The organism is Tabrizicola thermarum (assembly GCF_003574395.1).
Taxonomy (GTDB): domain Bacteria; phylum Pseudomonadota; class Alphaproteobacteria; order Rhodobacterales; family Rhodobacteraceae; genus Tabrizicola; species Tabrizicola thermarum.
Genome location: NZ_QMJY01000083.1, coordinates 1 through 54,130, shown reverse-complemented (window position 1 = coordinate 54,130; position 54,130 = coordinate 1). Strand labels below are relative to the sequence as shown.

Annotated in this window: 57 protein-coding genes and 2 tRNA genes (1 of these 59 cut by a window edge); 21 read left to right on the top strand and 38 right to left on the bottom strand. The window is 66.1% G+C overall.

What is annotated here, in order from left to right; all coding sequences use genetic code 11:
• The 9 genes from D5084_RS16570 to D5084_RS16530 all read right to left on the bottom strand — a co-directional run.
• Positions 1-34: the start of a flagellar motor switch protein FliM gene (locus tag D5084_RS16570; RefSeq protein WP_128516621.1), read on the bottom strand. 938 nt of this gene lie to the left of the window's left edge; 34 of the gene's 972 nt are visible here — the first part of the coding sequence; the start codon lies at positions 32-34; its stop codon lies beyond the left edge, outside the window.
• Between the two features lie 52 nt (positions 35-86).
• Positions 87-2,771 carry a sensor histidine kinase gene (locus D5084_RS16565; RefSeq protein ID WP_128516620.1) on the bottom strand — a complete coding sequence of 895 codons (2,685 nt, stop codon included), beginning with the start codon at positions 2,769-2,771 and terminating at the stop codon, positions 87-89.
• Between the two features lies 1 nt (position 2,772).
• On the bottom strand, positions 2,773-3,033 hold the full coding sequence (locus D5084_RS16560; protein WP_128516619.1) for a hypothetical protein: 261 nt from the start codon (positions 3,031-3,033) through the stop codon (positions 2,773-2,775).
• The gene (locus tag D5084_RS16555) at positions 3,033-3,410 is read right to left on the bottom strand and encodes a response regulator transcription factor (protein ID WP_128516618.1); all 378 of its coding nucleotides are present in this window, start codon (positions 3,408-3,410) and stop codon (positions 3,033-3,035) included. Before D5084_RS16555 ends, D5084_RS16560 begins: the two co-directional genes overlap by 1 nt.
• A 150-nt stretch (positions 3,411-3,560) precedes the next feature.
• The gene (locus tag D5084_RS16550) at positions 3,561-4,853 is read right to left on the bottom strand and encodes a helix-turn-helix transcriptional regulator (protein WP_128516617.1); all 1,293 of its coding nucleotides are present in this window, start codon (positions 4,851-4,853) and stop codon (positions 3,561-3,563) included.
• Positions 4,854-4,957: 104 nt separating this feature from the next.
• Positions 4,958-5,938: an ABC transporter substrate-binding protein gene (locus tag D5084_RS16545; protein WP_128516616.1), complete on the bottom strand. Its 981-nt coding sequence runs from the start codon at positions 5,936-5,938 to the stop codon at positions 4,958-4,960.
• 39 nt (positions 5,939-5,977) lie between these two features.
• Positions 5,978-6,823, bottom strand: coding sequence for an ABC transporter permease (locus D5084_RS16540; RefSeq protein ID WP_128516615.1), 846 nt, complete (start codon positions 6,821-6,823; stop codon positions 5,978-5,980).
• Positions 6,820-7,686: an ABC transporter permease gene (locus tag D5084_RS16535; RefSeq protein ID WP_128516614.1), complete on the bottom strand. Its 867-nt coding sequence runs from the start codon at positions 7,684-7,686 to the stop codon at positions 6,820-6,822. Before D5084_RS16535 ends, D5084_RS16540 begins: the two co-directional genes overlap by 4 nt.
• 93 nt (positions 7,687-7,779) lie before the next feature.
• Entirely contained in the window at positions 7,780-8,571 is a 792-nt protein-coding gene (locus D5084_RS16530) for an ABC transporter ATP-binding protein (protein WP_128516613.1), read from the bottom strand.
• Between the two features lie 92 nt (positions 8,572-8,663).
• On the opposite strand from D5084_RS16530, the gene D5084_RS18405 reads away from it, so the two are divergent.
• The gene (locus D5084_RS18405; protein WP_155523143.1) at positions 8,664-8,804 is read left to right on the top strand and encodes a hypothetical protein; all 141 of its coding nucleotides are present in this window, start codon (positions 8,664-8,666) and stop codon (positions 8,802-8,804) included.
• Positions 8,805-8,809: 5 nt separating this feature from the next.
• On the opposite strand, the gene hydA is transcribed toward D5084_RS18405, so the two are convergent.
• Both hydA and D5084_RS16520 read right to left on the bottom strand, forming a co-directional pair.
• Positions 8,810-10,261 (bottom strand): dihydropyrimidinase, encoded by a 1,452-nt coding sequence (hydA, locus tag D5084_RS16525; protein WP_128516612.1) that lies wholly within the window; start codon positions 10,259-10,261, stop codon positions 8,810-8,812.
• A gap of 295 nt (positions 10,262-10,556) precedes the next feature.
• Positions 10,557-11,807: a Zn-dependent hydrolase gene (locus D5084_RS16520; RefSeq protein ID WP_128516921.1), complete on the bottom strand. Its 1,251-nt coding sequence runs from the start codon at positions 11,805-11,807 to the stop codon at positions 10,557-10,559.
• Between the two features lie 122 nt (positions 11,808-11,929).
• Between D5084_RS16520 and D5084_RS16515 the strand changes: the two genes are divergently transcribed.
• The 4 genes from D5084_RS16515 (at position 11,930) to D5084_RS16500 (ending at position 14,163) form a co-directional block, all read left to right on the top strand.
• Positions 11,930-12,577 carry a TetR/AcrR family transcriptional regulator gene (locus D5084_RS16515; RefSeq protein ID WP_128516611.1) on the top strand — a complete coding sequence of 216 codons (648 nt, stop codon included), beginning with the start codon at positions 11,930-11,932 and terminating at the stop codon, positions 12,575-12,577.
• Between the two features lie 8 nt (positions 12,578-12,585).
• Positions 12,586-13,047 carry a heme-degrading domain-containing protein gene (locus D5084_RS16510; protein WP_128516610.1) on the top strand — a complete coding sequence of 154 codons (462 nt, stop codon included), beginning with the start codon at positions 12,586-12,588 and terminating at the stop codon, positions 13,045-13,047.
• Positions 13,048-13,165: 118 nt separating this feature from the next.
• Complete coding sequence (locus D5084_RS16505; protein WP_128516609.1) at positions 13,166-13,786, top strand: TetR family transcriptional regulator C-terminal domain-containing protein; 621 nt, start codon at positions 13,166-13,168, stop codon at positions 13,784-13,786.
• An 83-nt stretch (positions 13,787-13,869) separates the two neighbouring features.
• Positions 13,870-14,163, top strand: coding sequence for a hypothetical protein (locus D5084_RS16500; RefSeq protein ID WP_128516608.1), 294 nt, complete (start codon positions 13,870-13,872; stop codon positions 14,161-14,163).
• A 48-nt stretch (positions 14,164-14,211) separates the two neighbouring features.
• Here the strand turns inward: D5084_RS16500 and preA are convergent, their stop codons facing one another.
• The 3 genes from preA to D5084_RS16485 form a co-directional block, all read right to left on the bottom strand.
• Positions 14,212-15,510 (bottom strand): NAD-dependent dihydropyrimidine dehydrogenase subunit PreA, encoded by a 1,299-nt coding sequence (preA, locus tag D5084_RS16495; RefSeq protein WP_128516607.1) that lies wholly within the window; start codon positions 15,508-15,510, stop codon positions 14,212-14,214.
• 69 nt (positions 15,511-15,579) lie between these two features.
• Positions 15,580-16,101, bottom strand: a complete 522-nt coding sequence (locus tag D5084_RS16490; protein ID WP_238382690.1) for a DedA family protein — start codon at positions 16,099-16,101, stop codon at positions 15,580-15,582.
• Positions 16,102-16,183: 82 nt separating this feature from the next.
• Entirely contained in the window at positions 16,184-17,500 is a 1,317-nt protein-coding gene (locus D5084_RS16485; protein ID WP_128516605.1) for an NAD(P)-dependent oxidoreductase, read from the bottom strand.
• A gap of 289 nt (positions 17,501-17,789) precedes the next feature.
• Here D5084_RS16485 and accB point away from each other — a divergent pair, with 289 nt between their 5' ends.
• The 3 genes from accB to aat all read left to right on the top strand — a co-directional run bounded on the left by accB (position 17,790) and on the right by aat (position 20,408).
• Entirely contained in the window at positions 17,790-18,293 is a 504-nt protein-coding gene (gene accB / locus D5084_RS16480; protein ID WP_128516604.1) for an acetyl-CoA carboxylase biotin carboxyl carrier protein, read from the top strand.
• Between the two features lie 10 nt (positions 18,294-18,303).
• On the top strand, positions 18,304-19,650 hold the full coding sequence (accC, locus tag D5084_RS16475) for an acetyl-CoA carboxylase biotin carboxylase subunit (RefSeq protein WP_128516603.1): 1,347 nt from the start codon (positions 18,304-18,306) through the stop codon (positions 19,648-19,650).
• Positions 19,651-19,730: 80 nt separating this feature from the next.
• Positions 19,731-20,408 carry a leucyl/phenylalanyl-tRNA--protein transferase gene (gene aat / locus D5084_RS16470; protein ID WP_128516602.1) on the top strand — a complete coding sequence of 226 codons (678 nt, stop codon included), beginning with the start codon at positions 19,731-19,733 and terminating at the stop codon, positions 20,406-20,408.
• On the opposite strand, the gene D5084_RS16465 is transcribed toward aat, so the two are convergent.
• From D5084_RS16465 to D5084_RS16445, 5 genes are all read right to left on the bottom strand, one after another.
• Positions 20,330-20,740 (bottom strand): DUF2155 domain-containing protein, encoded by a 411-nt coding sequence (locus D5084_RS16465; RefSeq protein WP_128516601.1) that lies wholly within the window; start codon positions 20,738-20,740, stop codon positions 20,330-20,332. The two genes, aat and D5084_RS16465, sit on opposite strands and share 79 nt — an antisense overlap.
• Complete coding sequence (mlaD, locus tag D5084_RS16460) at positions 20,737-21,210, bottom strand: outer membrane lipid asymmetry maintenance protein MlaD (RefSeq protein ID WP_128516600.1); 474 nt, start codon at positions 21,208-21,210, stop codon at positions 20,737-20,739. The genes D5084_RS16465 and mlaD overlap by 4 nt, the downstream gene beginning before the upstream one ends.
• Positions 21,210-21,584, bottom strand: a complete 375-nt coding sequence (locus tag D5084_RS16455; protein ID WP_128516599.1) for an NADH:ubiquinone oxidoreductase subunit NDUFA12 — start codon at positions 21,582-21,584, stop codon at positions 21,210-21,212. Before D5084_RS16455 ends, mlaD begins: the two co-directional genes overlap by 1 nt.
• A 156-nt stretch (positions 21,585-21,740) precedes the next feature.
• Positions 21,741-23,003: an ATP-dependent Clp protease ATP-binding subunit ClpX gene (clpX, locus tag D5084_RS16450; protein ID WP_128516598.1), complete on the bottom strand. Its 1,263-nt coding sequence runs from the start codon at positions 23,001-23,003 to the stop codon at positions 21,741-21,743.
• 140 nt (positions 23,004-23,143) lie between these two features.
• Positions 23,144-23,776 carry an ATP-dependent Clp protease proteolytic subunit gene (locus tag D5084_RS16445; protein WP_128516597.1) on the bottom strand — a complete coding sequence of 211 codons (633 nt, stop codon included), beginning with the start codon at positions 23,774-23,776 and terminating at the stop codon, positions 23,144-23,146.
• 155 nt (positions 23,777-23,931) lie between these two features.
• On the opposite strand from D5084_RS16445, the gene D5084_RS16440 reads away from it, so the two are divergent.
• Positions 23,932-25,098 (top strand): FAD-binding domain-containing protein, encoded by a 1,167-nt coding sequence (locus D5084_RS16440; RefSeq protein WP_128516596.1) that lies wholly within the window; start codon positions 23,932-23,934, stop codon positions 25,096-25,098.
• Here the strand turns inward: D5084_RS16440 and D5084_RS16435 are convergent.
• The gene (locus tag D5084_RS16435) at positions 25,095-25,703 is read right to left on the bottom strand and encodes a CDP-alcohol phosphatidyltransferase family protein (RefSeq protein ID WP_128516595.1); all 609 of its coding nucleotides are present in this window, start codon (positions 25,701-25,703) and stop codon (positions 25,095-25,097) included. The genes D5084_RS16440 and D5084_RS16435 overlap by 4 nt on opposite strands.
• A gap of 223 nt (positions 25,704-25,926) precedes the next feature.
• Here D5084_RS16435 and D5084_RS16430 point away from each other — a divergent pair, with 223 nt between their 5' ends.
• Positions 25,927-26,415 (top strand): CAP domain-containing protein, encoded by a 489-nt coding sequence (locus tag D5084_RS16430; RefSeq protein ID WP_162302464.1) that lies wholly within the window; start codon positions 25,927-25,929, stop codon positions 26,413-26,415.
• Here the strand turns inward: D5084_RS16430 and D5084_RS16425 are convergent, their stop codons facing one another.
• Positions 26,416-27,723: an ATP-binding protein gene (locus tag D5084_RS16425; RefSeq protein WP_128516593.1), complete on the bottom strand. Its 1,308-nt coding sequence runs from the start codon at positions 27,721-27,723 to the stop codon at positions 26,416-26,418.
• Between the two features lie 58 nt (positions 27,724-27,781).
• On the opposite strand from D5084_RS16425, the gene D5084_RS16420 reads away from it, so the two are divergent.
• The 5 genes from D5084_RS16420 (at position 27,782) to D5084_RS16400 (ending at position 31,522) form a co-directional block, all read left to right on the top strand.
• Entirely contained in the window at positions 27,782-28,648 is an 867-nt protein-coding gene (locus D5084_RS16420; protein WP_128516592.1) for an MBL fold metallo-hydrolase, read from the top strand.
• A 69-nt stretch (positions 28,649-28,717) separates the two neighbouring features.
• Positions 28,718-28,792, top strand: a tRNA-Asn gene (locus D5084_RS16415).
• A gap of 406 nt (positions 28,793-29,198) precedes the next feature.
• On the top strand, positions 29,199-30,158 hold the full coding sequence (locus D5084_RS16410; RefSeq protein WP_128516591.1) for a DNA cytosine methyltransferase: 960 nt from the start codon (positions 29,199-29,201) through the stop codon (positions 30,156-30,158).
• Positions 30,159-30,221: 63 nt separating this feature from the next.
• A complete protein-coding gene (locus D5084_RS16405) occupies positions 30,222-31,100 on the top strand; it encodes a NaeI family type II restriction endonuclease (protein WP_128516590.1) in 879 nt (292 codons plus the stop codon).
• A complete protein-coding gene (locus D5084_RS16400) occupies positions 31,100-31,522 on the top strand; it encodes a very short patch repair endonuclease (RefSeq protein WP_128516589.1) in 423 nt (140 codons plus the stop codon). The genes D5084_RS16405 and D5084_RS16400 overlap by 1 nt, the downstream gene beginning before the upstream one ends.
• 118 nt (positions 31,523-31,640) lie before the next feature.
• Here the strand turns inward: D5084_RS16400 and D5084_RS16395 are convergent, their stop codons facing one another.
• The 12 genes from D5084_RS16395 to D5084_RS16340 form a co-directional block, all read right to left on the bottom strand.
• Positions 31,641-32,090, bottom strand: coding sequence for a hypothetical protein (locus tag D5084_RS16395; RefSeq protein WP_128516588.1), 450 nt, complete (start codon positions 32,088-32,090; stop codon positions 31,641-31,643).
• A 379-nt stretch (positions 32,091-32,469) separates the two neighbouring features.
• Positions 32,470-33,231 (bottom strand): hypothetical protein, encoded by a 762-nt coding sequence (locus tag D5084_RS16390; protein WP_128516587.1) that lies wholly within the window; start codon positions 33,229-33,231, stop codon positions 32,470-32,472.
• Positions 33,228-33,728 (bottom strand): hypothetical protein, encoded by a 501-nt coding sequence (locus tag D5084_RS16385; RefSeq protein ID WP_155523142.1) that lies wholly within the window; start codon positions 33,726-33,728, stop codon positions 33,228-33,230. The genes D5084_RS16390 and D5084_RS16385 overlap by 4 nt, the downstream gene beginning before the upstream one ends.
• 607 nt (positions 33,729-34,335) lie before the next feature.
• On the bottom strand, positions 34,336-37,032 hold the full coding sequence (locus D5084_RS16380; RefSeq protein WP_128516585.1) for a DUF5906 domain-containing protein: 2,697 nt from the start codon (positions 37,030-37,032) through the stop codon (positions 34,336-34,338).
• A gap of 5 nt (positions 37,033-37,037) precedes the next feature.
• Positions 37,038-37,337: a helix-turn-helix transcriptional regulator gene (locus D5084_RS16375; protein WP_128516584.1), complete on the bottom strand. Its 300-nt coding sequence runs from the start codon at positions 37,335-37,337 to the stop codon at positions 37,038-37,040.
• 192 nt (positions 37,338-37,529) lie between these two features.
• Positions 37,530-38,822, bottom strand: coding sequence for an integrase family protein (locus D5084_RS16370; protein ID WP_128516583.1), 1,293 nt, complete (start codon positions 38,820-38,822; stop codon positions 37,530-37,532).
• A gap of 481 nt (positions 38,823-39,303) precedes the next feature.
• On the bottom strand, positions 39,304-40,368 hold the full coding sequence (locus D5084_RS16365; protein ID WP_128516582.1) for an ABC transporter ATP-binding protein: 1,065 nt from the start codon (positions 40,366-40,368) through the stop codon (positions 39,304-39,306).
• A gap of 3 nt (positions 40,369-40,371) precedes the next feature.
• Positions 40,372-41,367 carry a glycoside hydrolase family protein gene (locus D5084_RS16360; protein WP_128516581.1) on the bottom strand — a complete coding sequence of 332 codons (996 nt, stop codon included), beginning with the start codon at positions 41,365-41,367 and terminating at the stop codon, positions 40,372-40,374.
• 11 nt (positions 41,368-41,378) lie between these two features.
• Positions 41,379-42,257 (bottom strand): carbohydrate ABC transporter permease, encoded by an 879-nt coding sequence (locus D5084_RS16355; protein ID WP_128516580.1) that lies wholly within the window; start codon positions 42,255-42,257, stop codon positions 41,379-41,381.
• Complete coding sequence (locus D5084_RS16350) at positions 42,257-43,330, bottom strand: carbohydrate ABC transporter permease (RefSeq protein ID WP_128516579.1); 1,074 nt, start codon at positions 43,328-43,330, stop codon at positions 42,257-42,259. The genes D5084_RS16355 and D5084_RS16350 overlap by 1 nt, the downstream gene beginning before the upstream one ends.
• 100 nt (positions 43,331-43,430) lie before the next feature.
• Positions 43,431-44,681: an extracellular solute-binding protein gene (locus D5084_RS16345; protein ID WP_128516578.1), complete on the bottom strand. Its 1,251-nt coding sequence runs from the start codon at positions 44,679-44,681 to the stop codon at positions 43,431-43,433.
• Positions 44,678-45,766 carry a LacI family DNA-binding transcriptional regulator gene (locus tag D5084_RS16340; RefSeq protein ID WP_128516577.1) on the bottom strand — a complete coding sequence of 363 codons (1,089 nt, stop codon included), beginning with the start codon at positions 45,764-45,766 and terminating at the stop codon, positions 44,678-44,680. The genes D5084_RS16345 and D5084_RS16340 overlap by 4 nt, the downstream gene beginning before the upstream one ends.
• A 196-nt stretch (positions 45,767-45,962) precedes the next feature.
• Between D5084_RS16340 and D5084_RS16335 the strand changes: the two genes are divergently transcribed.
• The 3 genes from D5084_RS16335 (at position 45,963) to D5084_RS16325 (ending at position 46,834) form a co-directional block, all read left to right on the top strand.
• Positions 45,963-46,036, top strand: a tRNA-Gly gene (locus D5084_RS16335).
• 71 nt (positions 46,037-46,107) lie between these two features.
• The gene (locus D5084_RS16330; RefSeq protein WP_128516576.1) at positions 46,108-46,422 is read left to right on the top strand and encodes a hypothetical protein; all 315 of its coding nucleotides are present in this window, start codon (positions 46,108-46,110) and stop codon (positions 46,420-46,422) included.
• A gap of 58 nt (positions 46,423-46,480) precedes the next feature.
• Complete coding sequence (locus D5084_RS16325) at positions 46,481-46,834, top strand: RidA family protein (protein WP_128516575.1); 354 nt, start codon at positions 46,481-46,483, stop codon at positions 46,832-46,834.
• Between the two features lie 75 nt (positions 46,835-46,909).
• Here D5084_RS16325 and pgi read toward each other — a convergent pair whose 3' ends face one another.
• The 5 genes from pgi to D5084_RS16300 all read right to left on the bottom strand — a co-directional run bounded on the left by pgi (position 46,910) and on the right by D5084_RS16300 (position 52,109).
• Positions 46,910-48,508, bottom strand: a complete 1,599-nt coding sequence (gene pgi / locus D5084_RS16320; protein WP_128516574.1) for a glucose-6-phosphate isomerase — start codon at positions 48,506-48,508, stop codon at positions 46,910-46,912.
• 1 nt (position 48,509) lies between these two features.
• Positions 48,510-49,181 (bottom strand): 6-phosphogluconolactonase, encoded by a 672-nt coding sequence (gene pgl, locus D5084_RS16315; RefSeq protein WP_128516573.1) that lies wholly within the window; start codon positions 49,179-49,181, stop codon positions 48,510-48,512.
• Entirely contained in the window at positions 49,178-50,629 is a 1,452-nt protein-coding gene (zwf, locus tag D5084_RS16310) for a glucose-6-phosphate dehydrogenase (protein WP_128516572.1), read from the bottom strand. Before zwf ends, pgl begins: the two co-directional genes overlap by 4 nt.
• A 105-nt stretch (positions 50,630-50,734) precedes the next feature.
• The gene (locus D5084_RS16305) at positions 50,735-51,433 is read right to left on the bottom strand and encodes an MgtC/SapB family protein (protein ID WP_128516571.1); all 699 of its coding nucleotides are present in this window, start codon (positions 51,431-51,433) and stop codon (positions 50,735-50,737) included.
• 91 nt (positions 51,434-51,524) lie between these two features.
• A complete protein-coding gene (locus D5084_RS16300; protein WP_128516570.1) occupies positions 51,525-52,109 on the bottom strand; it encodes an HNH endonuclease in 585 nt (194 codons plus the stop codon).
• 276 nt (positions 52,110-52,385) lie between these two features.
• Here D5084_RS16300 and D5084_RS16295 point away from each other — a divergent pair, with 276 nt between their 5' ends.
• From D5084_RS16295 to D5084_RS16285, 3 genes are read left to right on the top strand one after another with little or no spacing between them, the layout of a single operon-like run.
• A complete protein-coding gene (locus D5084_RS16295) occupies positions 52,386-52,850 on the top strand; it encodes a lytic transglycosylase domain-containing protein (protein ID WP_128516569.1) in 465 nt (154 codons plus the stop codon).
• Positions 52,778-53,452, top strand: coding sequence for a diacylglycerol/lipid kinase family protein (locus D5084_RS16290; RefSeq protein ID WP_274378903.1), 675 nt, complete (start codon positions 52,778-52,780; stop codon positions 53,450-53,452). Before D5084_RS16295 ends, D5084_RS16290 begins: the two co-directional genes overlap by 73 nt.
• Positions 53,425-54,051: a metallophosphoesterase family protein gene (locus tag D5084_RS16285; RefSeq protein WP_162302462.1), complete on the top strand. Its 627-nt coding sequence runs from the start codon at positions 53,425-53,427 to the stop codon at positions 54,049-54,051. Before D5084_RS16290 ends, D5084_RS16285 begins: the two co-directional genes overlap by 28 nt.
• Positions 54,052-54,130: the final 79 nt, after the last annotated feature.

The window sequence follows — 54,130 nt, the reverse complement described above, 5'->3', positions numbered from 1 at the left end:
CACGGTCGATCTTGCGGCGGATCACGTCGGTCATGGCAGCCAGTCCCTCGTCCGGTCACCTTACGCAGGTCATCCTTGCCGAAAGGTTAAGCGGCCAGCGTTTCCAGCCGCAAAGGCACCGTGACGCGGAAGGCCGCGCCGCCCTGCCCCGGCAGATAGGCGACCGAGCCGCCGAGATTGGTCATGATCTCGCGGCAGATCGCCAGACCCAGCCCCGCCCCGCCGGCGCGGTTGGCATCGGTCAGGCGGGCGAATTTCTCGAAGATCAGCGCCTGAGCATCCTTGGGGATGCCCTTGCCGTTGTCGATGAAGTCCACCGTCACCCGACCCGCACGCTGGCGCACGGCGATGCGCAGTTCGGGGCGGGCCGCGTCGCAGTACTTGCGCGCGTTCGAGATCAGGTTGATGAACACTTGGGTCAGCCGGTCGGCATCGGTCCTGAGATAGATCGCCTCGGACGGCAGGTCGCGGATGATGGTGAACTCGCGTTCCGGCCGGGTCGCGCGCGCCGCTGTCAGGGCCTTGTCGATCATCTCCTGAAGGCTGGCCAGCCCCACCGTCAGCTGCACCGCACCGTTCTCCAGAACCGAAAGGTCGAGCAGATCGTCCAGCAGCCGCGTCAATCGCTTGGCCTCGTCATGGATGATCCTGCCGTAGCGCACGACAGTCTCTTCCGGCAGACCGCCCTCGGTCAGGATTTCCGAAAAGGCCCGGATCGAGGTCATGGGCGTGCGCAGCTCGTGGCTGATCTGGGACAGGAAGGCGTCCTTCTGCAACGAGATCTGGGTCAGCTTTTCATTGGCCTCGCGCAGCGCGCCCGCCGTGCGGGTCAGTTCCGCCTCGCGCGCCTCCAGCCGGGCGGAATATTCCAGGATCTGCGCGGATTCGCTGGCCACGGCCATCAGATCCTCGACCGTCACCGTCGCGCGCCCGACCAGTTGCGAGATCATCGCATGGGCCGTGGCCGCCCCGACCGAGCCCGACAGCCGCGATTCCAGGCCGTCGAGGAAGGCCGGGGTCGGGTCGGGCAGGAACCCCTCCTTGCCTTGCGCGCTCGCGGCGGTCTGGAAGAAGGTCAGCGCCGCCTCCTCGCCCATGATGCGCTGCGCCATGGTCAGCAGCGCCTCGGGTTCCACCTGGCCGCGCGCCCAGCGTTGCGGGCCGACCGCGCCTTCGAACACGTTGACAAAGGCCGCGCCCTGCAACCGTTCCACCGGGCCGGGGAAGGTCAGCAGCGACCCCAGGCAGAAGGCCAGACAGTTCAGCACCATCGACCAGAAGAGCGCATGGGTCATCGGGTCCATCGCCTGGGTCCCGAACAGCGCATGCGGGCGCAGCCAGGCCAGACCGAAGGCGCCTTCGGTGAAGACGGTGGCCGGCAGCGCCGCCCCCGGGCCGAAGGACGGCAGGAACGAGGTGTAGGCCCAGACCGCAAGACCGGTGAGCAGCCCCAGCATCGCGCCCACCCGGGTTGCCCCCCGCCAGAAGATGCCGCCGATCATCGCGGGCAGCACCTGCGCCACGCCGAGGAACGCGATCAGCCCGATGGCCGCCAGCGCCGCCGAGCCGCCCGAGACCTGATAATAGCCGTATCCCAGCGCCAGGACCGCCGCGATGGCCAGGCGCCGCGCCATCAGGACGACCTGCCGCAGATCATCCGCCGCTGCGGCTCCGGGGCGCAGGCGCAGCCAGAGGGGGATCATCACATGGTTGGAGATCATCGTGGCCAGCGCGATCGATTCCACGATCACCATCGAGGTCGCCGAGGAGAAGCCGCCCAGAAAGGCCAGCATGGCCAGCCCGCCGTGGCCTTCGGCCAGGGGAAGGGTCAGCACGAACATGTCCGGGTTCGCGCCCGCGGGCAAGCGGTCCAGCCCGATGACGGCAATGGGCACGATGAACAGGCTCATCGCCATCAGATACAGCGGAAAGGCCCAGCTGGCGCGGGCAAGGTGGCCCTCGTCCTCGTTCTCGACCACCATGACCTGGAACATGCGCGGAAGACAGATCACGGCGGCGGCAGAAAGGAAGATGAGCCCCGTCCAGCGGCCGGGCTGGACCTGCCAGGCAGACAGATCGGCGGCGTCGATCCGGGCGATCACCTCGCCGACACCGCCCGCGATGCCCCAGACGACAAAGCTGCCCACCGCCAGAAGCGCGACCAGCTTCACCACCGCCTCGACCGCGATGGCGGTGACGATGCCGTGGTGCTGCTCGCGCGCATCCAGGTTGCGGGTGCCGAAGAGGATGGTGAAACAGGCCAGCCCCACCGCCACCCAGACCGCGATCTGCGCCGGGTCGAGCGGCCCCGAACCCTCGGGCGCGGCCGAGGCGAAGATCCCGAAGGCCAGGACCACCGATTGCAGTTGCAGCGCGATGTAGGGCGTCGCCGCCACCACCATGATGACGGTGACGATCACCCCCAGCGCATTCGACTTGCCAAAGCGCGACGAGATCAGGTCGGCGATCGAGGTGACATGATGCTGCCGCCCGATCCGCACCAGCTTGCGCAACAGCCACCACCAGCCGACGAAGACCAGCGTCGGGCCGAAGTAGATCGTCAGGAACTCCAGCCCCGACCGCGCGGCATAGCCCACCGCGCCGTAGAAGGTCCAGGCGGTGCAGTAGATCGACAGCGACAGCGTGTAGACCAGGGGCGAGCGCAGCCAGCCCAACCGGCCCCGCGCCGCCCGCCCCTCGACCCAGAAGGCCACGGCAAAGAGGAACACCACATAGAGAAGGCAGGACAGGACCAGAAGATTGAACGACATGTCAGTCCTCGTCCTCGTCGCGGCCCTCGCCCCCTCTCAGTCCCGGCGCAAAGGCTGCCGCGAGGAGGATCAGGAACAGCCAGACCGAAAAGAAGTAGATCACGTCATTGGCCGTCAGCGTCATCTGCGCCTCGGGCGCCCAGAGCAAGGGCAGGATCAGCAGAAGCAACCCCAGCACAGGCAAGAGCCGCGCCGCATCGCGCAGGCGACGCCGCCGGTAGGGCGCGCGCGCGAGGAACAGCGGGCGCTTCGGGCCGCGCATCAGCGGCTCCGCCCGGCCTGGGCCAGCATGGCGCGGACTTCGGCCAGGATTTCGGCGTTGGAGAAGGGCTTGGTCATGAACCTGTCGGCGCCCGCCTGTTCGGCCATCTCGCGGTCACGGCCGCGCGCGGTCAGCATCATCACCGGCAGGTCCTGGCTGCCGGGATCGGATCGCAACGCCGTCAGCACCTCCAGTCCGGACATGCCCGGAAGCATGTGGTCCAGGATGACCAGATCGGGCAGGTCCTGCCGCAGCATGGCCAGCGCCACGGTGCCATCGCCCGCATGGCTGACCCGCAGGCCATCGCGCGACAGCAGAAAGCGGATCGCCTCGGCGATGTTGGGTTCGTCCTCGATCAGAAGGACATGCGCGGCCAATGGTTCCCCCCGGACGGTCTTCAGCCACCCTCGCCCCACTATCGGCACAAGCGGGGCGCCTGTCAAAGGATTGCCGGACCGCGCATCGATGGCTTCGCCGTCCGGCGCGGGCGGAGCGACAGGAAGCCTGCATCCCGCAAGAGCGGCCGCTCAGCCCGCGACCTCGATTGCCAGGATCGACGGCTCGCGCCGTGCCGGGCAATCGCCGCGCGAACAGACCCGGCAGCTGGAGCCGATGCGCAGGGTGGGACCGGCACCGTCATCCGGCAGGATCAGCATCGACGCCTCGCGCAGTTCCGGGCCGCGCAGGCCCTGGGGATGCCGCGTCTCGGCCCAGGCGATGACCCGATGCCGCCGGTCCCCCTGGCCGGCCATCTGCACCCGGGCCTCGAACGGCTGCATCGGCCGACCAAGCGCCGCGTACAGCGGCCAGAGCGGACAGGCCGAGCCGAACCTCGGCAGCGGAAAGCCGGTCGCGGGCTTGCGGAAGGTCAGCGTGCCCGAGGCATCGCAGCTGACGAGGCCCGCCTGAAGCTCGGCCCCCATCGCCAGCCTGCGCATCACCGCCAGGGGCGAGACCGCGAAATCTTCGGCCAGGGCCATCGGGTCCGGGCCGCGGGCTGCCAAGGCCCTGGCAAAGCGGTCCTCGGGCATGGCCCGTGCATCGGCCTCTGCCCGCGCCACCAGGTCTCTGGCCAGACTGCGCGCGACGGAAGAGGCAAGCCGGGCGATCTCGGTGCCAAGCCCGGCCGAGAACTCGGCATCCGAAATCCTCCAGCCCCGGCTGCGGAGCCAGTCCTCCACCTCTTCCTGCGGTGCGGCGATACCCTGTTCTTCGATCCCCTGCCCCGCATCCAGGTAACCGACCAGCGCCTCGGCGCCCACGGCCAGCCGTTCGCTGTCCTGATGCAGGTTGTGGTGAAAGCGCGCGGCCCATTCCGGCTCCAGGTCCGGGGTTTCGGCCAGGATCGCCGCCGTCGCCCGCACCGCCGACAGCGAGGACAACAGCTCGTGCAGCGAGGCCGACAGATGCGGGTCGTGCGTCATCCGGTCGTTCAACGCCTCCACCGCCCGTTCCAGCGCGAGGCTGCGCATCTCCAGCGCGACCAGAAGGCCCGCCCAGCCGGGAAAACGGTCGGCGAATTCCTCGACCCGGTCGACCTCGGCCCTCTGGCCCTCGCCCTGTCCTGCCCCGCGCGCCGCCACCGCACGCAGGTCCTCGACCAGGGCCGCGTTGCCGCCCCCCGCCAACGCCGCGCGATCAATCGCCAGCGCATCGGCAAGCCGTTCCAGCACTTCGGGCGTCACCTTGCGGCGGTTGTGTTCGATAAGGTTCAGGTAGCTTGCCGAGATCCCCGCCCGCGCGGCTGCATCGGCCTGCTTCAGCCCCTGGGCCAATCGCAGGTCGCGCAGCTTGGTTCCGGTCAGGGCAGAGAGGGGCATGACCCTTGATGCCACAGCTTTACAAGGTTTGTGAAGCTTTACACGCGCCAAACGAAAAGCGCCGCCCCCGAAGAGGCGGCGCCCTGTCGTTCAGCGCGCTGCGTTCAGTTCGCAAGCGCCTTGTCGGTGATGACGCTGGTCCAGGCCCCTTCCGGCGCCTTGGTGATGACCGGGTCCGAGCCACCGGCAAGCAGCGTCGCCACGGTCTGTTCCGCTGCCGCCACGTCCAGCGCCCCGTTCGAGCCCGCGGTCAGCTTGGCGATCTCGCCCATCATCCGCTTCTGATGGGTTTCGGTCTGCGCGCCGGTCTGGTCGTTGTCCAGCACGATCATCGCGGCCTCATCCGGGTTCGCCTCGGCATATTTCCAGCCTTTCATGCTGGCACGGACGAACTTGACCATCGTCTCCTGGAAGGCCGGGTCGGCCAGCCGGTCCTCAAGCACGTAAAGCCCGTCCTCCAGCGTGGCAACGCCCTGATCCTCGTACTTGAAGGTCACCAGATCCTCGGGCTTGATGCCGGCGTCGATCACCTGCCAGTATTCGTTGTAGGTCATGGTCGAGATGCAGGCCGCCTGCTTCTGCAACAGCGGATCGACGTTGAAGCCCTGTTTCAGCACCGTCACCCCACCGGGAGAGCCGTCGGTCTTCAGCCCCAGCGTCGCCATCCAGGACAGGAACGGATATTCGTTGCCGAAGAACCAGACGCCCAGCGTCTTGTCGGCGAAATCCTTGGGCTCCTTGATCCCGGTTTCCTTCAGGCAGGTCAGCATCATCCCCGACTTGGCGAAGGGCTGGGCGATGTTGACCAAGGGCAGGCCCTTTTCGCGCGCGGCCAGCGCGGCGGGCATCCATTCCACGATCACATCGGCCCCGCCCCCCGCGATGACCTGGGTCGGCGCGATGTCCGGCCCGCCCGGCAGGATGGTGACGTTCAGCCCCTCTTCCTCGTAGAACCCCTTGTCCTTGGCCACATAATAGCCAGCGAACTGGGCCTGGGTCACCCATTTCAGTTGCAGCTTCACATCCTCGGCGCTGGCCCCCGATGCCATCGCCGCCAGAAACGCCGCCGTCAGAAGTCTTTTCATGTCGTTCTCCCATGTTGGGCCCCCTTCTCGGGGCCTTTGTTAATGTCTTTGCGACGGATGCCAGAAGGTCACCCACCGTTCGATCAGCGCGACCAGCCCGTAGAGAGCCGATCCCGCCAATGCCGCCACCGCAATCTCGGCCCAGACCATGTCGAGGCCAAGCCGTCCCACCTCGGTCGAGATGCGGAACCCCATTCCATAGACCGGACTGCCGAAAAACTCGGCAACGATGGCCCCGATCAGGGCCAGAGTCGATGCAATTTTCAACCCGTTGAAGACGAAGGGCATCGCCGCAGGCAGGCGCAGCTTGATCAGGGTCTGGACATAGCTCGCCCCCCAGGTCGCCATCAGGTCGCGCTGCATCCGTTCGCTGGCCTGCAAGCCCGCGACGATGTTCACCAGCATCGGGAAGAACACCATCACCACCACGACCGCCGCCTTCGACTGCCAGTCGAACCCGAACCACATCACCAGGATGGGCGCGAGGCCGACGATGGGCAGCGCCGCGACGAAGTTGCCGATGGGCAGCAGGCCCCGCTGCAGGAAAGGTGAGCGATCAATCGCAATCGCCACCAGGAAGGCCGCGCCCGCGCCGATCAGGAAGCCGGGGATCGCGCCTTTCAGGATCGTCTGGGCAAAGTCCTGCCACAGGATCGGCAGCGACACCGCGATCTTCGCGGCAATGGCACTTGGAGCGGGCAATATCACCGGCGCGATCCCCAGGCCGCGCACCAGCCCCTCCCACAACACCAGAACCGTTGCGCCGAACACCAGCGGAACCAGCAGCTTGCCCAGCCGCGTCTGCGAAATCGGGCTGGCCGACAGCCAGACGTTCAGCGCCCAGGCCGCAAGCCAGATGCCGATGGCAATCCACAGCGCGGTCATGCCGGAACCCCCATTCGCCTGCGGGCGACGCGTTCGACAAGCCCGACCGTCAGGATCAGGAGCCCCGCGAGGATCGCCGCCGCGAACAGCGCCGCCCACATGATCAAGGGCTCGCCGAACTGCGAGCCGATCAGCATCCGCGCGCCCAGGCCCTCGATCGCCCCCGTCGGCAATTCGCCCACGATGGTGCCGACCAGCGAGGCCGCAACGGCCACCTTCAGCGAGGCGAAGAAATAGGGCATCGAGGCCGGCAGCCGCAGCTTCAGGAACGTGGCCGCCTCGCCGGCGCCGTAGGTCTTGAGCAGGTCCAGCTGCATCTGGTCGGGGCTGCGCAGGCCCTTCACCATGCTGACAAGTACAGGGAAGAAGCTGAGGTAGGCCGCGATCACCGCCTTCGGCACATCGCGCCCGCTCAGGCCCAACTGGCTGGAGACCGTGATGATCATCGGCGCCAGCGCCACGATGGGCACCGTCTGGCTGATGATCGCCCAGGGCATCACCGACAGGTCCATCACCCGAAAGCGCACGATGGCCATGGCCAGCAGAACCCCCACGACGATCCCCAGGCCGAAGCCCATCATCGTGCCCTTCAACGTGACGATCCCGTGATAGACGAGGCTGCGCTTCGAAGTCACCGCCTGACCGAAAAGGCCCTTCCACAGTTCCGCCCCCACCTGATGCGGCGGCGGCAGAAGGGGGCGGGGCTGGTCCATCGTCTGCGGGATCACCTCGGCCCAGGTCACCTCCTGACCGGCCCGCTGCGCCTGGTCGAAGACCCAGGCCGCATTCATCCAGACGGCGGCGGCATACCAGATCACCACGATCCCGGTCAGCACGGTCAGCACGGGAAGCACCCGGTTCATGCCCACCCCCCGGCCGCAGACCAGAGTGCCGATGCGCCCGACCGCGTCCGGGCGGATGCCCGACCTTTGCCGGACAGTTTCCAGACGCTGGACCTAGTCGTCATGATGCCCGGCCCGCAGCCCCTCCCGCACCCGATGGGCGATCTCGATGAACTCCCGGCTGTCGCGGATGTCCAGCGGCCTTTCCTTGGGCAAGGGACTGTCGATCACGTCGGTGATCCGTCCCGGACGCGGGGACATCACCACGATCTTGGTCGACAGATAGACCGCCTCGGGGATGGAATGGGTCACGAAGCCGATGGTCTTGCCGGTGCGCGCCCAGAGTTTCAGCACCTCTTCGTTCAGCCGGTCGCGCACGATCTCGTCCAGAGCGCCGAAGGGTTCGTCCATCAAGAGGATATCGGCGTCGAAGGCCAGGGCCCGCGCGATGGAGGCGCGCTGCTGCATCCCTCCCGACAGCTGCCAGGGGAATTTCTTGCCGAAGCCCGTCAATTCGACCAGGTCCAGAACCCGCGCGGTCCGCTCGTCCTGCTCGGCCCTCGAAAACCCCATGATTTCCAGTGGCAGCCTGATGTTTCCCGCAATCGTCCGCCACGGATACAGGCCCGCCGCCTGAAAGACATAGCCATAGGCCCGCCGCCTGCGCGCCTCGTCCGGGGGCATGCCGTTGACCGTCAGCGTGCCCGACGTCGGATGCTCCAGGGCCGCGATCGCCCGCAGGAAGGTCGTCTTGCCGCAGCCCGAGGGCCCGATGAAGCTGACGAAATCGCCCTGGTTGATCGTCAGGTTCACATCCTTCAACGCCTGCACCGGACCGTCGGCGGTCTGGAACACCAGGTTCAGCCCCCTCGCCTCGATCACCGGCTGGCTCGCTTTGTCCTTCACGCCGCCATCCCTTCACATTCCCGTTGCCTGCCGATGCCAGACTTGCACGCGTCCGGACGCGCCCCCATCTCGGGCCAAGAAGGAGGACCGCCATGCTTATCAATATCTTGCAGACGACCCTCGCCTTTGCTCCGGCGCCGGACGATCTGGACGAGATCTACTTCGACGCCCCCATCATCGCCTTCGCGCCCTCGGACCGGAACGACGAGGAAAGCGAACCGGGAGAACCCTGACACCGTCAGACCCCCGTCGCCGGAATACCCGTCCGCTCCACCGGGCGGGGTGCGGTCAGGTCCTTCCACCGGGTCAGCGCGCGGTTCACCGCCGGGCGCGGCTCGCGGGGGACGAACTTTCCGTGCCCTTCCTGCGTGCGCACCTCGCCGTCGTGGATGGCCACATGGCCGCGGGTCAGGGTGAACCGGGGCAGGCCCTTCACGGTGTGGCCCTCGAAGACGTTGTAGTCGATCTTCGATTGCTGGCTGGCAGCCGTGATCGTCTTGCTCTTCTCCGGATCCCAGACCACCAGATCGGCATCCGCGCCCACCAGCACCGCACCCTTCTTCGGGTAGCAGTTCAGGATTTTCGCGATGTTGGTCGAGGTTACCGCGACAAATTCATTCGGCGTCAGCCGCCCGGTGTTCACGCCATGGGTCCAGAGCATCGGCATCCGGTCCTCCAGCCCCCCCGTCCCGTTCGGGATCTTCGAGAAGTCGCCGCGACCAAAGCGCTTCTGCTCGGTGGTAAAGCTGCAATGGTCGGTGGCGACAACCGAGAGGCTGCCGGACATCAGACCCGCCCAGAGGCTGTCCTGATGCTGCTTGTTGCGGAAGGGCGGCGACATCACCCGCCGCGCGGCATGGTCCCAGTCGGGGTGGAAATATTCGCTTTCGTCCAGCGTCAGGTGCTGGATCAGCGGCTCGCCCCAGACCCGTTTCCCCTGCTGGCGCGCGCGCCGGATCGCCTCATGCGCGTCCTCGCAGGAGACGTGGACGACATAGAGCGGCACCCCCGCCATGTCGGCGATCATGATCGCGCGGTTCGTGGCCTCGCCCTCCACCTGCGGCGGGCGGGAATAGGCGTGGGCTTCCGGCCCGGTGTTGCCCTCCTTCAAGAGCTTCGCCGTCAGTTCCGCCACCACATCGCCGTTCTCGGCATGGACCATCGCCAGACCGCCCACGTCGCCCACCCGGCGGAAGCTGTTGAACAATTCATCATCGTTCACCATCAGCGCGCCCTTGTAGGCCATGAAATGCTTGAAGCTGGTGATCCCCGCCTTGGCGGAGTCGGCGATCCCCTCCCAGACCTTCTCGCCCCACCAGGTGACGGCCATGTGGTAGGAGTAATCGCAGGTCGCCCGAGTGGACTTGTTCGACCAGACCTTGGCCGCGTCCATCAGGTCCTGACCCTGCCCCGGCAGGATGAAATCGACGACCATCGTCGTCCCGCCCGACAGCGCCGCCCGGGTGCCGGACTCGAAGTCGTCCGCCGAATAGGTGCCCATGAAGGGCATCTCCAGATGCGTATGCGGGTCGATCCCGCCGGGCATGACATAGCAGCCGGTCGCATCAAGCTCCGTCCCGCCCGTGAGGCCCTGCCCGATCTCGGTGATCACCCCGTTCTCCACCCGCACATCGGCCTTGTAGGTAAGGTCGGCGGTGACGACGGTGCCGTTCTTGATGATGGTGGTCATTGATGATCGCTCCCTGCTCAAATGCAGTCCTATCTGTGCCTACTGGTGTAGCCGCCTTCGCCGTTCTTCAGGAGGCAAGCCCAAGAAACGGCACGACCCTCGGCGAAGTATTGATTGTATCGATCAATCGCCGCATTTCGACACTCGTCCAAGTCGCTGTAGCTTCCCCAAATATCCCAGACAGTCTCTCCACCTTGATAGTAGCCTACCTCAGCGGCGTACTCTTCCGGGGTGCAGGCGGAAAGAAAGGCCAACGCAGCTAAAGCAGCCGCAACATTAGCTGAGCGAAGAGGCCTCACCCCACCACCTCCGCCACTTCCAACACCGCGTGCAGCAGCACATCCGTCCCCGCCGCCGCCCATTCCGGGCTGATCTCCTCCGCCTCGTTGTGCGACAGGCCGTCCACGCAGGGGCACATGATCATCACCGTGGGGGCGACGCGGTTGATCCAGCAGGCGTCGTGGCCGGCGCCGCTGACGATGTCCATATGGGAATAGCCCAGCTTTTCAGCAGATTGCCGGACGATCTTCACTAACCCTGCGTCGAAGGTGACGGGGTCGAAATGGCCCACCGGCTCGATCTCGCAACCCAGGCCCAGCTCCTTCGCCACCGCATGGGCGGCGCGTTCAACCTCGGCGCGCATCGCATCCAGCTTGGCCTGTTCCGGCGACCGGATATCCACCGTGAACACGCATTTCCCCGGGATCACGTTGCGCGAATTGGGATAGACGTTGCACTGGCCCACCGCGCCCACGGCGTTCGGCTGGTGGCTCATTGCGATCTGGTGCACGCGTTCGGTGATCCGCGCCATGCCAAGGCCGGCGTTCACCCGCATGTGCATCGGCGTCGAGCCGGTATGCGCCTCCTTCCCCGTCAGAGTGATCTGCAACCACCAGAGCCCCTGGCCATGCGTGACCACGCCGATCTGCTTGCCTTCGGCTTCAAGGATCGGGCCCTGCTCGATATGCAGCTCCAGCATCGCATGCATCTTCCGCGCGCCCACCGGCTCGTCCCCGACCCAGCCGATGCGGGCCAGCTCGTCGCCGAAGCGCTTTCCGTCCGCATCGCGACGGTCATAGGCGAAGTCCTGCGTGTGCATCCCCGCGAACACACCCGAGGCGAGCATGGCAGGCGCAAACCGCGTGCCCTCCTCGTTGGTCCAGTTCGTCACCACGATCGGGCGGCGCGTCCTGACCCCCATGTCGTTCAGCGTCCGCACCACCTCCAGCGCGCCAAGGACGCCCAGGACGCCGTCATACTTCCCGCCCGTCGGCTGGGTGTCGAGGTGGCTGCCCATGTAGACCGGCAGCGCATCGGGATCCGTGCCCGCGCGCGTGGCGAACATGTTGCCCATGGTATCGACACCCATCGACAGGCCCGCCGCTTCGCACCAGCGCTTGAAAAGGTGGCGGCCCTCGCTGTCGGCATCGGTCAGGGTCTGGCGGTTGTTGCCGCCCGCCACACCCGGGCCGATCCTGGCCATTTCCATCAGGCTGTCCCACAGGCGTGCGGGATCGATCCGAAGGTTGTCCCCGGTTGCTGGCATCTGCATGGCTCCCTGTTCGCGCGGGGCCATCCTGCCCCTTGCCGCGACTCGTTTCCTGACCGTATGGTCAAGGTGAAGCGCAGCACAACCTGACCATACGGTCAACAAAAATCCGGGGAGCGATGAGCGGCGACGCCCAGATTTCACGCCTGAAGCCCGGCCGCCGCACGGATATCCGGCGCGAGAACGAGCGCGCGATCCTGGAAGCCGCCGAAAAGGTCTTTGCCGAGGCCGGGTTCGGGGGCGCCACCATGCAGCTGATCGCCGACATGGCCGGCCTGCCCAAGGCGAACCTGCATTACTACTTCGCCACCAAGGAGGACCTCTACCGCAAGGTGGTGCAGCAGATCTTCGAAATCTGGCTCGATGCGGCCTCCAGTTTCGACGATGCCCCCGGCCCGGTGGAAGGCATCGGCGCCTATATCGACGCCAAGATGGACATCAGCCGCACCCATCCGCATGGCTCCAAGGTCTGGGCGTCCGAGGTGATGCACGGCGCCCCGGTGATCCAGGATTATCTGGAAACGACGCTGCGCGACTGGACCGATGGCCGGATCGCGGTGATCCAGCGCTGGATCGACGAAGGCAAGATGCGCCCCGTGAACCCGCGGCATCTGCTCTACATGCTCTGGGCCACGACGCAGCACTACGCGGATTTCGGCCACCAGATCCAGACGCTGAACAACGGCAAGCCGCTCTCCGACAAGCAGTGGCAAGAGGCCAAGGCCAGCGTCAAGGACATGGTCCTGCGCGGGATCGGGGCGATCTAGGGGGCCGCATGGATATCACCGAGCTTGAGGCGGAATACGCCGAACTGACCCTGCCCCGGTTCGACGAACTGGCCGCATTGCGGCTGGGGCAGATCCTGGTCGATCTGGCACTGGCCGAGGATCTGCCGGTGGTCATCGACATCCGCACGGCGGATCGGACGCTGTTTCACGCGGGCCTGCCCGGCTCCGCCCCGGTGAACGACCGCTGGGCGCGAAGGAAGTCGAACAGCGCGCTGATGTTCCAGCTGCCCTCGCTCCTGGTCGGGCGGCGCAATGCGGCCCGGGACGAGACGCTGGCGCGGCACGGGCTTGCGTCGGACGACTATGCCGATGCCGGCGGCGCAGTGCCGATCCGGGTGGCGGGTGCCGGCATGGTGGCGGTGGCGACGGTGTCCGGCCTGCCGCAGGTCGAGGATCACAAGCTGGTCGTGCGCGGGATCCGGGCCTTGATGGCCTCGCCCCGGGTCTGAACCGCGCCCCAGGCTGTCCGGCGCTGTCGGACGCCACGCCCCGGACCCGGGCGAAGGGTTTGACCTGCCCCCCGCAACCGCGCTATCCAAGGGGTCCCGCAAGGAAATCCGGCCCTTCATGTCCACCGCTGCCCGCCCCCGCTCGCGTATCCAGCAGAAGAACCGCGAGGTCATTCTGGACGCGGCGCTCGAGGTGTTCTCGCTGCACGGCTTCCGGGGCGCGACCCTGGACCAGATCGCCGAAGTGGCCGGGCTGTCGAAGCCGAACCTTCTGTACTACTTTCCCTCCAAGGAGGCCGTGCACAAGGCGCTTCTGACCGGGCTGCTGGACACCTGGCTCGACCCCTTGCGGGCGATGGACCCGGCGGGCGAGCCGCTGCACGAGATCAAGGCCTATGTCAGGCGCAAGCTGGACCTGGCGCGGGACTACCCGAGGGAAAGCCGGCTCTTTGCCAACGAGATCCTGCAAGGCGCGCCCCGGATGCGGGACGCCATCGAAGGCGACCTGCGCGCTCTGGTGGCCGAAAAGGCGATGGTGCTGACCCGCTGGATGGACGAGGGGCGCATCGCGCGGGTCGATCCGGTGCATCTGATCTTCTCGATCTGGGCGCTGACCCAGCACTATGCCGACTTCGAGGTGCAGGTCCGCGCCGTGCTGGGGCCGGGGCATGACCCCTTTGCCGAGGCGGGCAGGTTTCTTGACACCCTGTTCAGCCGGCTGCTGTCTGCGGATCGGTAGAATCTTAGGGGAAAGCCGACTGATAAACCGTTGCTTTTGCGTTAAGATGCCCTCGTTCACGCACCAGGACAGGAGGGCGAGTCATGGTCATGATTACCAGCATCCGTGCACCGCTGCCGGTGGCCGAGGCGCCGATACCCGCAGTTGCGGAGCCACGGCCCAGAGGCAGTCACTCCGGGGGGGCGGCGGGGCCGGTCACGGCTCCGATGCGGTCCGATGCGGTGACGCAGGCCGCCCGCACGGCAGGGGGTGAGGCACAGCTGATGACGGCCGGACTGGCGCCGGACCCCGGTGCCGCCGCCGCAGCCGAGGCAGCGCGCACCGCCTATATCAAGGCCAGCATCGCCGCCGGGATCAGCCCGCTTCCCCTGCCCTAGGGCGCAGCCCGGACCGGCACCGGGCCGCCAGCGGTATCGGGGCTGGACCTACTCTGCCGCCTGGGCCATCGGGTTGTTCGGGTGCGTAGTCCAGTCGGCATGATCGCCCACCACCTTGCCGGTGCGCGGATCGACCGCGCCTTTCGGCAGTTCGCGCATGGTGATGCAGTTTTCCACCGGGCAGACATCGACGCACAGGTTGCAGGCCACGCATTCCTCGTCCTTCACGGTGAAGACCCGATCCGGCGACATGGCAATGGCCTGGTGGCTGGTGTCCTCGCAGGCCGCATAGCAGCGACCGCACTTGATGCAGAGGTCCTGATCGATCTGCGCCTTGGTCACATAGTTCAGGTTCAGGTGCTGCCATTCGACGAAATTCGGCACCGCGCGGCCGATCAGGCTGTCAAGCGACATCTGCTTTTCGTCCAGATACTGCGACAGGCCCGAGATCATTTCCTGCACGATCTTGAAGCCATAAGTCATTGCCGCCGTGCAGACCTGCACGTTGCCCGCGCCAAGCGCCATGAACTCTGCCGCGTCGCGCCAGGTGGTGACACCGCCGATGCCGCTGATCGGCAGGCCCCGGGTTTCCTGATGCCGGGCGATCTCGGCCACCATGTTCAGCGCGATGGGCTTGACCGCCGGGCCGCAATAGCCGCCGTGGCTGCCCTTGCCGTCGATCATCGGGAAGGGCGAGAAGTGGTCGAGATCCACATTCGTGATCGACTTCACCGTGTTGATGAGGCTGACCGCATCCGCCCCACCGCGCTTGGCCGCCATTGCGGGTGGCAGGATCGAGGTGACGTTGGGCGTCAGCTTCACGATGCAGGGCATCCGGCTGTACTGCTTGACCCAGCGCGTGACCATCTCGATGTATTCCGGCACCTGCCCCACGGCCGAGCCCATGCCGCGTTCGGCCATCCCGTGCGGGCAGCCGAAGTTGAGTTCCACACCGTCCGCCTCGGTGTCCTCGATCTGTTTCAGGATCGCCTTCCAGCTGTCCTCCTCGCAGGGCACCATCAGCGAAATGACCAGCGCCCGGTCCTTCCACTTGCGCTTGACCTCCTTGATCTCGCGCAGGTTCACCTCCAGCGGGCGGTCGGTGATGAGTTCGATGTTGTTCAGCCCCAGCAGGCGACGGTCCGCGCCCCAGATCGCACCGTAGCGCGGGCCGTTCACGTTCACGATGGGCGGGCCCTCCGCGCCCAGGGTCTTCCAGACCACGCCGCCCCAGCCCGCCGCGAAGGCGCGCTCGACGTTGTATTGCTTGTCCGTGGGCGGGGCCGAGGCCAGCCAGAACGGGTTCGGGGACTTGATGCCGATGAAATTCGAGCTGAGGTCAGCCATGGGAAGCCTCCTTGCGACACGCTGGGAGAGATGGGGGAAGTGCAGGGTGGGCGATCCGCCCGCCACGGGTCAGAAAAGCGACCAGATCCAGCCGATCAGATGGCCCGCGACCTCGCCGAAAAGCGGGGTGAAATAGGCCCAGGCCAGGCAGCCGATGAAGTTCACCACCATGAAGACCATGGGCGACATGCGGGCGATCCCGGCCATCACGAAGACGACGGCGCGCAGGGGCCCGAAGAAATGACCGATGGTCACCGCAAAGGCCCCCCAGCGACGGAAGGCGTCGTTGCCCTTCTCGACGAAATCCGGGTGGTTGCGGAAGGGCCAGAGCGACAGGATCGCCTGACCGTAGCGCCAGCCGATCCAGTACGAGACGATCGAGCCGATGAGTGCTCCAATCGAGGCGCCTGCCCAGATCGGGAACAGCGACAACTCGCCCGTGGCCACCAGCGCGCCCACACCCAGCAGGATCGCGGTCGAGGGGATGACGATCGACAGGAAGGCCAGATTTTCGCCGAACGCGAAGACCAGCGCGATCCAGAACGCCCAGTCCCGGTTTTCCCGGACGAGGGCCAGAATGGCGTCGATCATTCCTTGCACGGGCAGCATCCTTCGCGGATTTCCGCAACTGCCCTAGCCCCGCCGCCGGAAATGCGCAAGCTCCGGCCATGGCTCAGCCCATCAGATGCAGATGAATGGCTTCTGCGGCATCGCGTCCCTCGGCCACGGCAGTCACCGTCAGGTCCTCGCCGCCCGCCGCGCAATCGCCTCCGACCCAGACCTTTCCCGACGGCCCAGCGAGCTTGCCGCCCGCGACAGCCAACCCCTCCGGCGCGCCGACGAGCGTCTGGCCGATGGCCTTGAACACCTGGTCGGCCTTCAGCCGGAAGGTCTCGCCCGTGGATTTCAGCCCCTCGGGCGTCTCTTCGGTATAGGCGAACTCCACCTCGCGGACCGCGCCGTTGCCGTGGATCGCCACCGGCATCGCGTTGCAGATGATCCGCACGCCCACGCTGGTGGCATGCTCCTGTTCATAGGCCGAGGCCGACATCTTCTCCTGCCCCCGGCGATAGACGATGGTCACGTTCTCTGCACCAAGCAGCTTGGACTGCACCGCCGCATCGACCGCCGTCATCCCGCCGCCGATCACCACGACATCCCGTCCGATCGGCAGGGTGGTAAGGTCAGGGCACTGGCGCAGCTCCGCGATGAAATCGACTGCATTGCGCACGCCCGCCTTGTCCTCGCCCGTCGCCCGCAGCGCGTTCACGCCCGCAAGGCCGATGCCGAGAAAGACCGCGTCATACTCGGCCTCCAGTTCGGCAAGCGTCACGTCCCGGCCCAGTTCGACCCCGGTGCGGATCTCGATCCCGCCGATGGACAAGAGCCAGTCCACCTCTTTCTGCGCGAAACCGCCGGTCGCCTTGTAGCTGGCGATGCCATATTCGTTCAGACCGCCCGCCTTGGGCCGCCGTTCGAACACCACCACGTCATGGCCGTGCATGGCCAGACGGTGCGCACAGGCCAGACCCGCCGGACCCGCGCCCACCACCGCCACCCGCTTGCCCGTGGGGGCACCCCGGGTGAAGGGATGCAGCCCCTTGGCCATCGCAACATCCGTCGCATAGCGCTGCAACCGCCCGATCTCCACCGGCTTGCCCTCGGCGGCCTCGCGCACGCAGGCCTCTTCGCACAGGGTTTCCGTCGGGCAGACCCGGGCGCAGATTCCGCCCAGGATGTTCTGGCTCCAGATCGTCTTGGCCGCGGCCTCGGGCGTGCCGGTGGCGATCTGGCGGATGAACAGCGGAATGTCGATCGCGGTCGGGCAGGCCGCGATGCAGGGCGCATCATGGCAGAAGTAGCAGCGATCCGCCGCCACGCGCGCTTCGTGCCGGTCGAACGCCGGCTCATGGTCACTGAAGTTTCGCGCGATGGCATCCGCGGACAGGCGGCCGGCAACGATTCCGGGCGTAAGCGGACTGTTCGACATGGGCTGGGGGCCTCCCTGGCTTATCGTTTCGTGAAGGCTGGCACAGGTCGGTTTTTTTATCAAACGGTAAATTTTCATCGCCCGCAGTTTTTTGCGGCGCTGCCCGTCTTGCAGGCAGCGCACAAAGGCCGGGCTGGTAGCGCCAACGCTTTCGCGGCTTTTCAGCCCTCACCGGCTCGCGTATAAGCGCCGAATACCAGACTGCGGGGGGCTCCGGGCCCAGGCCGCGCGCGCCCAAGGCGCAGACTTGAAGCGCAGACTTGAGGCGCAGAAAAGAACAGAGGACCCGATGAGCAAGCAGACCACCGACACCGACGTCGCCTTCATCTCGGCACTTGCCGAGCTGCTGAACAGGAACGACCTGACCGAACTGTCCGTGAAGCGGGAATATGGCGAGGATGACAGTCTGGAGGTTCGCGTCGTCAAGCAGGCGAATGTCGTGACGGTCGCCGCGGCCCCTGCCCCCGTCGCCCAGGCCCCGGCCCCGACGGCACATGCCGCCTCGGCCCCCGCGCCTACCCCGACCCCCTCCGCCGCCGTCGACGACCCGGCGCAGCATCCCGGCGCGGTGACCTCGCCCATGGTCGGAACCGTCTACCTCGCAGCCGAACCCGGCGCCGCGCCCTTCGTCACCATCGGCTCGCAAGTGGCGGAAGGTCAGACTGTCCTCATCATCGAGGCGATGAAGACCATGAACCACATTCCCGCCCCGCGCGCGGGCACCGTCAAGCGCATCCTGGTCGAGGACGGCCACCCGGTCGAATATGGCGCCCCCCTGATGATTATCGAATAAGGTCTTGCCCATGTTCGATAAAATCCTGATCGCCAACCGCGGGGAAATCGCCCTCCGCGTGATCCGCGCCGCCCGCGAGATGGGGATCAAATCGGTCGCGGTCCATTCCACCGCCGACGCCGATGCGATGCATGTCCGCATGGCGGACGAGTCCGTCTGCATCGGCCCTGCGCCCTCGTCGCAAAGCTATCTGTCCAAGGCCGCCATCATCTCGGCCTGCGAGATCACCGGCGCGCAAGCCGTGCATCCGGGCTACGGCTTCCTGTCCGAGAACGCGGCTTTCGCCCAGGCGCTGGAAGATCACGGCATCACCTTCATCGGTCCCTCGGCGGAACACATCCGCATCATGGGCGACAAGATCACCGCCAAGGTCACGGCGAAAGAACTGGGCATCCCGGTCGTTCCCGGCTCGGACGGCGGTGTGCCGGACTTCGAGACGGCCCGGACCGTCGCCGAAGAGATCGGCTATCCGGTCATCATCAAGGCCACCGCCGGCGGTGGCGGGCGCGGCATGAAGGTCGCCGCCAACGCGACCGAACTGGAGGTCGCCTTCCGCACCGCGCGGTCCGAGGCGAAGAACGCCTTCGGCAACGACGAAGTCTACATGGAGAAATACCTCCAGCGCCCCCGCCATATCGAGATCCAGGTCTTCGGCGACGGCAAGGGCGGCGCGGTGCATCTGGGCGAACGCGACTGCTCGCTGCAACGGCGGCACCAGAAGGTCTTCGAAGAGGCGCCGGGTCCGGCGATCACGCCGAAGCTGCGGAGCGAGATCGGCACGATCTGCGCCAATGCGATGAAGAAGCTGAAGTATGGCGGCGCGGGGACGATCGAGTTCCTGTATGAGGACGGCAGGTTCTACTTCATCGAGATGAACACCCGCCTGCAGGTCGAACATCCCGTCACCGAGGCGATCTTCGGCGTCGATCTGGTGCGCGAACAGATCCGCGTGGCCTCGGGCCTGCCGCTGTCCTTCACGCAGGACGAGCTGGAGATCAACGGCCACGCCATCGAGGTGCGCATCAACGCCGAGAAGATCCCCGCCTTCAGCCCCTGCCCCGGACGGATCACCCAGTTCCACGCCCCGGGCGGCCTTGGCGTGCGGATGGATTCCGCGATCTACGACGGCTACCGCATCCCGCCCTATTACGACAGCCTCATCGGCAAGCTGATCGTGCACGGCCGCGACCGGCCCGAGGCTTTGGCGCGGCTGAAACGCGCGCTGAGCGAACTTATCATCGACGGCATCGACACCTCGATCCCGCTGTTCCACATGCTTCTGGCCGAGCCGGACATCCAGAACGGCGAGTACAACATCCACTGGCTGGAAAAGTGGCTGGAAAAGCAGTTCTCTTGATCTGAACGGGGCGCCCGGACCGGGCGCCTCAGCGCAAAAGTTTTCGAAAACTTTTGCAAAATCCTTCGAAGGATTTTGCGGTGCCCGGAACTGCCGACGACATCACTCCCGACATCCTGTTGCGCGCCTATGCGATGGGCATCTTTCCGATGTCCGATGGCCGCGACGACCCCGAAATCCACTGGATCGACCCGCGCCGCCGCGGGGTGTTGCCCCTCGACGGCTTCCACGTCTCGCGGTCGCTGGCAAAGCGCCTCCGCTCGGGACAGTTCAGGGTGACGACCGATCTGGATTTCGAAAAAGTGGTCGAAGCCTGCGCTGATCGTCCTGAAACCTGGATCAGCCATCGCATCCAGCGACTATATCTGCAGCTGCACCGCCTGGGCTTTGCCCACAGCATCGAAGTCCGTGAAGGCGACCTCCTGGTCGGCGGGGTCTACGGCGTCACGCTGGGCGCCGCCTTCTTTGGCGAAAGCATGTTCTCGCGCACGACCGACGCATCTAAGGTGGCCCTGGCCCATGCGGTGCACCGGTTGCGGGCCGGGGGGTTCAGGCTGTTCGACACGCAGTTCCTGACCCCGCATCTCGCCAGCCTCGGCGGGCAGGAGATTCCGCGGGCCGAATACCACCGCCGACTGGCCGATGCGCTGCAACAGACCGCAACCTTCGATCCCGAAGGCTACTCCCCCTCGACCGGAGAGGTCGCTTCCGGCGGCGCGGCCTCTGGCAAGACGCAACTCAGAACCCAGACGTCATAGCGCGGATGGTCCAGCGCCGACAGGGCGGGCGACGACGCCAGCATCCAGCCAGAGAACAGCGACGTTCTGCTGGAGTCTTCCAGGATGGTCAGATGCGCTTCGGCATCCGAGGCGGGGTTGTCGGTCGGGTAGCGGCAGCTGTCCAGTTGCACCAGAAGCCGCCCGAACTTGGCCGATTGTCCGCGAGACAGCGTCACATCTCCGGTTTCGCTGGTCAGCTTGTCCAGAAACCGCAGCGAGGCACCGCTGGAGTCGGTGAACTCCGGCCCGGCCTCCTGCGCCTGGGCCGGAAGCGCGAGCGCCAGAGCCAGGGTTAGGCAAAGCGCCCTCATGGCGCGGCAGGCTCGGCTTCGGCCGCAGCCGCGCCGCCGCCCGCGAATTTCATCAGAAGCGTAATCAGGCTGACCGCGCCTTGCGTGTCCTCGATCTCGCCACCCGGCTCCAGCATCTCCAGCGCGCCGCCGGGCTGGACCTCGACGAAGGTGCCGCCCAACAGCCCTTCGGACGCGATCAGGATGGTCGAATCGACCGGCACCGCCACATCCTTGCGCATCGAGATCGTGGCATCGGCGAAATAGGTTTCCGGGTTCAGCCTGATGTCGGTCACCGTGCCGACCTTGACGCCGGCCAGCCGCACGTCGGTGCCGATGCTCACGCCTTCGATCGACCGGAAGCTGGCGGTCAGCGGATAGCTGTCGCCCGTGCTCCCCAGCCCTGCCCCGCGCGCGGCATACAGCGTGAAGCCAAGCGCCACGGCCAGAACCGCGGCCCCGGCCAGGATTTCTGCGCGTTCGTAGGCCATCACTCGGGGGCCCAGGCCTCATAGTCGCGCCGGGCGACGGGATCGGCGCGGCGGATCGAGCCCGGCGGGACATAGGCAGCCTCGGTGCCGGTCAGGTTCTCCTGATGCGGCTTTTCCCAGGGCTTGTGCTTGAGCGGGGCCTTGGTCGGCGGTTCGTCCCAGGTGTGGTGCAACCAGCCGTGCCAGTCCGGCGACACGCGCGAGGCTTCCATGTCGCCGTTGTAGATCACCCAGCGCCGCTTGCCGTCGGCGGTCTGGTAGAAGACGTTGCCCGCGTCATCCTCGCCGACCCGCACACCCTTGCGGGCGGTGAACAGCTGGGTGCCGATGGTCTGGCTGTTCCACCAGGTCAGCAGGCGTTTGAGGAAGTACATCGGGGCCTCCGTCTTCGTTTTCCCCCATATGGCCGAAAGCCTCGCCAAGGTCTAGGGCGAAGGCGCATCCCTCGGGGGGCGCCAGCGGATGTCCCGCCGACAGGACAAACGAAAAGGCGGGCTTGCGGCCCGCCTTCGATCACCAGCGCGACCGGATCAGGCCTTGACCGGCTCTTTCTTCTTCGTCTCGGTGTAGACGAGCATCGGCTTTGCGCCCGAGTTCACCGCCTCTTCCTTGACCACCACTTCCTCGACCCCGTCCATGCCGGGCAGTTCGAACATGGTGTCCAGAAGGATGTCCTCCATGATCGACCGCAGGCCGCGCGCGCCGGTCTTGCGCTTGATCGCGCGCTTGGCGATGGCGGTCAGCGCATCCGGTGTGAAGGTCAGTTTCACGCCCTCGATCTCGAACAGGCGCTGATACTGTTTCACCAGCGCATTCTTAGGTTCGGTCAGGATCGTCACCAGCGCCGCCTCGTCCAGGTCGGTCAGCGTGGCAATGACCGGCAGACGGCCGACGAATTCCGGGATCAGGCCGAACTTGAGCAGATCCTCAGGTTCCAGCTCCTTGAACAGGTCGCCCACGCTGCGCTCTTCGGGGCCCTTCACATCGGCGCCGAAGCCGATGCCCGACCCCTTGTTGCGCTGCGCGATGATCTTTTCCAGACCGGCGAAGGCGCCGCCGCAGATGAACAGGATGTTCGTGGTATCGACCTGAAGGAATTCCTGCTGCGGATGCTTGCGGCCCCCCTGCGGCGGCACCGACGCAACGGTGCCCTCCATGATCTTCAGCAGCGCCTGCTGCACGCCCTCGCCGCTCACGTCGCGGGTGATCGAGGGGTTGTCGGACTTGCGCGTGATCTTGTCGACCTCGTCGATGTAGACGATCCCGCGCTGCGCGCGTTCGACGTTGTATTCGCTGGCCTGCAGGAGCTTGAGAATGATGTTCTCCACATCCTCGCCGACATAGCCCGCCTCGGTCAGCGTGGTGGCATCCGCCATCGTGAAGGGCACGTCCAGGATTCGCGCCAGCGTCTGGGCCAGCAGCGTCTTGCCGCAGCCCGTGGGGCCGATCAGCAGGATGTTCGACTTCGACAGTTCGATGTCGTTCTTCGAGGAATGGTTCAACCGCTTGTAATGGTTGTGCACCGCCACCGACAGCACGCGCTTGGCATGGACCTGACCGATCACATAGTCGTCCAGCACCTTGCAGATTTCCCGCGGGGTCGGCACACCGTCCGAGGATTTCAGACCCGTGGTCTTCGTCTCCTCGCGGATGATGTCCATGCACAGTTCGACACATTCGTCGCAGATGAAGACCGTGGGCCCCGCGATCAGCTTGCGCACTTCATGCTGGCTTTTGCCGCAGAACGAGCAGTAGAGGGTATTCTTGCTGTCGCCGCCGGTGTTGTTCGCCATCCGCAGTCCTCTAACTTTGCACCCTGGTTCCCGCGCCGCGGGGCCGGTGCCTTGCGGGCAACTCTAGGCCAACCCCCAAGGCTCCACAATCCGAAAAACCCGCACGAAAGTCGACCGGACCATCGTGCGGAAAAGGGGCGTCATTTCGACGTATCGTCGGCCTTTCCACGGCTTTCCAGGATCTGGTCGATCAGACCCCAGGCCTTGGCATCCTCGGCCGACATGAAGTTGTCACGCTCCAGCGCCGCCTCGACGGTGTCATAGTCGTTGCCGGTGTGCCTGACGTAGATCTCGTTCAGGCGCCGCTTCAGCTTCAGCGTCTCCTGCGCATGGATCCAGATGTCGGTCGCCTGGCCCTGATAGCCGCCCGAGGGCTGGTGCACCATGATCCGGCTGTTCGGCAGGCTGAAGCGCATCCCCTTCTCGCCCGCGGTCAGCAGAAGCGAGCCCATCGAGGCCGCCTGCCCGATCACCAGGGTGGAAATCTTCGGCCGGATGTACTGCATCGTGTCATAGATCGACAGGCCCGCCGTCACCACGCCGCCGGGGCTGTTGATGTACATGCTGATTTCCTTGGTCGGATTCTCCGATTCCAGGAACAGAAGCTGCGCGCAGATCAGGCTGGACATGCCGTCGTGCACCGGGCCGGCCAGGAAGATGATCCGCTCCTTCAACAACCGGCTGTAGATGTCATAGGCGCGTTCGCCGCGGCTCGTCTGTTCGACGACCATGGGGACGAGCGTGTTCATGTAATGGTCAACGGGATCGCGCATCGGGGCCTGCCTCTCGTGTCTTTGTCGAGGAATATCGTCCAAAGTATTGCGAGAGTCTTAGTGGGGCGGAACGGGGGCTGCAAGGGCACCCCGGACGCTTTTGCCACGGGGGGCCTGCGCCTTGAAATGGCGCATATGCACTCTAAACCCCGATCATGTTCACACCGACCCGCGCCGCCGGCCTTGACCGCCTGACTGCCTTCCTCCCTCGCGCGGGCCGCGCCTATGCCGATCTGCGCAATCTGGACCTGCCCGGCCATCCGCATGTCTCCGCCCTCTCGCCCTGGCTGCGGCACCGGCTGGTGACCGAGGCCGAGGTGATCGACGCCACTCTCCGCGCCCATCCCCGCGGGGCCGAGAAGTTCCTGGCCGAGGTCTGGTGGCGGACCTACTGGAAAGGCTGGCTGGAGCTTCGGCCATCGGTCTGGACCGCCTACCGGCAAGGGCTCCAGGCGGCGCTGAACCGTCTTGCCGTCGAACCTGGCCTTGCCGCCCGGGCCGAGGCCGCGATGCTGGGCGAAACCGGGATCGACGGCTTCGACCACTGGGCCCAGGAACTGATCGCCACCGGCTATCTGCACAACCACGCCCGGATGTGGTTCGCCTCGATCTGGATCTTCACTCTGCGCCTGCCCTGGGAGCTGGGGGCGGACTTCTTCCTGCGCCACCTGATCGACGGCGACCCGGCCTCGAACACACTGTCCTGGCGCTGGGTCGGGGGACTGCACACGCCGGGCAAGACCTATCTTGCGACCGCCGAAAACATCGCGGCGAACACGCGCGGCCGCTTCCGGCCGGAAGGACTGGTCCCAAATGCCCCGCCCCTGCCGATGCAGCCCCTTCCCGCCCCCCACCCCGCGCCCGAAGGCGACAGGCTTGACCTCACGGCCCCTACCCTTCTGCTTGTCACCGAAGAGGACCTCTGCCCGGAAATCCTGCTGGACCAGGGCCTCCGCCCCCGCGCTGTGGCTGTCCTGACGGACGTGGCGGGCCGCTCGCCGCTGGCTGTCGCGGGTCCGGTCCGGCAGTTCACCGAACGGGCCATCAGCGACGCCCTGACCCGCCTCGGCGCCCCGGAGGCCCCGCGTTTCGGCCCGAACGACCTTTCCGCGCTGCTTGACCATGCCGGGCGCGAAGGGGTGACGCAGATCGCCACGCCCTACGCCGCGACAGGACCCATCGCCTCGGCGCTGGACAGGCTTGCGCGCCTGACCATCCCGCAGGGCCTCCGGTTTGCCCGCGTTCTGCGCGACCATGACCGGCTGGCCTGGCCCCATGCCACGCACGGCTTCTTCCGGTTCCGCGAGGCGGTGACGGGTTAGCGGAACGTCCGCGCCGCCAGAAGGATCCGCGCCAGCGCCGTCACGACGCACAGCACCCCGAAGATCCAGGCCAGCGGCACGAAAAGCGCAGGCCACAGCACCAGCACCAGAAAACAGAGGATCGTCTCGGTCCCCTCCATCAGCCCGGCGGTGAAATAAAGCGACTTCTCCCCGCGCGACCGGGTCTCAAGCCCGTGCTTCTCTGCAAGGATCGCATAGCCCAGAAAGGTCGCGGCATTGACGTAGAAGCTGAACAGAAGAAACGCCCCCGCCACACCGTTCGCCCCCGGATCGCGCAGCACGAAGGCCAGCGGGATCGCGCCGTAAAAGGCGAAGTCGCAGACGATGTCGAGAAAACCGCCGAAATCCGACTTGCCCCGCGCCCGCGCCACCGCCCCGTCCAGCCCGTCTGCCAGACGACTGGCCAGCAGAACCGCCGCGACAAGAAGGCCCGACCAGCCGAACCCGATCAGCACCGCCGCCACAAGCCCAAGCGCCAGCCCCGCCAGCGTCACCGCATTGGCCGAAGCGCCGCGCGCCGCAAGCCAGCGCCCGCCCTCGTCCAATGGGGTGTTGATTACCCCGCGCATCAACCCGTCCAGCATGGCGCCTCCTCATCACCCCATCCTTCCGCGGTTGTCCGGCACATGGAAAGTCAACTTTCCGCGGGGTCCTGCCCATGTCTTGGCCAAGTCCTGCCTACTCGACTGCAAGATGAGTGTCCTTGCGCACAATTCTCGCGTAAATCACCAATTGCGCCACATTCTGCCAGAATCTGGCCCAACTGGTCTGGAATCACGGGACAGTGACTTACTCAGGGGAGCCGCCATGTCCATGCGCCTGACGTTTGCGGCTTTTGCCGCTTCCGCCATGATCTGCCTTGGGGCTGCGGCCCAGGCAGGCTGCACGATCCCGCCCAATGCGAATGCCATGCAGCAGGAACTGCTCAGCCACCTGAACGCCGAACGCAAGGCCCACGGCCTGTCGCCGCTGACCCTTTCGGCCAAGCTGGACAAGGCCGCCCAGGGCCATGCCTGCGACAACGCCATGCGCCGATCGATCAGCCATACCTCTTCGGACGGCGGCACGCTGAAGACCCGCCTGCGCCGCGCCGGATATGCCTTCCGGACGGCGGCGGAAAACACCGGCCGGGGCTTTGGCAGCGGGGCCCGCGCGGTGGAATGGTGGATGCATTCGCCCAAGCACAAGAACAACATCCTGCTGCGCAAGGCGCGTGAAGTCGGCGTCGGCATCGCGCTCAGCCCGCCACCGGACAACAAGCTGCACTGGATCATCGTGGTCGGCGCATCGAAGTGATCAGCGCGCGATCACCAGGTCCACCCGTAACCCGCCCAGCGTCTCGCTCTCCGACAGCCGCAACGCGCCGCCGTGGCTCAGCGCGATGTCGGACGCGATCGACAAGCCCAGCCCCACCCCCGCCCCCCGGTTCGGATCGCGGGACGCCTCCAGCCGGGTGAAGGGGCGCAGGGCTTCCTCGCGCCGATCCGCCGGGATGCCCGGGCCGTCATCCTCGACCACGATCCGCAGGCTGCGCTCCTGAAAGATCAGGCGCAACTCCACCCGCTTGCCGAAGCGCTGCGCGTTGCCGACCAGATTTTCCACCGCCCGCACGATCGCCTGCGGCCGCATCATCACCGGCTCGGCCGGGCCTTCGACACCGGCCAGCACCGCCCCCGTCCGGTCGGCGACCCCCCGCACCAGGGCGACGACATCCGTCGGGACCGAGCTTTCCATCGCGTCCCCCCGGACGAAGGAAAGGAACTCATCGACCATCCGCTCCATCTGCATCACATCGGCCTGCAGCGCCGCCACCTCGGGATCCTCCGGCATCAGCGACAAGGCCAGCCGCATCCGTGTCAGGGGCGTGCGCAGGTCGTGACTGACGCCGGACAGCATCAGCGTCCGCTGCTCGATCTGCCGCTCGATCCGCGCCCGCATGTCCAGGAAGGCCCGGCCCGCCGCCCGCACCTCCAGCGCACCGCGCGGGCGATAGCGGACCGAGCGCCCCTTGCCGAAGGCCTCGGCCGCCTCGGCCAGCTTGGTGATGGGGCGCAACTGGCGGCGCAGGAAGTAATAGGCGATCACCGTCAGAAGCACCGAGGCGAAGAGCATCAGCACGATCAGCTGGTGCGGATTGGCGGCCGACATCCGCCGCCGGCTGACTTCGGCCTGCACCGGACCGAACGGGCTGTCGAAGCGCAGGTTCACCATCCGGTCCTGCCGGGTCAGATCCACCGCAACCAGTCCGGGCAGCCGGCTGTGCAGGGTCGAGATGATCGTGTCGCCGGACAGGTCGATCCGGTTCTTGCGGTCCGCCAGCGGCGCGCCCTCGCCCGCGGGAAGCGTCAGGGTGATCTCCAGCGCCGTGGCCAGCGGCGTCACCCGGTCGCGCGCGGCCTCCAGCGAAGGACTGGCGGCAATCTCGTCCATCAGGAAGGCCAGGTCGATCGCCACCCCTTGCGTCATCTGCCCGGTCACGTCTTCATAGAAGCGCTGGATGAACTCGGTGGAAAAGACCAGCTGTATGGCAAGGATCGGCACGATCAGGATCAGCGCCGCGCGGCCGTAAAGGCCCCTGGGAAAGATACGTTGCAAGACCGACATCGCGGCAAAGCCTATCTGGCCCCCGCTCCTTTGGAAAGCCACCCGACCGGAAAGCCGCATGACCGCAGACCCGCCGATCCGATGCCTCCTTGCCCCGAACCCCTCGCCGCTGACCGGGGCCGGGACCAATACCTGGCTGGTCGGAGCCGCCCGCCTTGCGGTGATCGACCCAGGCCCGGACGACCCCGCGCATCTGTCCGCCATCCTGGCCGCCCTCGGGCCGGGACAGCAGATCGACCGGATCATCGTCACCCACGCCCATCGGGACCACTCGGCCCTTGCGCAGCGGCTCGCCGCGCTGACCGGGGCGCCGATCCACGCCTTCGGCCCCGCAACCGCAGGGCGCAGCGCGGTGATGGCCCGGCTGGCCCCTACCCTGCCCGATCACGGCGAAGGGCTGGACCACGGCTTCGCGCCGGATGTCATCCTGTCGGACGGCGAAAGCCTGTCGGGCCCGGACTGGACGCTGCGGGCGCTCCACACGCCCGGCCATCTTGGCGGCCACCTTTGCCTGGCCCTGGGGGATACGCTTTTTTCCGGAGACCACGTCATGGGCTGGTCCACCTCCGTCGTCTCGCCCCCGGACGGAGACATGGCCGCCTACATGGCCTCGCTTCAGCGGCTGAGCGAGACGTCCTGGACCCGCTGTCTGCCCGGCCACGGCGCGCCGGTCGGCGACCCTGCCCGCCGCCTGGCCGACCTGATCGCCCACCGACGGGGCCGCGAGGCGCAGATCCTTGCCGCGCTGGCCGAGGGACCTGCCCGCATTCCCGCGCTGACCTCGCGGGTCTATTCCGGCACCCCGTCGCAGCTCTTGCCCGCGGCCGCGCGCAACGTGCTGGCGCATCTTATTGATCTGGCGACAAGAAACCTGGTGAAGGCTGACCCCGACCTGCATCCCGAGGCCGAATTCGCACTCAGGTGACCCCAGCCGCATTTTCCCCGGTTTTGCCTCTTGCCGCTCCCGACATGCCTTGCTATAGACCCCGCGTGTTCCGGCGTAGCTCAGCGGTAGAGCAGTTGACTGTTAATCAATTGGTCGTAGGTTCGATCCCTACCGCCGGAGCCAATCTTCTCAGATAGTTAGCCCAGAGATAGCCGCCCTCGGCGGCGGTAAGACTAGCTGTTAGGGCTGGTTTAAGGCTAGCATACGGCCCCTTTCGGGCTCGAAACCGGTGCATATCGTGGCTTGGGGAGGGGTGGACGCCCTCGGGCTAGACCGGGCGGGGTTTCGTCCCGAGAGCGTCCGATGTTGAGCAAAGCGAGCGAGCAGCTTCAACGCGGTAAGTATACCCGATCCCAGAGTGGAAAGAAAAGCCCAGCGGATTGAGGCGGGGTCCGGTGGGCGCGTCGCTCGGCTTGCGACGGCGGTAACGCTCTGCTAGGAATAATCGGAGAACATCAATTTGGGCGGGACAAGGCCGATTCACTCGGCTACACCTACCTGTAGGGCATCCGGGCGGGAGAGCGGCGATATGTTGACGTCGGTGGAGTTATGCGCGGGCGCGGGCGGACAGGCTCTCGGGCTCGAACAGGCAGGCTTCGAGCATCGCGCGCTGATCGAGATAGACCCGCACTGCTGCGCCACGCTGCGGGCGAACCGGCCCAACTGGAACGTCCTCGAAGAAGACCTGCGCTGCTTCAAGGAACAGGCGTCCGCCTTCGCCGGGATCGACCTTCTAGCCGGTGGGCTTCCGTGCCCGCCCTTCTCGGTCGCCGGAAAGCAGCTCGGGGCGGCGGATGAACGCAACCTGTTCCCGGACGCCCTTGAGATCGTCGCCGCGACCCGGCCCAAGGGAGTGATGATCGAGAACGTGCGCGGCTTCCTCGACGCAGTGTTTCACGACTACCGCGAGGGGCTGAAGCGCCAGCTCGCCAAACTCGGCTACGTCACCGATTGGCGGCTGCTCAACGCTTCGCACTTCGGCGTTCCGCAACTCCGCCCGCGTGTCGTGATCGTCGCCGTCCGGTCCGACCTCGCCGACGGCTTCGAGTGGCCCGAGGAACAGCATCACAATCCGCCCAAAGTCGGGGCTGTGCTCCGCGATATGATGGCCGCGAACGGCTGGCCGGGAGCCTCTGCGTGGGCGAAGCGGGCCGATGAGATCGCGCCGACCATCGTGGGTGGATCGAAGAAGCACGGCGGACCGGACCTCGGCCCAACGAGGGCGCGGCGGGCGTGGGAAACGCTCGGCGTGAACGGCAAGACGGTCGCCGAGGAAGCGCCCGGGCGCGACTTCGTGGGGATGCCGAGGCTCACGGTGCCGATGGTTGCGCGCCTGCAGGGCTTCCCGGACGATTGGACCTTCACGGGTCGCAAGACCGCCGCCTATCGGCAGGTCGGGAACGCCTTCCCGCCGCCGGTCGCCCGTGCCGTGGGCAAGAGCGTGGCCGCTGCGCTGAGCGTCCGCCGCGTCTACGCCGTCGGCAGCTAAGCTCGACGCTCCGCCGCCCGTGTGCAACATTGCCCCTCCGAACAGTGAGGGGAATCACCGGGCTTGGCCAAGACGTTACCCGCCAGCATTGTTGTGCCGGGGCATCCCGACTTCGCGACGCTCTCGGCGATCCGCGCCGATCTGGAACGCCGTGCGGGCGGACCGGGACGGCTGGCGGCAGAGGTTCCGGCCCTGCTGCGCGAGGTCATTGACGACGTGATCCAGACGCCCAGAACGGGGCGGCGGTCGTATGCCGAGCTGGAGAAGACCGAGAAGACCTACATCGGCACCCGCGTCGAGATTATGCTGCGGGCGCTGCTCAAGCTGCCGCGCGGTCGGCTCGATACCCGTGTGGCGGGCCACGACACCGACATCAAGCACACGATGACGGGCAACTGGATGATCCCGCAGGAGGCGGTCGGGCATCCCTGCATCCTCGTGGCGGCGGACGAAGACCGGGCGCGGTGCGCGCTCGGGCTGGTCGTCGCGCGGCCCGAGTATCTCACCGCCGGGGCGAACCGAGACGCGAAGCGCAGCATCGCTAGGCCGCAGTTTCAGCACATTCTCTGGATCTTCGCAGATCACCCCTACCCGCCGAACTTCTGGCGCACGGTGCCGCCCGACGCGGTGGAACGCATCTTCACCGGGAACAGCGGCAACGCCCGCGTCATGGCGTTGTTCCGCGAGGTGCGGGGCGTGCCTATCTCGCGTGAGACGGTCGAGGCGGTCGCGCGCCAGAAGGACTTCATGCGCCGTATCCGGTCGGACGACGGGCGCGGAACGCGCGACCGGCTTGCCGCCGAAGGTATCCTGCTGCTGTCCGGCACCTATGACGGCCCGCTGATCCGTCGGCTCGGGCTCCCCCTCGGTGACTTCGTGTCCTACCGCCCGACCGCGCCGGATGAACTGGCAGCGGCGCGGGCGGCGGGCTGGCGTGTGTAGTGGCCGACCGGATCAGCCCGGAGCGGCGCAGCGCGAATATGCGGCGCATCCGCAGCCGCGATATGAAGCCCGAGATGGTGGTGCGCCGTCTCGCCCACGGGATAGGCTACCGATACCGGCTGCATCGCAAGGACCTGCCGGGGAATCCTGATCTGGTCTTCGGACCGCGCCGCGCGGTGATCTTTGTTCACGGCTGTTTCTGGCATCAGCACGACAAGGCCGAATGCCTCGACGGGCGACCGCCCAAGAGCAACGAGGGCTACTGGACGCCGAAGCTGGCGCGCAACGTCGAGCGCGACGCGGTGGCGCAGGCGGCGCTGCGCGCGGCGGGATGGCGGGTGCTCGTGATCTGGGAGTGCGAGACGCGCGATGAAACCGCCCTGCAGGAGCGCATTCGGCTGTTCCTCGGAGGCCCGGAATGACGAAGGCCCCGGGAGCGATCCCGGGGCCTTCTATGGGGCGATCCCCTCACCCTGAGAGGGACCAGCGAGGGGAAGCCTACGCGGTCGTTGGGAGTTGGTCGAGCAAGGGTTATTGAGGCTACTCGGCGGCGACTGCTTCGGAACCTTGCTGGGCCTTGAGATGCCGACGCAGCTCAGCAATCAGATGCTGGATGAACCTCATGTATCGCTGCGCTTTGTCGTCGCGCTGAGCGACGAACATCTGCCAGTCTAGGTGCCACCAGATGGCGTCGAGAATGTTCAATGTTACAACAAGACCATCCGCGTGCTCGCCGGAGGTCTCATGGGTTGCCGCCGCCGACACCAGAGGTCCGAAATTGCGCAACACCTGCTCGCAATACATGCAGTTGCTGAACGCCCCCCACCAACCACGAAGCTCTAGGGCTTCGAGGTAGTCGAGTTCCAACGCGATCCGGTAGAAATCCGGCTCGGACCCGTCCCAAGCGTCCTCGCCCGGTCGGTGTTCGAGACGGTCCGCGATGTTGATTTCGATGGCTCGATTAATGTTGATCGTGTTTTGCACACTCATAGCTTGCTCTCCTTGAGCTAGGAGCGCCGACCGGACCGACCCAAGAATCAAAAAGGCCGACCCGACCAACGCAAGGTTGGTTGAAGTCGGCCCGCATCCGGTGGTTCGGACTAAGAGCCCTTTAGCGGCTCAAGCGGCTTGCAGGATGCTTGCGCAAATCCGGGAGTTCCACCCGGCTCTCTTCCACATCCACGCGACCCGAAGAAGGTGCCACGCGGGGCGGAGTGAGTCAATGTTGTCGGGCGAGAGTGGGCCGGAAACGATCCGTTTAGGCTAGGTGAAACAATCGAATTGTTGGGTGCAGAAGTAACGTGCGGCGGAGAGCCCAGGAAGGGGCTCGGGAGCCCGCCCCGGTTGGGCGATCCGGGACGGGCGGGCGCTAGGCGCGGTCGGCCAAAGCATCGTGCCTACGCGCGCGGGCGCGGGAGGCGGTGGGCTGCGGTCTCGTGATCGGCGCGGGGCCGTCCTTCGTGAACCACCTTTCGGGCCGATCAGGATACGGCGGACTGTCGGTGTAGACCGCGCTCCATCGCCGAAGGCGGGGTAGCTCCTCCGTGACCCACGGATCGAAACCGCGCAATTTCGGCACGTGGTAGCCGTCCGGGAACGTGAAGGGCTCGTGTGTCGAGAAGAAGCGATGCCGAATGTCCTCGCCGCCGATGAAGGCGTCGAGCGTCGCCCAAGTATGAACCTCCCAATCTTCGTCCCGATAGGGCGGGTTGCCGTCGAAGTAGAACCATCCCTCGAAAGCGATCCCGTGAATGCGCTCCGCCCCTTCCTTGCCGAGGCGGGCACGAAGCTCCTTACGGTGAGCCGGATGCGGGCCGACTAGGGGCGCGGGCACCCCTGCGAGGAAGTGGTTTGCGGAGCCGCCGTCGGGGAAGCGGTCGGTCGGAAACATCGCCGTCTTGTCCACGCGCGTCTTGAACGGACGGCGGTGAATGGGGCGATACTCCCGATTGAACAGATACTCGGTGCCGGGATCGTCGCCCACGCCGGGAACGAACCAATAGCCGTAGGGATGGAGGTAGCGCCGCCATTCGACCGCGCGCAGCGCCTTCGCTCCCTTGTGGACGTTGAAGCCCCACGAGCGACCGTAGACGCGGCGGTGGGCGTATTCGCGTTCAGCCGAGGTCGTCATTGCGCCTCCTCCTCGAAGGCGAGGGCGCGAATGCCCGCGATACGGCGCTCCTCTGCGGCGACGGTCCACTTCGCCCAATATACGGCGAAGTCGTTGGAGCGGACAGAACTGATGCTCGGCTTGCACTTTTCCAGCCAGACGATCATCGAGATGGGTGACTCCGGCTCGGTGATGCAGAGGTAGGCGGCGATCTGCTTCAGCTCCTCCGGCTCGGTGAGGCTGAGCTGCTTCGAGGCGAGGTAGCGCGCGAGGCTGCGGCGGAACCAGTCGCCCGGGTCGGGTTCGGTCAACAGGTAGTAGCCGAGCGTGGCGGTCAGCCGCTCCTCGACAGCTTCATCGGCGAGCGGCACGAAGCCTTCGCGCGTGAGGTAGATGTCGCGCTCGCGGTCATACGTCCGGTGGCGCGAGGCGTGTTCCTCGCGGATCGCGTCGCGAAGGGTTTCGACGGCGAGCCGAAGATCAATGTCCTTCTCCGGCGGCTGAATAGCGTAGGTCATCATAGTGTGTTCCTTTCGTGTGTGCGTTTTTGGCTAGGACTGTGTTCGCTAGTCCTAATCGTAGGCGGCTGGTGGCCCCGGATGCCCGAAGCCCAAGGAAGATTGGGAGGTCCGGTGGCACGATGAACTAGTGGACCGTTAAACGGGCTGCGGATCGGGTGCGCTCGGGCTGTTGCGGAGTGCAAATAGGTAAGAAGTACAGACCTTTTTCTTGATGTCGAAGGACAGATCGGCGAAACGTCCTGCAGGAGCCCAATCGAGCTACCCGCACCATCGCACCCCATCCCTTGCCAAGTAGCCCAGGCGTATTCCCCTACCCCCAATCGGACTGTCGGACGGAAATCCGCAATCTTCTCAAGGGCTTCTCTCCCTAGTTTGATAGCTTCTATAGTTTCTATAGTAAGAGAAAGAGAGAGAAGAAGGAGAGAGCGATACCCCCTAGGCGGATTTCTCCGCAGTAGGTGATGCACCGAACCAGCCGAACTGCCGAAAACACACTTTCGAGCGCAATTCGCGCAACGCTTACAAACACTTAGCCCTACGACACCCCTGTCGGACACCCCCCTACGGCATACCTCACCTCCCGAACAGACCGAGCACCACAGCATCAGAATATCCCCTCGCCGGGGTCGCGCCGCCGCGTCGAGCCGCGCCGGTCGGGATCGTCGCCCACGTCCCATTCTCTCGGGCAGTCCTTGTAGGCTACAGCCGGGTCCCAATTCTTCGCCTCCGCGTAACGGCGGCGGCACTCGCGCACGTCGTCTAGCCAAGCGCCGTAGACGTATCGCGACGTGCCTCGAAGATGGACGCGCTTGTCATCCTCGCTGTTGACGGGGATCGCCGCCTTCTTCAGCTCTAGCCCGACGCCTGTAATCATCCGCTGTCTCTCCCCGTCGTCGTTCGGGACCAGCCGCTGTTTCTGCCCCCAATCGAGAAGTGCCGTTGTCGAGACGAAGACCTGCTTAGGCGTGCCGCTCGCGCCGTTGCGGAAGAACGGTCCGACCATCTCCTCAGTATCGGGATGGCGGATAGGCGGCACCGTCGCCGCGCTGAGGAACGCATCGACCAGCTTCTCAGCACCCTTCAGGGAGTGCCTCGCCTGCTCGCGAAAGCCCGCCGTGCGGGGATGGGGCTCGGTCTCGAAGCCAGTCGTATCGACCTCGTGCAGTAGGTGGTGATACAGCGCCTCCTTGCCGCCGTCGGCCCACTCCGCGTCCAGTTTCGCGAACCACACCTTGTCCTGCTTTCGGGTGTTCTTTATGGTCGGCACGAACCAGCGCCGCTCCTCGCTATCGACCTTCAGGATTTGAACGTCGTTCCCCGCCGCGATCAGGTTGAAGTAGCACCGCGTCTCGAAGGCGTCCGCACCTTTGAACTCGACCATCATCGTTTCGCCCGTGATCGCCTTCTTCAGCGCGGCCCAGACCTCTGCCCCATGATGGGCGTGGATCTCATCGGCGAGCACGAGCAGACGCTTATGCAGGTGGGCGTTGAAGTGCCCAGCGACCGACCGGGTGCCGGAAACGCTCACGAAGTGCGGTCCGAACAGATCACCATACCGTTCCGCGAACTTCGTCTTGCCGGTGCCGTAGTCGCCCCGCAGCGCGACGGCGACGCCGTGCTTGTAGCCGGGTTGCTGAATGGGCATCGCCATCCACCGCCAAAGGTAGCGGTAGTGCTCATCAATGCCGGAGCAGATCACGCCTTCGACCAGCTCGCGGAACAAGTTGAACGTGCCGATCTTCGGCCCGAGGTAGGGCGCGAAGCCTTGCCACTCGTTGAAGTCGCGAGGTCCCGCGAGGTCGCCGCGCGGATCGAAGACGATGCCCCGGTAGCGCACCCGCTGGGGATCATACAGGAACGCATCGCCCGCGTGTTTCGGCTCGAAGATGGTTTCGCCCTTCACCTCCTTCGGCCAGCCGACCGTGAAGCCGTCGAAGCGCCGCTTGAACTCGGCCACCGTCATGAAGGTGTGTTGATCGGTGTCCACGCCCTCGCGGATCAAGACGCGGTATTTGTTGCCCACGTTCTCCACGGTCGCGTAGCGTAGCGCGCACCACTCGCGGAAGTCTTCGAGGTTGTGCGGCGGGTCCGGGTCGTTCAGCATCGCGAGCCGCGCGAGGTCGTTCGCCTTCATCGCCCGCTCGACTTGCCGACGGGCATACATCTCGCGCTTGAACCGATCCCGCGCGCCGTCGCCCGCGACGTGGCTGTAGAGGTGGTCGGAGATGAGCATCTTCCGGTCGAGGATCACCGCCGCCGCGACTTCGGGCGGCACGCCCCGCCGGTCCATCTCGGCGCACACCCAGAAGACCGCTTCGGAGCGGTTCCAGCTTCCGTCGGGCTTCTTCCAGCTCGTGCCTGGGTCGATGCCGTCGAGCCCTACCCGCCCGTCGGGACCTTGCGCGATCACGGCGCTGAGCACGTCCGGGTTGGTGGGTGTCGTCGGGTCCTTCGCATCGACCGCATAGCCCAGCGCCGCCCAGCTCCACGTCTCCGCTGCCGGAGGACACGCGCGGGCATCCCCTTCGGCCTTCGCCACACCTACCGACAGCCGCGCCTTCTCGTCCAGCTCTCGCTTGCGCGGAGCAGCCGGGAGCTTCACGAAGTCGCCCAGCGTGTAGCGGCGGGGCGTCTGTCCCGTGCCCCAATCGTCGTGAATCACCATCGCGAGCTTGTCGGTGCGGTGCGGCTTCTTGTCGGACGCGAAGTTGTTCGTCCCGGCGAGCCGCGCGATGCGCGATATGTCGGTGGTGCCGGTATCGCCGTCGAAGATGTCGCGCAGCCGCTCGTTCACGTCTTCGAGGTTGGCGACAAGCTGCGTGTCCTGTTCCGCCCCGGCTCCGACCTCGATGGGCTCGGCCAGCATCCAAAACGCCCAATACCCGCCGCCCGAGGCGACAATCGCCGTCGGCTCGGGAACGCCCTTGGGGCGCTCGGTCGTCAGCTTCGCCAGCGCCTTCTTCTGGGCTTCCGGGTCTTCGCCGCAGTCGATATCAACGTGAAAGCCCCGGAATAGGTGCGTGTGCTCCTTCCTCGCCTTGTCGTGAAGGTCGGGTAGCACGCCGTTCAGCGCGAAGTAGTAATCCCATCGGGCGGTCGATCCGTTCCGCTCGTCAATCCACCCGACGATCTTCGGAGCTTCCGTATGGGGGTTCACGTATTCGACGCTGATCCCGGCGAAGCGCCTCGTTTGCTTGTCGTCGTCCTTCGCCTTCCTGATCCGCACAAGTTGGACCTTCGCCGACTTGTCGGGAAACAGCCCCTGCAGGAACCGGACGGATTTGTGCCGCTCGCCGCTCATCGCCCTCACTCCTTCGACTGGAGCTGGGCTTCGCACCACGCATCGAGGTCGGCTTTCCGATACCGCGTGACGCGCTCGCCGATGCGGGCGAAGCGGGGACCCTTCACCGGGTTGTTCCGCTGTCGCCACTTCGCGAGCGTTTCGACCGACACGCCGATATAGGTCGCCGCCATATCCGGCGTGAGCCATTCCGGCGCGATCACCTGACCGCTCGGGTTCTTCGCCACGTATTGTTCGAGAAGCTCCGCCGCCGCGATCTTCGCGGCCCGCGCAACGAGTTGTTCAGTGTCATCCGACACACGCATAGACGCCTCCAGCTTTCGCTAGGGCGTCCTGCGTCGTGGTGGGCGCGAGGAGCTTACGGGGCCTTGCGCTCGCTGCCGTCTTGGTGTGACCCCCTCTAGGTTTTTCCTCCTCCCCGACAGCCGGAGCCGTCGAGAAGGTCGGAGGGGACCGCAGGCATTGATCTCTTCCAACCCCGCCCGGGTTATAGTGCCTCAAACGGTAGCGCGTCGCTTCACGTTCGTAAAGGGGACGATTTCGGCGCTACCGGATTGCCCGGCGGGAGCGGCTTTCTGCTTGGGCGTCAACGGCTTACCGGGCCGATCCTTCGGAAGGTGCGACAATATCTCGGCGGTCACTTGCTCCTGAAGCTCACGCAGCCGGTCCGCCTTGCGCTTCGAGATATTGGTGTATCGACCGCCCTGACCTTTCGGCTTCCAGTTGCCCAGAGCGTCCTTGTCTGCCTCGCTCAATCCGGCGTCGTCGGCGAAGCCGCGCCACGAATGGCGAAGGTCGTGGTTGTAATAGGCGAGCTTCGCGCGCTTCTCGTCCTGCCGAATGCCCGGGGGCTCGGGATGGCCCATAAAGTCGTCGGCGCTCGTCTGTTGCGGATCGCGGGGAAAGATGAACGTCGAAGCGGCGAGCGGATTCAGCGCCCGTCCCGCCCGAGCGGCGCGCACCAGAGCCCGGATCATCTCGCGCGACAGCGGCAGGTCGTAACCGCCGTTCTTGTCCTCGGGGATCGTCAACACGCGGCGCTTGCGGTCGATATGCTCCCACTTCGCCCGCCGCAGAGCGCCGGTCCGCGCGCCGCTGAGAAGCTGAAACCACCAGAACGCCCGCTTTACCGGCGAGGAGACGTTTGCCTCAAGTTGCGCAAGCCAGTCGGCCAGCTCGTGCCCGCCCATCGCCCGGTCGCGCTCTAGCGTGATGACCTTCAGCCCGAACGTCGGCGGGATCGGCGGCAGCGACGTATCGCGGGCCAGCTCGAAGTTGTAGATCACCTTTAGCGTCTGGATCAGGCTGTTCTGGGCTCCCTGCCCGATCTCTTCGAGGACTTCGAGCGCCCGCTCGTGGATCAGCCGCCGGTTGTCCGAGAGATGCCGCAGCGTCGCGCCGTGAAAGTCTTCGAGGAGCTTCATGCCATACTCATAGCCCCGGATCGTCGCGACGCTGCGCCCGTTCGCAACCAGCCACCGGCGGTAGTTTTCCCAGCCCTCCGCCAGCGTCGTCTCGCTGCGCTGGGCCGTCCCCTGTCGGATCGTCTTCGCCCACTCTCCGGCCAGCTCTCGCGCAGTCTTCACGCTGATCTCGGGGAAGTGTCCGAGCGCCTTCTTGTGCTGGCGGCTCTTGCCGGTCTTCGGGTCCGGTCCGCTCGCCCGCGCCGTCCACGTCTTCGAGGCGGGACCGATCACGAGGAATAGCCCCGGCGTCGCGTCGGCCACGGTGTATTGCTTTTCGGAGAAGGGGAGCCGCTCCACGGCTCCGTCGGTCAGTTTCGTCGTCACTCGCTCGCTCCACTCACTGTAAGACTGCCCTAGGACTAGTCTTGGCCCGGTCCGGTCCCTTCACCGACCTAGGCCGGATCGGGGACGACTGCGGAGCAACACCCTGTAAACGCTTGCGTTTGTTGGTGTTCTAGCACAGTCGTCCTAGGTTATCCTAGGCGGCACAGCGCGTAAACCAGTAACTGTTAATCAATTGGTCGTAGGTTCGATCCCTACCGCCGGAGCCAGAAATCCCAGAAAAAGCAAGAATTTGCTCGCCATCCCGCAAGGGCGGCCCCTGGTGGGCTAGCCTTGCAGGATCTGCCCGGACTGGAACGCAAGACGTGCCGAAATCGCCCTGCCAGCGCAGGAGCCTTGCCGGTTTTCAGAGTGTCGCCGATCTTGCCCCGCCACGACCAGACGCAGGGCAAGGACGCTCTGCGCGGGAACACGCAGGGAGGCGGCACATCGGGCGACATCTTCCGCGCCCTGACGCGAGGCGTCACGGCTCCTGGAACAGGTGCACGCGGTCCGGGTCGAACTCCAGGTTCACCTGTGCGCCGATCGGGAACACCGCATCCTGCGCCAGCGCCGCGATCACCGGCGTGCCATCCTTCAGCGTCACCTCCAGCACCGTCTCTGACCCCAGCCGCTCGGTCAGCGCGACAGCCCCATGCAGCCGCCCCACGCCCCGGGCCACCGACAGATACTGCGGCCGCAGCCCAAGGATCGCCTGCTGGCCCACCCGGAACGGCCCGCGCTTGCCCGACACCTCGACCGGGTCCAGCGCTTCGTTCGACACCAGCACCTTGCCGCCGTTCACCCCTTGCACCGTCACTTTCAGGAAGTTCATCGACGGCGCACCCAGGAAGCCGGCCACGAACAGGTTCGCAGGGTCGTGATACAGGTCCATCGGCGCGCCGATCTGCATGACCTGACCGTCCTTCAGCACCACGATCCTGTCGGCCAGCGTCATCGCCTCGACCTGGTCGTGCGTCACATAGACCATCGTCGCGCCCAGCTGCTGGTGCAGCTTGCCGATCTCCATCCGCATGTCCATCCGCAGCGCGGCGTCGAGGTTCGAGAGCGGCTCGTCGAACAGGAACACCTCCGGTTTCCGCACGATGGCCCGCCCGATGGCGACGCGCTGGCGCTGGCCGCCGGAAAGCTGGCTGGGGCGGCGGTCAAGCAGATGCTCCATCTGCAGGATGCGCGCGGCTTCGGCGACCTTCGCGTCCTTCTCCTCTTTCGACGCGCCCGCGATGGTCAGCCCGAAGGCCACATTCTCGCGCACCGTCATGTGCGGGAAGATGGCGTAGGACTGGAACACCATCGCCACGCCGCGGTCCTTGGGCGGCAGGTCGTTCACCAGCCGGTCGCCGATGCGCAACTCGCCCGAGGTGATGTCCTCCAGCCCCGCGATCATGCGCAGCAGCGTGGACTTCCCGCAGCCCGAGGGGCCGACGAAGACGCAGAATTCGCCATCCTCGATTTCGATGTCCACGCCCTTGATGACATGGGCGGTGCCATAGCTTTTCCTGACGTTCCTCAGCGATACGCGTGCCATCTGCTACTCCGCCGCCTGGGCAAGGGTTTCGACCTGCAAGAGGCCGCCCGGGCCGATGCGCACCGGCTCGGGGTCCATGATGTAACCGCCGAAGGTCACCTTGCCGCTGTCGGCAAACCCCAGGATCACCAGACCCTGCGGCCCGTCCACGATCCGGGCGGCATAGCGCCGGCAGGGCTCGGCCCCGTCAAGGAAGGCACCCGGCGCGATGCGCCAGGGGCCGCGCGGATGATCGGCGATCAGGTAGTGGCTGCCGGTGACCGGGGCCTGCGGGTTGTCGCGGCGGTATTGTTCGGACCAGTGCGTAGAGGAGGTGCAGAACAGGCAGTACCAGTGCTTGCCCACCTGAAACACCTGCGGCACCTCCAGCTGACCAAAGCCGCCGTGAAACACCGGGGGCAGCAGGGTCCAGCTCATCAGGTCGGGAGAGGTGGCAAAGCCGATCGCTCCGCCGGCGTTGGGTTCGGGAACGCCCGGCACGCGGGCGGTGAAATACATCAGCCAGCCGTTGCCCTCGGGGTCCTTCATCACCCAGGGGTCACGCATCGCCCGGTCGTGCCAGTGGCCGATGGCGTGGTCCTTCTCGTAGCAGTCGGCGTTCGGCCCGGTCAGGTCCAGGGCCAGCCCGTCGCCCACACGGGTCCAGTTGTGCAGGTCGGTGGAGGTCGCATGGCCGATCCGCTGATACAGCGACTGCTCGGCCAGGCAGGTGCCGGTGTAGAACAGATGCCACAGCCCGTCGTCGCACCTGACCACCGATCCGGTCCAGGTCGTGCTGTCGTCCCAGGCGGCACCGTTCCGTTGCGGCTCGAAGGTGGTGCCCATGTCGGTCCAGTTCACCAGATCCTTCGACACCGCATGGCGCTGCGTCGCGTTCAGATGCCGCGCATCGGGGTCGCCCAGCGACTTCGGCGCTTGCAGGAAATAGCCGTGCCAGATGTCGCCATCCCGGACATACCAGCTGTCCCAGAACCAGAGATCGTTGTGCTTGAAGGACATGGGGGTCTCCGTCAGCCCTTCACGCCGGTCGAGGCGATCGACGCGATGAAGGCTTTCTGCAGGTAAAGGTAGAAGGCAAGGACCGGGACGGTTATCAGGCTCAGATAGGCCATGACCTCGCCCCAGGCGACGTTGAGCTGGAAGAAGTATTGCAGGCCGACCATGACCGGGCGGTAGCCTTCTTCCTGCGTGACCATCAGCGGCCAGAGATACTGGTTGTACATCACCAGGAACTTCAGGATCGCCGCCGTGGCCAGGATCGGGCCCGACAGGGGCATGACGATCCGCCGGTAGATCTGGAACCAGCTTGCCCCCTCGACGCGGGCGGCCTCGATCAGCTCTCCGGGCAGGTCCTTGAAATACTGGACGAACAGGAAGATCGTCAGCGCATCGGCGATGAAGGGCACGATCTGCACACGGTAACTGTTCAGCCAGCCCCAGGTCACGCCCTCCGGCCCCAGCCAGGGCAGGTTCGCAACCATCAGCAGCAGCGGAATGGCGATGGTCTCGAAGGGCACGATCAGCGTGGCCAGCAGGATCGACAGGAACAGCTCGCGCCCCTTCCAGTGCACGAAGACGAAGGCGAATCCGGCGGCCGAACAGACGAGGAGCGACAGGATCACCGTGACCCCGGTCACGAGGACCGAGTTGAACACGAAGCTCGCCACCGGCGCGCGCTGGAAGGCGGCGAAATAGTTCGACAGGCTGATGTCGCCGACCGGCAGGAAGGCACGCAGGTTGCCGGAATCCTCCAGCAGCTGCTGGGTGGGCTTCAGGCTGGACATCACCATGAAGACCAGCGGAAAGACGAAGATCACCGCGATCAGCACCAGCACCGCATAGCGGGCGGCAAGCCGCAGGCCGCGGTTGTCGTCAGCGATCATGGCCATCAGCTCTTCTCCCGCGTCAGCCAGCGTTGGATCAGGGAAATCGACAGCACGATGACGAACAGGATCACCGAGATCGCCGACCCGCCCGAGATGTCCTGCTTGCCATAGCCGCGCTCGACGGCCTGGAAGACGATGGTCTGGGTGCTGTCCAGCGGCCCGCCGTTCGTCATCACGTCGATCTGGGCGAACAGGCCGAAGGCCTGCATGGTGATGACGATCAGGATCAGGACGGCGGTATTCCGCAGCCCCGGCCAGGTGATGTAACGGAACACCTGCCATTTCGACGCGCCCTCGATGGCGGCGGCCTCGTAAAGCGTGGGGCTGATGGTCTGCAACCCCGACAGCCAGATCACCATGTGAAAGCCCACCGCCTGCCAGATCGACATCGCGATGATCGCCCCCAGCGCGGTGGACGGATTGCCCAGCCAGTCCACCCTCGGGATCAGGCCGAAACTGACGGCCCCCAGCAGGTTGTTCAGAAGTCCCGACTGCCCGTCATAGATCAGCCGCCACAACAGCGAGACGACGACGATCGAGACGACGACCGGCATGAAGTAGATCGCCCGGAACACGTTGATGCCCCTCAGGCGCTGGTTGATGAGAAGCGCCAGGCCCAGGGCCAGCCCCGCCTGCACGGGGGCGACGACAAGGACGAAGATGAAGGTGTTGACGATGGCCTTCATGAACACCACGTCGCGCGCCAGCACATAGGTCCGGCTGTCTCCGCCCAGCGAAAAGCTGAACCACTCCCGCATGCCCGCCAGATCCGGGCGGTCGGGGTTGTTGCGGGTGATCGTCCGCAGCGAGGGGTATTCCGGCGCGCCGTCCTTCAGCACCACCGCCCCGCTGTCATCCCGCACGGGCTCCAGCGTCAGGGTCGTGACGCCCAGAAGCTGGCGATAGTTCGCCAGGCCTACCCATTCGGTCGGATTGGGCGAGACCAGCCGCTGGTTGGTGAAGGAAAACGCGATGGCCAGAAAGAAGGGCAGGATCACGAATCCGGCGATCAGAAGGACCGCCGGCCCCGCCATCAGCCAGCCCGTCCGGTTGGACACGGTGAACTTCGACGCCATGATCGCCTCGCGAAGGGAAAAGGGCTGGCGGCGCGAACCGCCAGCAGTCTGTTCCGGGGAGAACCCGGCCCCGAGCCCCGCAGGCCGGGGCCGAAAGGCCTTAGTGGCCGTAACCGCCGTTCTTTTCGATGTCGGCGTTGATTTCGTCGACGGCTGCGTCCAGCGTCGCCGCCACGTCAGCCCCGTTGGCGATGTCGGCCAGCGCCTTCTCGAAGACCTTGGCCTGCACCACATAGCCCGGCGTCACCGGACGGACGAGCGAGGTCCTGGCCGAATAGTCCACGAAGACCGACAGCGGGCCACCGGCCTTGTAGTTGTCGACCATTTCAGCCGCAGTCGGGGTCGCCGGGATCAGGCCGATGCCGTTCGAGAAGGCCGCCAGATACTTGTCCTGCAACGCGAACTCGATGAAGGCCGCTGCCCCTTCCGGGTGCTTGGACGAGGCCGAGACGCCGAACTGCCAGCTGGCGGCCCCGATCTTCGGGCCCTTGCCGAAATCGGGCGCGGGCAGGAAGACGGTGTCCTCGAACGCCGCCAGTGCCCCCAGCGCCGCCCAGTTGCCGTTCCACGAAAAGGCATACTTGCCTGCCGCGAATCCGCCGTCCCGGTCAGCCGGGTCCTGCGTCGCCTGGGCATAGCCGTCCTTGAACAGGCTCTGCCACCATTCGCCGAAGGCCATCGCCGCCTCGCCGTTCAGGGCACCTTCCGCGGTCTTGTAGGTGGACCGGTCCACGATGTCGCCGCCGAAAGACTGAAGGAAGGGCGAGAAGGCGTAGGGATACCATTCGCCGGTCCATGCCATGCCCAGATCCAGCGCATAGTCCCACTTGCCCGCCGCCTTGGCCTTGGCCAGCGCATCCATGAATTCGTCCCTGGTCCAGGGCTGCTCCAGCGTCGGCTTGCGCAGGCCCAGCTCGTCCAGCGTTGACTGGCGCGTGACCAGCGCGACAGCGGCATCCCAGAGGCCGATCGAATACAGCTGTCCATTCCAGACACCCTTGGTGCCGGGCAGGAAGCTGGCGATCTTGGATTCGTCGATCTTCAGCGGCTGCAAATAGCCCGCCCAGGCCCAGTTCGGCATCACCGGCCCGTCCACATCCAGGATGTCGGGCAGGTTGCCCGCCAGCGCGCCGGCGACGACAGAATCATTGTAGGCCGCCTGCGGGAAGCTTTGCAGCTCCACCTTCCAGTCGGACTGGCTGGCGTTGAAGTCGGAGATGACCTCGTTGATGATCTTGCTTTCGACCTCGTTTCCGGCACCGTGGTACCACATGGTCAGCGTCTGCTGCGCCTCGGCCGCCGAGGTCCAGCCCAGGATCGCGGCCGAAGCCGCGAAGGTGAACATCTTCATTTGCTTTCCTCCCGTAGGGTTCTGAATGTCACGACATTCTCGGGGCGCAGCTCGATGACCGAGGCGCGCCAGTGGACTGGCCCGGCCACCAGGACCGGGCTGTGGTCATCCCGGCCTTCACCGGAAATCAGGTGCATCAGCCGCTCGCCCGCGCGGGCGCCGATGGCGTTGTAGGGCAGTTCCACCGTGGTCAGCGGCGGAAACAGCGTCTCGGCGATGGCGCGGTAGTTGTCGAACCCCGCCACGCCGATCTCGTCCGGCACCCGGCGGCCCATGCTGCGCAGGATGCCATAGACCATCATCGCCATCTGATCGTTGCCGCAGCACAGGACCGAAGGCGGCTCGGGCAGGCGCAGCATCCGGTCGATCGTGTCCCACAAGAGTTGCGGGCCGATTTCCGGCTGGTCGAAGTCCACATGCACCAGAAGCGCCGGGTCAAACGGCAGCCCGGCCTCGGCCAGCGCATCGCGATAGCCCTGGGGCCGCAGACGTCCCGCCGCCATGTCCGGGCGCAGCGACAGATAGGCGATCCGCCGATGACCCGAGGCGATCAGCCTGCGGACAAGGTCGGCCTGAAGGCGGCGATCGTCCGGCACGACCGAGGGCGTGCCACGCGAATCATAGCAGTTTGCCAGCACCAGCGGCGTGTCGTCCGGCAGCTGCGGCAGGTTCACTTCCTGATGGTATTCGGCGACGTAGATCAGCCCCTCGACCCGGTGCGACAGGAAGGTGTCGATCAGATGCGGCACCCGGTCGTTGCGCCCCGCAGTATCGGCGATCATCACCGTCATGCCCGAGGATTCCAGCGCCCGCTGGATACCCTGCACGATGTAAAGATCCGGCAGGCCCTGCTGGGTCGAGGGCTGGTTCCTGGTGGAAATCGCGCCCGTGATCAGCCCGATGATCCCCGATTTCTGCGCCCGCATCATCCGCGCCGCGTTCGACCGCACATAGCCCAGCTCGCGCATCGCCGCCTCTACGGCTTCGCGGGTCTTCTCGCCGACCGGCCCGTCACCGTTCAGCACCCGGCTGACCGTCTTGGGCGAAACGCCCGCGCGATGCGCAACGTCGTAGATCGTCGACATGGTCCCCCCCCAAGGTGCGGTGTCGACCGCATGATAACGATGTCATGACATCGGTGTCATGACATCGGTGTCATGCTCGATGGATTCGGTCAAGCCTCCCGTTCTGCCACCCCGGTGCCCGCTTTTTCCGCGCCCGACGGGATCCCAAAGCAACCTGCTTGCCTTCTCCTGGCGGAATGGCTAAATCCCTGCGCATGCGGGTGTAGCTCAATGGTAGAGCAGAAGCTTCCCAAGCTTACGACGAGGGTTCGATTCCCTTCACCCGCTCCATCCCTCCGCCTGGACCGTTGACAAGAGGCGCGCTGCGCCCGACCCTCGCGCCGTCTTTCGCGGAGCCCTCCATGTTCCCTCGCCTGCGCGCCCTGCCGCTTCTTCTTCTCCTGCCCGCCTGTGTCCAGGACCCCTCCGGCCCCTCCGAGCCCTATGCCTTCGTCGGCCGCTGGGATTGCGGGGTCCAGACCTTCACCTTCACCAACACCACCTACAACACCGGCGACACGACCTACCCGATCCAGTCCGTCCGCCGCGACGGTCGCAACTACACGCTGCGCTTTGCCAACGGCTATGTCATCGCGCTGGTCGCCGTGACCGAGACGGGGCTCACCTGGGTCTCCGGCGCCACCGGCGACCAGTTCAACTGCCGCCGCGTGAAGTAGCTTTCCCTCGGCCCCGGAACCGGCTAACCAGCCGCCCGACGCCATCAAGGAGCATCCCATGAACACCGACATCACCCGTTACGGCACCGGCCCCCGCATGTCCGAGGCCGTGGCCTGCAACGGCATCCTCTGGGTCGCGGGCCAGCTGGGCGAACCCGGCGGCTCGGTCGCCGACCAGACCGCCCAGGCGCTTGCCGCCATCGACGCGATCCTCGCCAAGGCCGGCACCGACAAGACCCGCATCCTGTCGGCCCAGATCTGGCTGGCCGACATGGCCACCTTCGCCGAGATGAACTCGGTCTGGGACAAATGGGTGCCGCAGGGCCACACCCCCGCCCGCGCCACGGGCGAGGCGAAACTCGCCACCCCCGACTACAAGGTCGAGATCATCGTCACCGCCGCGCTGAAGTAAGCGCCGGAAATTTCGAAATTTCCGGATCGGAGCCTTCACAGGCTCCGGTCCGATTTCCGCAAGGAAATCGCGCGCTCAGCCCCGCAGGAACGCGACCAGCGCCGCCGTGGACCCGTCCTTGCCGCCCGTGCCCACCTTGCCCTCCAGCACCGGCTGCAAGGCCAGCGCCAGTTCCTTGCCCAGCTCCACCCCCCACTGATCGAAGGAATTGATCCCCAGGATCACGCCCTCCACGAACACCCGATGCTCATAAAGCGCGATGATCTGGCCCAGAACGAAGGGGGTCAGCTGCTCATAGGCCAGCACGGTCGAAGGCCGGTTGCCCGGGAACACGCGATGTCGCGCCTGCCGCTCCAGCTCCGCCCCCGTCAGCCCCTTCTTCGCCATGATCGTCCGGGCTTCCTCCAGCGACCGGCCCCGCAACAAAGCCTCGGCCTGCGCCAGACAGTTCGCCACCAGCAGAAGATGCTGATGCGCCAGGTCCGGCTCATGCCCGCGCTTGGCCACCAGGAATTCGCAGGGCACCACCCGCGTGCCCTGATGGATCAGCTGATAGAAGGCATGCTGCCCGTTCGTCCCCGGCTCGCCCCAGACCACGGGGCCGGAATGGGTCTCCAGGTCCGACCCGTCGATGGCCACACGCTTGCCGTTGCTTTCCATTTCCAGCTGCTGCAAATAGGCAGGAAGCCGCGCAAGCCTTTGATCATAGGGCAGAACCGCCCGCGTCGCATGGCCGCAGATCTGGTTGTGCCAGACCCCCACCAGCGCCAGCATCACCGGCATGTTCGCCGCGAAAGGCGCGTCCAGGAAATGCCGGTCCATCGCGCGACCACCCGCCAGGAACTGATCGAACGCCTCCGGCCCGATGGCGATCATGAGGCTCAGCCCGATCGGCCCCCACATCGAATAGCGTCCGCCGACCCAGTCCTCGAACCCGAAAACCCGAGCCGGATCAATGCCATAGGCGGCGGTCTTGTCACTTGCCGTGCTCACCGCCGCGAACTGCGCCGCCGGGTTCGCCACCTTCGCCGCCATCCAGCGTTTCGCCGTATCGGCATTGGTCATCGTCTCGATGGTGGTAAAGGTCTTGGATGCGACGATCACCAAAGTCGTCGTCGGATCAAGCCCTTGCAGCACGTCATGAATGTGCGCGCCGTCCACGTTCGACACGAAATGACAGCGCGGCCCGTCCGCATAGGGCGCCAGCGCCAGACAGGCCATCGCAGGCCCCAGGTCCGACCCGCCGATCCCGATGTTCACCACATCGGTGATCCGGCCACCCGCGCCCCGGAAGGCCCCCGAGCGCACGTCGCGGGCAAAGGCGGCACAGGCCGCCCGAATCCGCCGGACCTCGGGCAAGACATTCTTGCCGTCCACCTCGATCCGCGCTTCCTCCCCGGCCCGCAACGCCACATGCAGCACCGCCCGGCCTTCGGTATCGTTGATCTTCGCCCCCGAGAACATCGCCGCGCGCTTTTCCGCCACGCCCGCGACCTCGGCCAACCGCAGCAAGGCCGCCCGCGTCTCGCCGTCGATGTTGGTCTTGGAATAGTCGAACAGCATCCCGTCCGCCGTGACCGAGAACTCTCTGGCCCGGCTTTCGTCAAAGAGATCAAGAATATGGCGGCCCTTCTTCACCTCGTGAAGCCGCTGAAGATCAGACCATTTGCTCATCTCATTCCGCCCAATGCACGGTTGCGTTGTCCAGAACCGCCCGCACGGGCGCCTCCATCGGCGTCAGGCTCATCGCGCGGTCCAGGGCTTCGCGCTTTTCCGGCCCGGTGATCAGGATGTGGATGTTGAACGCCTCGCGCAGCACCCGCGCGGTCAGCGTGACGCGCGGCTCTCCCGCCGCCTCGGCGCGCATCGGCAACAGCAGGGGCGCATCGGCCGACAGCGCCTCTTCCAGCCGGTCGGCGCCGGGGAAAAGGCTTGCCGTGTGCATGTCCGCCCCCATGCCCAGCAACAGGACCGAGATCGGCAGATGCGGGCGCAGACCATCCTCCAGCGCCGCCAGCATCTCCTCGGGCGTCTCGGCGGGCGCATAAAGCGGCACCAGCCGCGCCTGCGCCGCCCGGCCGCGCAGCAGCCTTTCACGCACCAGCCGCGTGTTCGACCGCTCGGAACTTTCCGGCACCCAGCGTTCGTCGTTCAGGACCACCGCGACATTGGTCCAGTCGATATCGACCCCCGACAGAGTGTCGAAGATCGGCCCCGGCGTCGTCCCGCCCGGCACCGACAGCGTAGCCCTGCCCTCGCGCCGCAGGAAATCGGCCAGCTGCCCGGCGATCACATTGGCCACTTGCAGCATCATCATTTCGCGGTCGGGGTAGGTTTCCAGCTTCATTCGCGTATCTCCCGCCAGCGCCGCCCGTCGCGGTGCATCAGCATCAACGCATCTTCCGGCCCCGAGGATCCGGGATCATAGACCTGCGGCCTGTCGCCGCGCGCCTCCCAGCCCTGGATGATCGGGTCGGTCCAGGCCCAGGCCGCCTCTACCTCGTCGCCGCGCATGAACAGCGTCTGGTTGCCGCGGATCACGTCCATGATCAGCCGCTCATAGGCGTCCGGCACATCCTCGACGTCCTCGATGGCATCTGCAAAGGACATGTCCAGCGGCACCTGCATCAGGCGCATCCCCCCCGGGCCGGGTTCCTTGATCATCACCATCAGGTTCATGCCCTCGTTGGGCTGAAGCCGGATCACCAGCACGTTCTCATGCCAGCCGCTCGCATCGTCGAAGATGGAATGCGGCGGCTGCTTGAAGGTGATGGCGATTTCGCTCGCCCGCGCCCGCAGCCGCTTGCCGGTGCGCAGGTAGAACGGCACCCCCTGCCAGCGCCAGTTGGAGATCTGCACCTTCAGCGCGATGTAGCTTTCGGTGCGGCTGGCCGGGTTCTCGGCATGGACCAGATAGCCCGGCTCGTCCTTGCCCGGCCCGTATTGCCCGCGCACGATGTCCTCCGGCGGGACGGGCTTCAGCGCGCGGATCACCTTCAGCTTCTCGTCGCGCACCGCGTCGGGGTCGAAGTGATAGGGCGGCTCCATCGCGATCAGGCACAGAAGCTGCATCAGATGGTTCTGCACCATGTCCCGCATCGCGCCCGACTTGTCGTAATAGGCCCCGCGCCCGTTGACCCCCACGGTCTCGGCCACGGTGATCTGGACGTGGTCGATGTATTCGGCCTTCCACAGGGGCTCGAACAGGATATTGGCGAAGCGCACCGCCATCAGGTTCTGGACGGTTTCCTTGCCCAGATAATGGTCGATCCGGTAGATCTGCGTCTCGTTGAAATGCCGGGCCAGCACCGCGTTCAGCGCGCGGGCCGAGGCCAGATCCCGCCCGAAGGGCTTTTCCACCACGATCCGGCTCCAGGCATCGGCGATCCCGTGTTCGGACAGCCGCTGCGCGATGTCACCGAAGAGCGTGGGGGCGACCGAGAAGTAGAAGGCCCTGACCACGTTGTCGCGCATCAGTGCCTTCAGCTGCGCCCAGCCATTGGTGCCGGTCGCGTCGATCGCGACATAGTGGATACGGCCCAGAAACGCCTCGATCACCGCCTCGTCCTGACGCGCCTTCGGAACGAATTCACCGATCGCCTCGCGAACTTGCGCGCGAAAGCTCTCGTCCGTCAGATCCGCCCGCGCCGCGCCGATGATCCGGCTGTCGCCCGGCATCTGCCCGGCCAGAAACCGCCGGTACAGCCCCGGAAGGATCTTGCGGCGCGCAAGGTCGCCCGTGCCCCCGAAGATCACCAGATCGAACACATCGACCGGAATGACACGCGAAACCATGACTGTCTCCTGCGAGGGCGCTGTTAGCGCTAACGGCGCGTTCTTACAGCCTGCTCGCCGCTCTGTCTAGCACCCGCTCACGTCCGAGGGAACCTTGGGCTGGGATCAGCCTTCATCCAGCGACTGCCAGCGCACCCGCATCAGGCCGGGTTCCGCCGCAAGGCGCTGCACCGCCTGTTCGATGCCGGTCTCGCCCACACCTTCCGCCGTCACCGTCGCCGACAGATCAAGGCCGCGGCCGTCCTCGCCCGGGGAAAGGCCAATGTCCGACAGATGCAGCCCGCCCAGGGACAGCGTCCGCAGCATCAGACTGCGCGCCATCGCCTCTTGCGGTTCGGTCACCGTGACGATCACCCGGTAGCCACGGCCAAGCGGAACTCCGGCCCGGGTGTGGCGCTTCAGCCATTTCACCAGCGGGCGCAGGCCAAGGTTCACGAAGACGACCATCCCGGTCAGAAGAAGCGCCAGGTCCCAGGCCCCGGCCCCCGCCATCATCCCGACGCCAGCCGAACACCACAAGGTCGCCGCCGTGTTCAGCCCGTGGATGTTGAACCCGTCCCGGAAGATGATACCCGCGCCCAGAAAGCCGATGCCCGACACGATCTGGGCGGCAACGCGGGTGTGGCTGACCTCGTCGGGGAACAGCCCCGAGAAGATCACGAACCCGGCTGCCCCGAGGGCGACCAGCGCATTGGTCCGCAGACCCGCCATCCGCTGTCGCACCTGCCGTTCCGACCCGATGACGGCCCCGCAGGCCAGCGCGGTAAACATGTGCAGCGCCGCCGCGTGAAAGGTGACATCCATGGTGCGCTCCCTGCTCTGGAAGCCTCCAGAAAGCACGGGAGCCCGAGTTTGTGAAGCTTTTGTAACGGCACTGTAACAGCCGACAGCGACCTCAGGCGTCCAGCTCGGCATCCCAGTAGAGGTAGTCCATCCAGCTTTCATGCAGGTGGTTCGGCGGAAAGCGGCGGCCATGCGCCTGCATCTCCTCGGCCGTCGGCGCCTTCGGCAACCGTTTCAGATACATCCCCGCCTGCTTCAGCGTGCGGCTCCCCTTGCGCAGGTTGCAAGGGCTGCACGCCGCCACCACGTTCTCCCAGCTGGTGATCCCGCCCTTCGACCGCGGCAGCACGTGGTCGAAGGTCAGGTCCCCCTTCGCGCCGCAATACTGGCAGCAGAATTCGTCCCTCAGAAAAAGATTGAAGCGCGTGAAGGCCACGCGCTTCTGGGGTTTGACGAATTCCTTCAGGACGACCACGCTGGGTATCCTGAACTCTTGCCGCTGACTGTGCACCACCGCGTCATATTCCGCCACGATCTGCACCCGGTCCAGGAACGCCGCCTTGATCGCCTCCTGCCAGGGCCAGAGGCTTAGCGGGTAATAGGACAGCGGACGATAATCGGCATTCAGCACCAGCGCGGGGTAGTGCTTCAGCGCGGCCGGATCGCGCACGAACTGGGTTCTGAAATCGCCGTCCATCTGCGTCAAAGACTCCGCACGTCGCCCGTCAGCCTTGGCCTTGGGGGCGGGTGCTCCCGCCCCGTTGCACGAAACTATATCTGGCGTATCCGCCAAGACAACCCCCAAGCGCCAGAGTGTCACACCGGCCTTCTGCCCGATCCGGGTAACACCGGCGTGACGAAGTCTCGGCCGGCCCCCGCCGCCGCCGGCCAGTCGTCGCCCAACCGGCCCCCTCGGGGTTGCCTGCGCCCCACCCTCCCCGCTATCAAACCGCGACAGCAACCGGAGCCCGCAATGCCCCTCACCCGCCGCAGCCTTGTCCTTCTGCCCGCCGCAGCCCTGCTTGCCGCCTGCGGTCGCAAGGTGCAGCCTCCGGTCTCCCGCGCGCCGATGGCCCCCGGTGCGACGCCCGAGATGCGGGCCCTCGTCCGCAAATACGCGGGCATCCACGACATCCCCGAAAGCCTCCTTCACCGCGTCATCCAGCGCGAAAGCGGCTACAACCCCGCCGCCCGCAACGGCCCCTATTACGGGCTCATGCAGATCCTGCCGCAGACCGCGCGGACCATGGGCTATCAGGGCCCGCCCGAGGGGCTGCTCGATGCCGAAACCAACCTGATGTATGCGGGCAGATACCTGCGCGGGGCCTGGCTCGTCGCGCGCGGCTCCGAAGACCGGGCCGTCATGTGGTATTCCAAGGGCTATTATTACGAGGCCAAGCGCATGGGCCTTCTGGAAGAGACCGGCCTGCGCACCTAAGTCCCCCTGACCGAAGGGGGACGCAAGCCGCCCTGGCGGTGCTGCCGCTTGGCACCTTCAACTACTTCGCCTGCGGCCTGAACATGCCCGAAGACCCCGAAGCCGCCGCCCGCGCCATCCTTTCCGGCCAGCCGCACGACATCCGGGTCGGCACGCTGAACGGCCGGGTGTTCCTGAACAACGTGGCCATCGGCCTGTATCCCGCGATCCTCGAGGAACGCGAAGCCACCTATGCCCGCTTCAGGCGCTATCGCTTTCTGGCGCATATCGCCTCGCTGCGCACGATCCTGCGCTTTCAGGCACCGCACCGGATGGACCTCTATCATGACGACACCCGGATGCGGATCCGCACGCCGATGCTGTTCGTCGCGCGCTCGGCCTATCAGCTGGACCAGTTCGGGCTGGAAGGCGGCGAGGCCATTTCGGACGACCGTTTCGTCGTCTTTCTGGCGCATCAGCAGACCCGTCTGGGCTTTCTGCGTCTGGCCTGGCGGCTGATCCGCAAGCGGGTGGATCATGGCCGCGACGTCATCGTCTCCACCCCCCGCCGCCTTGCCGGGGCGGGCGCGCCTTCGTGGACCGGCTGCCTGCCCCCGCCCTGATCGTGCCCGGCAACCACGACATGCCGCTGCGGAACCTGCCCCTTCGGCTGCTGGCCCCCTTCGCGGCCTACCGCCGCGCCTTCGGACCAGAGCTGGAACCCGTCGCCCACCTCTCCGATGCCGTGGTGCAGGGCGTGAACACCGCCAATCCCTTCGTCTGGAAATCGGGCCTCCTGCGCCGACGGTCCTTGCAGCGCCTGACCGACAGTTTCGCTGCGGCGCCTCCCGGCCTCTGGCGCATGGTCGTGATGCACCACGCCCCGGTGCCTGCCGCCGATGGCACGCCTGCCGACATCGCCGACCCTGTTGCGGTGCTGGCCGCCCTGGCGCAGGCCGGGGCGGACATCGTGCTGTCGGGCCATACCCACATGCCGCACACGGGCTTTGCCGAAACCGCCGCCGGGGTTCTCTTCCTTCAGGTCGGCACCGCGATCTCGACCCGGCGCAAGACCGACAGCAACGACGTCGCGCTGGTGAAGCTGGAACCCGGCAAAGTGACCGTCGAAAGCTGGCTCGCTTCCCCCGGCCAGCCCGCGTTCACCCCCGGCCCGGTTCAGGTCTACGCCCGCCCGGGGACCGCGTGGCAGAAGTTAACGTAACTTCACCTCTAGAATGGAGCGCAACAGCTGAGGTTGGGATGGGGTTTGGGATGGATCGGCGGGGGTTGCATCTGGATGG

Excerpts from the sequence above, each read along its gene's own strand:
- clpX (WP_128516598.1), bottom strand. The coding sequence starts at position 23,003 with ATGGCGAACAACACCGGCGGCGACAGCAAGAATACCCTCTACTGCTCG.
- D5084_RS16350 (WP_128516579.1), bottom strand. The coding sequence starts at position 43,330 with ATGGCGTCGAAGTTCACCGTGTCCAACCGGACGGGCTGGCTGATGGCG.
- D5084_RS16515 (WP_128516611.1), top strand. The coding sequence starts at position 11,930 with ATGAGCGGCGACGCCCAGATTTCACGCCTGAAGCCCGGCCGCCGCACG.
- D5084_RS16445 (WP_128516597.1), bottom strand. The coding sequence starts at position 23,776 with ATGCGCGATCCCGTTGACCATTACATGAACACGCTCGTCCCCATGGTC.
- D5084_RS16325 (WP_128516575.1), top strand. The coding sequence starts at position 46,481 with ATGAACACCGACATCACCCGTTACGGCACCGGCCCCCGCATGTCCGAG.
- D5084_RS16410 (WP_128516591.1), top strand. The coding sequence starts at position 29,199 with ATGTTGACGTCGGTGGAGTTATGCGCGGGCGCGGGCGGACAGGCTCTC.
- D5084_RS16305 (WP_128516571.1), bottom strand. The coding sequence starts at position 51,433 with ATGGATGTCACCTTTCACGCGGCGGCGCTGCACATGTTTACCGCGCTG.
- D5084_RS16540 (WP_128516615.1), bottom strand. The coding sequence starts at position 6,823 with ATGACCGCGCTGTGGATTGCCATCGGCATCTGGCTTGCGGCCTGGGCG.
- D5084_RS16435 (WP_128516595.1), bottom strand. The coding sequence starts at position 25,703 with ATGCTGGACGGGTTGATGCGCGGGGTAATCAACACCCCATTGGACGAG.
- hydA (WP_128516612.1), bottom strand. The coding sequence starts at position 10,261 with ATGACCACCATCATCAAGAACGGCACCGTCGTCACCGCCGACCTTACC.
- D5084_RS16550 (WP_128516617.1), bottom strand. The coding sequence starts at position 4,853 with ATGCCCCTCTCTGCCCTGACCGGAACCAAGCTGCGCGACCTGCGATTG.
- D5084_RS16535 (WP_128516614.1), bottom strand. The coding sequence starts at position 7,686 with ATGAACCGGGTGCTTCCCGTGCTGACCGTGCTGACCGGGATCGTGGTG.
- D5084_RS16510 (WP_128516610.1), top strand. The coding sequence starts at position 12,586 with ATGGATATCACCGAGCTTGAGGCGGAATACGCCGAACTGACCCTGCCC.
- D5084_RS18405 (WP_155523143.1), top strand. The coding sequence starts at position 8,664 with ATGCTTATCAATATCTTGCAGACGACCCTCGCCTTTGCTCCGGCGCCG.
- D5084_RS16455 (WP_128516599.1), bottom strand. The coding sequence starts at position 21,584 with ATGTACTTCCTCAAACGCCTGCTGACCTGGTGGAACAGCCAGACCATC.
- D5084_RS16490 (WP_238382690.1), bottom strand. The coding sequence starts at position 16,101 with ATGATCGACGCCATTCTGGCCCTCGTCCGGGAAAACCGGGACTGGGCG.
- D5084_RS16395 (WP_128516588.1), bottom strand. The coding sequence starts at position 32,090 with ATGAGTGTGCAAAACACGATCAACATTAATCGAGCCATCGAAATCAAC.
- preA (WP_128516607.1), bottom strand. The coding sequence starts at position 15,510 with ATGGCTGACCTCAGCTCGAATTTCATCGGCATCAAGTCCCCGAACCCG.
- D5084_RS16425 (WP_128516593.1), bottom strand. The coding sequence starts at position 27,723 with ATGTCGGTCTTGCAACGTATCTTTCCCAGGGGCCTTTACGGCCGCGCG.
- D5084_RS16375 (WP_128516584.1), bottom strand. The coding sequence starts at position 37,337 with ATGCGTGTGTCGGATGACACTGAACAACTCGTTGCGCGGGCCGCGAAG.
- mlaD (WP_128516600.1), bottom strand. The coding sequence starts at position 21,210 with ATGGCCTACGAACGCGCAGAAATCCTGGCCGGGGCCGCGGTTCTGGCC.
- D5084_RS16420 (WP_128516592.1), top strand. The coding sequence starts at position 27,782 with ATGACCGCAGACCCGCCGATCCGATGCCTCCTTGCCCCGAACCCCTCG.
- zwf (WP_128516572.1), bottom strand. The coding sequence starts at position 50,629 with ATGGTTTCGCGTGTCATTCCGGTCGATGTGTTCGATCTGGTGATCTTC.
- pgl (WP_128516573.1), bottom strand. The coding sequence starts at position 49,181 with ATGAAGCTGGAAACCTACCCCGACCGCGAAATGATGATGCTGCAAGTG.
- D5084_RS16340 (WP_128516577.1), bottom strand. The coding sequence starts at position 45,766 with ATGTCGACGATCTACGACGTTGCGCATCGCGCGGGCGTTTCGCCCAAG.
- accB (WP_128516604.1), top strand. The coding sequence starts at position 17,790 with ATGAGCAAGCAGACCACCGACACCGACGTCGCCTTCATCTCGGCACTT.
- D5084_RS16295 (WP_128516569.1), top strand. The coding sequence starts at position 52,386 with ATGCCCCTCACCCGCCGCAGCCTTGTCCTTCTGCCCGCCGCAGCCCTG.
- D5084_RS16545 (WP_128516616.1), bottom strand. The coding sequence starts at position 5,938 with ATGAAAAGACTTCTGACGGCGGCGTTTCTGGCGGCGATGGCATCGGGG.
- D5084_RS16365 (WP_128516582.1), bottom strand. The coding sequence starts at position 40,368 with ATGGCACGCGTATCGCTGAGGAACGTCAGGAAAAGCTATGGCACCGCC.
- D5084_RS16560 (WP_128516619.1), bottom strand. The coding sequence starts at position 3,033 with ATGCGCGGCCCGAAGCGCCCGCTGTTCCTCGCGCGCGCGCCCTACCGG.
- D5084_RS16505 (WP_128516609.1), top strand. The coding sequence starts at position 13,166 with ATGTCCACCGCTGCCCGCCCCCGCTCGCGTATCCAGCAGAAGAACCGC.
- D5084_RS16500 (WP_128516608.1), top strand. The coding sequence starts at position 13,870 with ATGGTCATGATTACCAGCATCCGTGCACCGCTGCCGGTGGCCGAGGCG.
- D5084_RS16430 (WP_162302464.1), top strand. The coding sequence starts at position 25,927 with ATGTCCATGCGCCTGACGTTTGCGGCTTTTGCCGCTTCCGCCATGATC.
- D5084_RS16565 (WP_128516620.1), bottom strand. The coding sequence starts at position 2,771 with ATGTCGTTCAATCTTCTGGTCCTGTCCTGCCTTCTCTATGTGGTGTTC.
- D5084_RS16440 (WP_128516596.1), top strand. The coding sequence starts at position 23,932 with ATGTTCACACCGACCCGCGCCGCCGGCCTTGACCGCCTGACTGCCTTC.
- D5084_RS16330 (WP_128516576.1), top strand. The coding sequence starts at position 46,108 with ATGTTCCCTCGCCTGCGCGCCCTGCCGCTTCTTCTTCTCCTGCCCGCC.
- D5084_RS16465 (WP_128516601.1), bottom strand. The coding sequence starts at position 20,740 with ATGAGGGCGCTTTGCCTAACCCTGGCTCTGGCGCTCGCGCTTCCGGCC.
- D5084_RS16385 (WP_155523142.1), bottom strand. The coding sequence starts at position 33,728 with ATGACCTACGCTATTCAGCCGCCGGAGAAGGACATTGATCTTCGGCTC.
- pgi (WP_128516574.1), bottom strand. The coding sequence starts at position 48,508 with ATGAGCAAATGGTCTGATCTTCAGCGGCTTCACGAGGTGAAGAAGGGC.
- D5084_RS16300 (WP_128516570.1), bottom strand. The coding sequence starts at position 52,109 with ATGGACGGCGATTTCAGAACCCAGTTCGTGCGCGATCCGGCCGCGCTG.
- D5084_RS16390 (WP_128516587.1), bottom strand. The coding sequence starts at position 33,231 with ATGACGACCTCGGCTGAACGCGAATACGCCCACCGCCGCGTCTACGGT.
- D5084_RS16520 (WP_128516921.1), bottom strand. The coding sequence starts at position 11,807 with ATGCCAGCAACCGGGGACAACCTTCGGATCGATCCCGCACGCCTGTGG.
- D5084_RS16345 (WP_128516578.1), bottom strand. The coding sequence starts at position 44,681 with ATGAAGATGTTCACCTTCGCGGCTTCGGCCGCGATCCTGGGCTGGACC.
- D5084_RS16355 (WP_128516580.1), bottom strand. The coding sequence starts at position 42,257 with ATGGCCATGATCGCTGACGACAACCGCGGCCTGCGGCTTGCCGCCCGC.
- D5084_RS16380 (WP_128516585.1), bottom strand. The coding sequence starts at position 37,032 with ATGAGCGGCGAGCGGCACAAATCCGTCCGGTTCCTGCAGGGGCTGTTT.
- D5084_RS16360 (WP_128516581.1), bottom strand. The coding sequence starts at position 41,367 with ATGTCCTTCAAGCACAACGATCTCTGGTTCTGGGACAGCTGGTATGTC.
- accC (WP_128516603.1), top strand. The coding sequence starts at position 18,304 with ATGTTCGATAAAATCCTGATCGCCAACCGCGGGGAAATCGCCCTCCGC.
- D5084_RS16485 (WP_128516605.1), bottom strand. The coding sequence starts at position 17,500 with ATGTCGAACAGTCCGCTTACGCCCGGAATCGTTGCCGGCCGCCTGTCC.